This is a genomic window from Myroides sp. C15-4 (genome assembly GCF_050522745.1).
In the GTDB taxonomy this organism is placed as follows: Bacteria; Bacteroidota; Bacteroidia; order Flavobacteriales; family Flavobacteriaceae; genus Flavobacterium.
The window spans coordinates 57672-115342 of sequence record NZ_JBMVQX010000002.1 but is presented as its reverse complement, the minus strand read 5'-3'; the positions used below and the strand labels follow the sequence as shown (position 1 = coordinate 115342).

Here is a 57671-nt window from a genome sequence, read left to right as displayed (position 1 = left end):
CAATTTGTCGTTTACTTACCGATTCAATCAACCCAAAATGGATAAGAGAAATATGAAACCAGGAGGCCCAGAAGCCGGTGGAGATATGGAAGGCATGGAAATGCTTTAGTATAAAAAAAGAGACTAAAACTTCGTTTTAGTCTCTTTTTTTATGTTTACAGTTAATCGGTTAACGGTTGACCTCGATCGCGGCAATCCGTGCGTTAGAAACAAGGTCAACAAAATACAAAGCAACGGGTATTCATAGTACCTATTTCATACCCCTAAAAACAGTTGGATGGATAGATGAAGGTACGGATTTAAATCCGCGCCCTTGGATTAGTTACCTACAAAGCGTTTTGTTTTTACATGAATTTAGACGAAAAAGAAGTGTTTAGTTTCTTTCAGTAAATCGGAAAGGGGGGTGGGTTTTGTTCGAGTCATGTTCGAGTCATGTTCGAGTCTTCTTCGGTAAATGTAGGGTAATCCCCCGTAAATACGCATGTTTATCGAAGAAGACCCAAAGAAGACCCAAACAAAACTAAAACCAAACAATACAAATAGCTGAATAGTAGCTGTTTGTATTTTCCATATAAAGAAAGGGGGGATTGCAGGTTAATTTCGACCGATGTAGGTTTGTAAGTTATTCATGTAGCTTGTGAATAGCAAAGAACGATTCCCAATGGCGCGGATTTGCACCTTAAATCCGCGCCATCGGAATCGGTTGTTTTGCCTCTACACTACTTGATTTAAAAAAACACACTCCCTTTTTAAAATCCATTTAGTTTAAAAAATAAAAAAAAGACTTGAGTTCAATGAACTCAAGTCTTTTTTTTATTCGTTAAAAGGAAATTAAACCCTCTTGAACTGTATCATTAATTTCTCAAAATTTTCACATCCGCTCCTTCGCTAGTTGCATTCATTTCTGGTGCATACACACTTTGAAGGGTTGTAATACCATTGGAGAAATAGCCTGCATTATTTGCGCGTACATCGTATTCAAATACATAGGTACCTTTGCGTAGGTGGGTAATAAAGAAGTTTGTTGCTGCATCACGAGTTTCTTCGTAATATCCAAACTCTCCCTTTCTCTTGTATCCTGAGCGAACATTCATTGGTTCGAATCCACTTGCACGCATGTCTTTTAGGTGAACATAATCCATGTCTCGATCTACTGAAATTTCCAATCGCACAGTAACTACATCCCCTACTTTAATTGGAGTTTCGTTGGTGATTTCACGCAATACTTGTCCGTTGTCTGTAGAAGCTTTAATAAACAATTGTTTGTCAAAAGCAATTCCTGTACCTGACTTCGATACTTTAGACAAATCGTCAAAATACTGCCAGTACATGGCACCATAAGCAACTCCCGCCGATTTTTTGTCTAATTCTACGACTCCCATTTTGGGTTGAATCGCAGCTGCATCCCATACTTTTTTGTAGTATCCTGCATTCAATTGTTCGGATTTGTCAAAATTAACAGGGTATCCGCCTACTTTTACCTCAACGCTTTGATCACTGTGCATCCAGTTTTTCCCCAAATACAATAAAGCGTATACGGCACGTGATGTTGCTTTGGTTGAGTTCCACGCTACGGTTTGTTTGTTTTTCAGCAACCACACCTTCATGTCTTCAATTGCATTGGCATATTTTGTTGCATCTACTTCATGTGCTGCCTCAATAATCATCACTTGTGTTTCTATTGGCGCATTATACCACAACCATCCTGCTGCATTCTCTTTCCAATACATGCCCATTTCATCACTGCGCACTGCTGTTTCTACAATGGTTTTCAACATTGCATTTGCTGCTTTCGAATCGCCAAATCGCTGTAAAACAACTGCCTTCATAGCTGAAGTATACAGGTTGTCTGTCGCTTTTTGGGTCGCTAATTCTTTGCGGTAATCCGCAATCATTTTCGAGTATTTCTCTTGGATTTTAACTTCCTCTTTAAACAAACTTCTCACGTATAAATAGTGTAAGTCTAAAGCAGCTAATTTATCCTCATTCTTATTCTTCTGATACGTGGCATAATGTTGTTCATCCAAATAAGTTAAAGCTCTTTTCACTAAGGCCATTATCGTTTCTGACTGTGGCATTCCTCCTGCTTGTTTCATTTGTCCAAATCCTTCGACAATGGTTTGGGTAATGTACACATTGGATTGATCTCCACTAAACCAAGGGAAACCTCCATCGTTGTTTTGTTGGTCAGCTAAACGCTCAAGCTCAGCATCTAATTCTATTTTCATCTTGTTTAAATCAAAAAGAACAGCTAAACGCTTCATTTGTTCGGTTTCATCTGCTGCTTGGCGAACCCATGGTGTTTCTTCAATCAACACTTGTTTGAGTTCTTCATTTTGCTCTAACTTCGACTGTATGGCTCCTTGTTTAGACCAATAGTCAAATACGGATTGAATGCGTGGATTGCTGTTTAGCAATTGGGTTGCAATGGTATTAGCGAATACTTTACTAAACGTTTGTTCGGTTCCTTTAAACGGATACTCCTTAAGGTAAGGCAAAGCTAAGATAGCCGTCCACATTGGATTTGCCGTAACTTCTAACGTCAGCTTATAATTTTCACGTGTGGCTGATAATGGTTGTTCTAAAGCGTCAAAAGTGAATAATTTATTTTGTCCTTCTTTGATGTACAACGGCATAGTTTCGGTAACCAAGGTACGGTTAGACAAAACTGGAATAGCGGCTTCTTCTCCATCGCTAAACGCACCTGCTTTAGCCATTATGCGGTATCCTAAAGCAACGATGTCTTTGGGAACATTGATGGTCCAAGCTACTTCAGTATTTGCTGTTGCTCCAAGTGTAAAATTTTGTTTTGCTGCGTTTCCTTCTTCTACTACTCCTGTTAACGGCGCTGCTGTTAACGCATCGAAGAATTGAATTTCCACTTCTCCACTTAATTCAGTTGTATTTAAGTTTACAAGTTTAGTCGATACAGTAATCTGATCTTCTTCTCGAACAAAACGCGGCATATTCGGTTGTACCATCAATTCTTTTTGGGTGTGCACCAATTGCTCTACATAGCTACTTTGTAAGTCTTTAGTATGAGCAAAGGCCATAAATTTCCATTGGGTCAACGCTTCTGGTGTAGTAAAAGAGAAACTGACATTTCCTTTGTCATCCGTTTGTAATTGTGGGTAGAAAAAAGCGGTTTCTTTAAGGTTGGTTCTGATTTGAACCTCGCCTTTTTCTCTTGCTTTTTCTTTTGCCTCTTCTGCTGGAGGAGCTGAACCTATAGCGTCTGACATCATCGCTTCTTCTGCAACTTCAGGCATTACACGATTCGCACTTGCGTCTCGATCTCCTCTCATTGCATTTCCTGCCATCTCTTTATAAGCGACACGAGGAGAAGCTCCAAAGGTTGCCATAACAGTACCATAGCCCGAAGGACTAAACCCGTATAAATTCAGGCTTGTTGGTACGCCATATGCCACTAAACTAGGATAAACAGTACGGTTTAAAAGATTTTGCGCATAACTTTTTCTGCTGAAATTATAGGTTGAAAAATCCGAATCCTGCCCATAGCTAAAGAAATAATCAAAGTTCGTTTGAAAGGAAGTATTACTTCTAAATTGGTCTAGGGAAGCGTCGTACATACCCGCAACCATTTCAGCAGCGAATTTGTCTTTTGTTTTTCCCGACACTTTTAATCGCCAAGTTTCCTCTTGTCCTGGGGTTAATTTATCTCTAAAGGTAACGAGTTCTAGTTTTAAATCTTCTTGACTTGCATCCAAAACCAATTGGGCTGATTTTTGCGTCGCAAAATTGTGTTTGATCGCTGTAAAGCTCACGCGTACATCGCCCATTTCCCCTGTCATTGGGTACTCAAAATAGCTGGCTTTTCGATTTACTTCCAGCGTTTTCTTTTGCTTTAGGTGTCCATTTACAAAAACAGAAGCAATCACCGTGGTTTGATTTTCACCACTTTGCAATCTTATTTTTGCTACTTCACCTGTTTTATACTTTTCTTTATCCGCTTTTACAGAGAGTAATTGATAAATTACTCCTGGTTCTTCTTTGGTATTGTCATAGTAGAAGTATTGCTCTACTGTTGTTTTCTCTCCTTTTTCCCAAACAAACCCTTTTAACAAGTAGAAACCAGACGCCAATACTTTTGCATTAGGGAACGCTACTTCACTTTCTTTTGCGGTATCGAAATCTTTGGTAAATACTACTTTTCCTTGTTTCCATTTGGTGTGATCGATTTCATCTCCATAGCCAACATACGGGAACTTGCTTACGAATTCTTCATAAGTATACAATTCGTAATCTTCTTTGGTATAGTTTTCATACGGCAATAACATGCGTCGAGCGTAAGGGGCTTCTAAAGCAACAATACTCAATTCTCCCTTGGCAGCGAATGCTGCTCCATTGAGGTTATTGGTTTTGATTTTGATTGCTTCTAACTCCTTGGTAGATACCATTTCGTTCGTGCTAATTGGCAATTGAAGACTGATATTCTTATCCCCTACATAAATCGTTTGCGTACTACTATGTGTTTCTCCGTTGATATCCATCACATCGGCATAAACGGTATACGAATGCACGCGTAAATCATCTGCTTTGTACTCCTTGCGTTCTGGAGTAGCGATAAAATCTATCGTAAAGTTTCCTGTTGCATCTGTTTCTACTTCTCCTTGTGTAAGTGTAACAGCTTGTTCGCGATTTGGCCATCCGTAATACCCGCGAATATCATAGCGATACCCCGAATTGCGGACCACACGATACTTCACTGTACTCTGTGATACGTTAGCTCCTGAGTAATCCATCGCTTTTCCTTTGGCTTCTACTTTTTCGTCGAAATAGTATACACCTTTCACCTCATCCATCGTCACTTCAAACTTTGGACGTTTGTATTCTTCCACACTGATGGAGGCATATTCTTCTATATTACCTTCTTTTAGTAGGACTTCAAAGTTTAAATTGCCCAATAAGCCCGTTGTAGGCAAAATAAACTCCCCTTGAACAGATCCGAATTCATTGGTTTTCAAGGCTAATTTCCCTACTTCTTGTTGGGTTTGTTGGTTCATTAATCGAACGGTCACCTGTTGATTGGCTCCCACTTGTCTTGTTTTTCCTTTTTGACGGAAGACGATTGACTTGAAGTAAACCACTTGTCCAGGGCGATAAATTGCACGGTCGGTTAATACTTTTGCATTCCAATTTACCGTTTCAATTCCCTCTTCTACTTCTTTGCTCTTTGGATACGCATAAGTTGAATAAAAGATGGATTCTCCTTTTACGCCGTAATATAAATTTGCATATTCTTTGATAAAATCAGCGGTAAACTCTCCATTGCCATCGGTATTAACGAAAGTTTCCCAATAGGCTTTACTAAATTCTTTTTTAGGTCCATTAGCTAGGAATACTGCTTGATTGGCTTTGGGTTGTCCTGTTTTTCGATCGTATAATCGGAATTTGTTGCCACTAGTTAAAAAGGCATTCGACGTGATATTGATCAACGCCATACTCACCACGTCTTTTTCTTCCGTGAGGTAGTCAAAATCGCGGTTTGCCAATAGCACTATATAACGTCCTGCTGGAAGAGGTTTCAACTCTACATGGGTGGTATGTGCTTTATAATCCGTAAACGATTTTAACGCAAGGGTATAGTCCGCTACTTTTTCGTAATCTGAGGCAATTTTTTTATATCCTGCTAGATTGCTAGGTTCGTTGATTGAAAACGTCTTATCATCTCCTTCAAACTTTAAAATTTTAAAGTGAAGTGTTCCTAAGTTTTTATGCGTTACGGCTAATACCGAACTAACTTCAGGTAATTCGTATGCGTTATAACTAACGTCTAAAGACGGGGCTTCGACTACTTTCTTCAAGTTTGCTAAACGCTGTGCGGTTTCTGTTCCCGGGAACTTCTCAACCGCTTGGTCAATAAAGGCCAATAACGTTGCACCTGCTGTTTCTTCTACCTCTTCTTCTTGACCATCGCGATAGGTATAGTACATAAATTGCGCTACTGCTTCATGCACTAAAGCTGACTTCGGATGCTGTTTTAACAAGTCTTGGTATACTTTATTGCGTGTGGCTAAATCACTGCGATCTTCAAAACTAGTCAACGCAAACACCTGAACATAAGCCGCTAATTCGCCTTGCCCTTTTTTGGTTAACTCTTGAATTACTTGTTGGATCAACGCTTTCGCCTGTGCTTTCTTCTGCTCTCTTTGTTCGGCCGACGCTCGATAAGCGAAGCCATTGCTCAAATAAGAAGCATAATCCATGCGCAATGCATCATAGACCGTAAATTTTGAAAAATCAAGGTTGTATTGTTCTGCAAGTAGAAATACATCATTCCAACTGCCTACTGTAGCTGTTGTATTTTTATTTGCTGTTTCCAACGATGCCTTCCAATAAGCGTCACTTTCTCTTTCAAAATCCTCTTTGGTCCAAAAGCGAATGTCGTTCGTTTTTTGTTGCTCTCCAGCGGTTCTGTTGCTCAATTTGTACGCATTTTCCTCGTAATACAATTGATATAAACGCGCTACATACGCTTGAAGAATTGCTTTATACTCACCTGATGCGGTTTTTAGTTCCGCTTCAAACGCTTGTAAAATCGTATTAATATCATACGTTTTATCTTCTTTGGTTACGATATTGATTTTTGCTTCGTAGAACATGCCCTTCAAAAGGCTTGCATAGGCTTTTGACTGACGAGAAAGGCTAATAACTTCCTGTACTTCTGGGAGCATACTTTGCACTTCCTGTTGTTCCTCCTTGTGCTCGATACTTTTCCAAAGCTCTTGTATCTTTTTATTAGGCTGTTGTGCAAAACCTAATATGGGAGCCAGTATCATGACATACATATTTAATTTTTTCATAAGAAATAATAAATTGGGTGCATAAATATATAACTATTCGCAATGACATCAGACGTTCTCACACTAAAAAACACTTCCTTATCAAAAAATAAGCAAATATCTTAATATCAAGATACCACAAGGAAATAAAAAAAGCTTTTCCTTGATGAGAAAAGCTTTTTTTAAGACTACTATTGATCCGAATTTCGTTGGGGTTCTTTGGCAACGGGCCATTGTTGTTGTTCACCTTGATCATTTAGCGGGAGAACAACTTTTTCTCTCGACACCAGTTCCCCTTCTTCACTGGCTTTATAGGCCAATATAGCAAGGAGAATTGCGTTGTTTTGCACATCGTCAAACACAATTTTATCTGCGGTGTCACGGTTGGTATGCCAGGTGTAATTTCCATAGCCCCAGCTGAGTGAACTCATCATAAAACCAGGGATGTCTTTACTGACAAAAGAGACGTGATCAGATCCTCCACCTGACGGAGATCCGGGGTAATGGGTTTTCAATTCTCTTTTGTATTCTTTTGGTACGGCTACTAACCAACGTTCTAGAAAGTCATAAGCATGTAAAAAGCCTTGACCTGCAATATTGGCAATTCGACCAGTTCCGTTATCTTGATTGAAAACAACCTGAATCTTATCTAATAATTCAGGATGGTCTGCTACAAAAGCACGAGATCCGTTTAGACCTTGTTCTTCACTTCCCCAGTTACCAATTAAAATGGTGCGTTTTGGGTGTGGTACTACTTGTTTGAGAATACGTGCAGCTTCCATCATGGTAATGATTCCTGTACCGTTATCTGTTGCGCCCGTTCCTCCATCCCAACTGTCTAAATGTGCGGATAGAATTACATACTCCTCTGGTTTTTCAGTTCCTTTTAGTTCGGCAATTGTATTATAGGTTTGCGTAGTCCCCAAATCTTTGGACTGTACATTCACGTTAATTCTAGGTGTTTTTCCACCTGCCGCTAATCGATACAACAGCCCATAGTCTTCTAGAGCAAGATCAACGGTAGGAATTTTGGTTGTTTGAGCGCCAAAAATGCGATTAGCTCCCATAATTCCCGTCCAATAGGACATGACAACACCTGCTGCTCCAGCTTGTTCCAATACTTTTGGCAATTCTTTAGCGGTATATCCTGTATTTTCAATGCGAGCATACCAGGCGTCTTCGGTTTGTTGTCGTTCTATTTTCATTTTTTCATACGAGGCTGGCGTGGCATATTCTTTCCACTGATACTCCGGGCGACCGCTAGGTGGAAGTGCAGAGATCAACACATATTTACCTTTTATGGTAGGTAGCCAAGCTTCAAATTCTGCTTTATTTTTTGCATCAACCAATACAACGACTTCTCCTTCAACGCCATTCTTTTTGGTTGCAGGACTCCACGCCAATTGCGTTCCTTCTAGCGATTTAATTCGCGGTGTAGTCATTGTTATCTGAGAAGTACCTCTTTCCCATGCCTTCCACGTGCCATAGGCTTCATTACGCGCCTCTAAGCCCATTGCTTCATAGGTTGTTTTTACCCAATTGTGTGCTTGCATCATTTGAGGTGTTCCTACTAAACGAGGACCTATAACATCTAATAGTTCAAAAGCATAGGTTTTTATTTGTGAATGGGTTGTTCCTTCTTTAACGATGGCCTCTACAATAGGATCTTGCTGTTGTGCAAGGGTAATACTACTGCTACTAAGTGCTATTCCCCATATACTGTATTTGATTGTTCGGCTGAAAGAGCTCGTAAACTTCATTGATTTTTGGTTTTAATTTAGTTATGGCAAAATACTGTAATATCTCTTGTTACACAATTCTTTTTTAACAACCAAAAAAATAGGCGAGTACAAACTCGCCTACCTCAACCAAATTAACACTTTCACTTCATGAAATCACTTTTACTTTATCTTTATTTACTGTTACATTATACCTTTGCACTAAAGCTTTTCATTTCAACTCCTTTCAAGCAATACGAAGAAGCATTGTTCACTAGAAACTCTTTTCATCCCTTACTTAGACGCCACTCCTTGCTGTTACTATGATATAGTGTATAAAAAGGTGATTTACCCCTACTCCAATTTCACTTCATAACATTTTCATAACCTTTCACCCTCTTGGTATAACACCTTCTTAATACGGCTATAAACACAATAACAGAAATTGCATGTTTTTTTATTGCATCAGGATGAAAAGAAATATCCCAAAAGAAAAATTACTGCGTTAGTTTGTAGACTGAAGGATCTCTAGCATATCAAAAGAAAAACAAAGATAATCCACTAGTTGTATAGCTATATCAGGACGAGACAAGGACGAGACAGAATTAAATAGAAAACAGTTAACAGCACGCAATTAACCCGTTTAAAAAAATAAAGAGGGGGCCAAAAGGCCACCCTCTTTCTCTTGGATGTAAGTATATCAGTTAAACCGTACTATTTTTTTGTACTTATGATAATTTCTGCCATAACAGGTAAATGATCTAAGTCATTTAATCCAGAAAGTGGCGCTTCTACCTTCATAATTTTAATCCCGCTACTGGTGACAATATTATCAATATTCACATCTATTTTACCTGCCATTTTTCCTCCAGGAGCCGTTGTAAACCAACCTTGTGCTCCTCCACTAGCAACATTATATCCCAATGCTTTAAACTCTTCAAATGTTTTATTCTTTGCATTAAAGTCGCCCATGCAAATAAAATAATCGTATTTACTCAATTCTTCTTTCAGTTTTACTACTGCTTCATCATGCCATTCAGTTTGCCAAGGAATATGAGTAGAGATGATTGTTACCGTTTTATCACCTACTTCTAAATCACCTAAAACAGCGTAGTATTGGCCAAACCAAGCCACTTGTCGAATGTTTTTCAAGGTGTAATTGGTCGCAATTCCATTGAAAATCCATTCATTTTTGTCTCCAAAGTAGAGGTTTGTATAATAGGGTGCTAGTAATTCTTCTGTTGCCTTGTGTTTTCCGTCCTTATCAAAAAATTCATTCCATTCATTGACAATCATAAAATCGGCCCCTTGGGCGCCAATCCAAGAACGCCATGCTGCTAATTGCGCTTCTGCTATTTCTCCACTACCTTGAAAACCACCTAATTTACCCTGATTAAAATGTCCGACATTGTAGGTTAACATTTTTAAGCGAAGGGGTTGACTGCTATTTTCAGTTTGTGCTTGTACTGTTCCTATCGCAAACAATAAAGCAACGAAGGTTATAAATGATGTTATCTTTTTCATACTTAATATCCTGGATTTTGATCTTTCACTTGATCTAGTTTTTTGTTATAATTAAATTCTGTATCTGGAATTTTCCATAAATAATGGATGGGGTCGATGGATGTATGCTCCCCCTTACGGCTTTTATACTTGCCAATACGCTCTTCTGCCTTTCCTAATCGGACGATAAAGTCCCAATGCTTTCCTTCGTTAAAACGCTCATACATTTCCTCTTGGATCAAAACATCGACAAAAGCCTCAAAACTGCTTATTGTTGTTGCATCATAATCAATTGTTGGATGAATGGTATGAATTGGCTTTCCATAAGCTCTTCGCTTGATTTGATTCAACACTTCTACCGCCTTGGAAAAGTCTGCATTCACACGTGCTAATGACTCAGCATACGTAAACAAAACATCAGTATAGCGAATCAAAGGTATATTGACGTTTGCCCCTCCTCCTGAAGCATGTGGATCTCTATATTTGGTCAATAAACAGGTAGAATCACCATAGGTATCTGCTCCAAAAACGTAAAATCCGACATTGCGATCCAACCTAAAATCATTTGCATCCCAATTTTTAATTAGTTCGTTTTTCAGATCTGTATAATGGGTAAAGTATCCAAAACCATTGAGCATCAATTCATCGTTTATTTTGTACTTGGGATGTGAAGTATAGGATAAATACGACCATGTTTTATTGTCCGTACGCGATGTTTTAATATAAAACATCTCTTCTGTAGATCTTGGCAAATCAAAACCAAACACTTTGTCAAAGTCCAAGGAGTTAGTAATCGAAACTAAGCTATACTTTCCACTTTCAACCACCTCAGTAGATAATTGTAATGCCAAATCATATTGTTGTAAAAACAGGGCTACTTCAGCATACAATGCTTTTGCTGTTAATTGATCTGGTGTACCGCCAATTCGAGCATCTAAAGGCAAATTTGCTGCGGCAAATATCAAATCTTCTACGATAAAAGCATAGATCTCTTCTTTCGTGCTTTTGGGTAAGTCCCATTCATCTAAGTTTTTATCCGTACGCAAGATTACTCCTCCCCAATGCTTGACTAAATTAAAATAATTGTAGGCACGTAAAAAGCGCAATTCGGCTATAAACTTATTCTTTTGTTCCTCAGTTAATTCCTTCCCTGCTGGTAATTTATCAATCGCTATATTACTAAGTAAAATTGCGCGGTAAATATTGGACCAATTGACTTCTGATCGGGTCATCTGCCCTGAATTGACAAATCCTTTATAGCTGTCATAGCCTGTATAAATTCCCTTGGCATAAACGTATTCTGTATTTGCTTCTAGCAAGGTAAACCAGTTGGCGTCGTAGGATTGTCTCATTGACTCTAAAACTGCCATCACACTTGCATTTGCTTCTTCGGGTGTATTATAAAAATTGTCAACTGTATTGGCATAGGTATAGTCTGCTTCGTCTAATTCATGTGTACACGATTGTAACAAACACATACTGGTTCCTAAAAAAAATAATAATTTTCGCATAATAATCTATATTAGAACTGAGCTTTTAAGCCAAAAGTGAATGATTTAGTATTGGGATAGGTAAAGTGATCAATTGCGCTATCTATATCGCTATTTTTCGAATTTACTTCTGGATCTACTCCTTTATACTTAGTGAAGGTTAAAATATTTTGCGCACTTACATACACGCTTAAAGAAGTAAAAATTGCCTTACTCATCTTGTGTACAGGTAGATTATACGTTAATGCAATATTCTTCAAACGCAGATAAGAGGCATCTTCTAAGAAACGATCAGAATGACGTAAAACACCTACTTGTTCAATACGAGGGTAGTATGCATTAGCATTGTCTTGACCTTCTCTCCAACTGTTGTAATACACTCCTTTTTCTATATTCATTCCTTGACTATAGCTGTAATTTCTCATTTCGCTGATATTGTACACTTTATTTCCTTTGGAACCTTGCCAAAACATACTTAATTCGAAATCTTTATAACGAACATTGGTATTCAATCCATAGGTAAAATCAGGAAAAGGTGAGCCTGCTAAATAGCGATCCTCATTATCGCTATAGGTACCATCTCCATTAAAATCTTTGTATTTCAATCTTCCTGACTCATCTAAACCTTCGTCTTTATAGAGGTAAAAAGCACCTAAAGGCTGACCTTCTCTCAAAATTGTTGTTGTTCCTGAAGCATATCCTGTATGGGTGCTACCAAAAATATCATCTCCATTGGCTAGCTTCTCAATTTTATTGACATTTCGAGCGAAATTCACTTGTGCAGTAATACCGAAATCCTCTTGATCAACAATTGTAGCATCGAGCATTAATTCGATTCCACGATTACTCATACTACCAATATTTCGGATCGTATTTTTATACCCACTAGAAGAAGGTAAGAAAACGCGATTAAGCATATCTTCCGTCAATTTTCTATACACATCGACGGAAAAGTTAATGCGATTATTTAAAAAAGCAAGATCTACTCCGAAGTCCCATTGCGTTGTTGTTTCCCATTTCAAATTTCCTGGATAAACAGTTCCTGGTGCGTAATACGAATAATTTCCATTTTCAGTTGCTGTTTTTCCAGTTGTTAGAATATTCTGTGTTGCATAAGGATTAATTGCTGTAGATCCAGTCACTCCATAACTAGAACGCAATTTCAAATCTGAAATACTCAATTGCGCTAAAATTGGAATCAAAAACTTTTCGTTAGAAGCACGCCAAGCGACAGCAACCGATGGGAAATACCCCCACTGATTCCCTTTTGTATAGCGACTAGACCCATCGGCACGTATACTTGCCGTCAAGTAATACTTCTCGTCAAAATTGTAATTTAAACGCCCTAAATAGGACTGTAATACCCATTTGGTAAAACTACTATTAGGCGAGTTCATAATCTCGGCTGATCCCAAATCATATACCTCTGAAATATCGGATAGGAATGTATTTCCCGAAGCTTGTAAGTACTTCATTTTATAAGACTGATTGGTATAGGCTCCCATAATATCAATATGATGCTTATCTGCTACGGTTGTCTTGTAATTCAGGATATTTTCATTAATGGCTGTTTCACTGCGTGTAGCACTCAATGAAGCAGAGTTGCTTGAATAAATATATTTTTGTGTCGTATAGGATTCATATCGACTATCTGAGTTCTCATAGCCAAAAATCGTCTTCAACGTCAACCCAGGTAGTGGTTTTAAAACAAAACTAGAGTTAATATTACTCAAGCGATTATCGGTTTTATACTTGGATTCATTAACGATATTCATTGGGTTTCTCAACTCATGTGAAGACCAAGGAAACCAAGTGCGCAGTTCTTTGTAATCGCCATTTTCATCATAGGGATAAAAGTGAGGAGACGCTGCATAAATCGCAGACATTAATGAAGACCCTGCTGCTCCTCCGCCTTGAGATTGATTAAATCCAACTAACGCACTATACCCCATTTGCAAATTGACATCTAACCAATTCTTTACAGGCATACTCAGATTCGTACGCACATTCTTTTTATCAAACGAGCTATTGGGAATAATTCCCTCTCTTTTCAAAAGTGTTCCACTTACATAGTAATGTAACTTCTCTTTTGAGCCTGATAAATTGAGGTTATGACTCGAAATAGGCGCTGATTTAAACATCAAATCTTGCCAATCTGTTCCTTTGCCCATTTGATCTAAATCCGCTTGAGAAAAAGGCGCTTGTTCTAGTATTTTAGCATTTACTAAATACTCATTATAGAAACTAGCCCATTCTCTTTCATTCATCAAATCCAATTTTTTAATCTGCTTTTGAATACCATAATCGAAATTGTAATTCACAACCGTTTCTCCACTTTTCCCTTTTTTGGTTGTGATGAGGATAACTCCATTTGCTCCTCTCGAGCCATAGATAGCAGTGGCCGAAGCATCTTTTAAGATTTCCATACTTTCAATATCATAACTTCCAATAGAAGAACTATTCTGAGGAATTCCATCTACAATAATAAGTGGTGCATTTCCACCTAAAATAGAATTTACTCCTCGAATTCTAATGGAATAATCCCCCGATGGTTCCCCCGTATTTTGGGATACGGATACTCCTGCCACTCTTCCTTGTAGTGCTTGTAATGGATCTGTTACGGTATAACTCGTTAACTCTTTTTCTTTTACTGTAGAAACAGCTCCCGTTAGATCGGATCGCTTAGCCGTACCATAACCAATTACAACAATCTCATCCAAACTTGTTTGATCGACTTTCAGTTGAATATCCATTGTGGTATTGGCTACTACAAGCTGTGGTTTATACCCCATAAAATTGATTTCCAATTGATCTTGATTGGGTATAGCTTGAATAGTAAATGCCCCATCTAAATCAGAAGTTGTACCTTCTGAAGTACCTTTGAGAACAATGGTTGCCCCAGGTACAGTAAGATTGTGTTCATCTCGAATCACTCCCTTGAGTGTTTCGCGTTTTTTTACCTCTTCTTTTACAGAAATGGTATGCCCTGTTTTTTGATACGTAACCCCATATAGCGTTGATAGCGCATCTAATACCTCATTGATCGTTTTGCCTTTGAGGTTTACATTCTTTTTTACTGGGCTATTTTTAATTGGCTCGCCGTAAATAAACGTAAAGTCTGAATGGGTTTTAATGTACTCAAACACCTCAATAAGAGAAGCTTGATTCATCTTAATTGTAAAACCACTACTGGTTTTGTCTTGTGCATTTAAGGCCGTAGATTGTAAGAAACACAGCGATAGGACACAGAGCGTCAAAAAAAGTTTTCTGCCTTTTTTAAATAGTTTTAGACACATAATTGTTATCTTCGTTTTTTAAGTTAATCGAAATAAGATTATAGTATTGATTTTATAACTGTATTCAGTTGCAGCTGAGTACAGTTTTGTTTTTTTTTACACTTCTTCCATTGGGTTTGTTTTAGGGTTATACATTAATCATCTAGGTATAGCTTGTATTGGGTTTCAGATACTTTGGTATATTGAAGATTATACAGAAAATGGATTCCTTGTAGTACTTCTTCTATATCAGTACCTTTAAAATCACCACTAATTGTATAATTGGAATGGGCTTGAGAAGTTGGTTCCCAAACAATAGTTTTGTTAAATCGTCTATTGAGTACTTGAATCACTTCAGCTATCGAAGTAGTATCGAATTGAATTCGCCCCGTAATCCATTGGTTAGCATCGTGTAGATCTACTCCTTCTTTAGAGAGTTTCTGGGTCGTTTTATCCCATTTTGCTTGTTCGTTTTGTGCCAGAATCACTTCTTCATTTGTCATGGATTTCACCCTGACTCTTCCTTCATGTACACTAACTACTGTTGTTTCCAGATCAAAATCACGAATATTGAATATAGTCCCTAAAACTGTAGTTGATAAATTGGAACTGTGTACGATAAAGGGTTTTTGGGCATCTGAACGCACGTTGAAATACGCTTCTCCTTTCAAAATGACTTCTCGAGAGGAAGAAGTAAACTGGGCAGGATATTGTAACGTACTGTTGGAGTTTAGATAAACTAAGGTTGAATCACTCAGGTAAAACATAAGCTGTTCGCCTTTTTTAGCCTGTTGGACGATTTGTTTGACCTCCGTATTCATCGACATAAAAAAGTAGAGCACAGCTATAGCCAAGAGACTAGCGGCAATAGATCCATATTTCATAAAAGAAGAACGAAAAAAAGAAGGAGCTATTTTCGCGTGGATTTTGCGATGTAGTCGCACATAGAGTTGACGATTTGACTTCACCTCTTCAGCAGTGACTCCTCCCTTTTGCATCGCATTAAAAAATTGATTGACCACAGCTTCTTCCGTTGAGGAAGCTGTTCCTTGGTGGTATTTCAATAAAAGGGCTTTGAATTTTTTATACATTATAGTCTTGTGATCTTATACTATAATGAAGTACTGCAAATTCACCTTTCCCCTACGTTAAACAGCATACTTAACGATTAGATAAACTACAAAACATTTAGGTCATACTAAACAGGAATAAGAACAGGATAGCTTCTGGAATGTCTGCTATATAGGAAGTAGATTCTTTTAATAGTTTTAGGGCTTTGTTGATTTGATTTTCTACGGTACTCTCTGTAATACCCAGATTTTGAGCAATATCCTTATAGGTACGTTGCTCATAAAAGCGCATTTTAAAAATCAACAGACAGCGATCGGGCAAAACGGCAGTTGCTGTTTTCTCAATTTCATCCAACAACAACGTCTTAATATCCTCATAGTGGAGGTCTTCTAAATCGGGTACTAAGCCGACAATTTTCTCTACTTGAACCGAATCAAAACGCCGATTGTATAACGCTTTGGCGCATTGATTACGAGTGGCCTGAAACAGATAGGCTCGTGGATGTTCTACGACTACTTGTCGGTTCCAAAAATCGATAAAAACTTCTTGTACAATATCTTCCGCAATCGCTTTATCGCGTACTACATTATAGGCAAAACTGTATAATTCAGCCCAGTGTTTTTGAAAGATTTGATCAAAATCATTGGCATGGCTTACCATTTGTATACAAATTAAAGATTTACTGCAAACAAATGTAGGGGTAAAGCATGCGTTGAATTTTAATTCACTGTTAAGCTTTTCTGTTATATGCTAACGGATCTACTCGTAGTATTCATAGGTAAAGAATGTTTTACTAAGTAACTGTTGGTTCTCATCATAAACCGATTTCTCCACAATATTGCCCTGAGCATCAAAAATAGTATTTCGAAAAGTCAATATTAGGGTGTCACCATAGGGTAGTAGTGTCTTTTGTTCCAACTTGATTTCATATCCTTGCGCATCGTATTGGTGAAGGGATTTCGTTTCGAGCTGCACTTCATCAGTATCCGTATTGGAAATGAGTAAATGAATCGCTGAAACTCGATTTTGATTGGAAAAAGACAAACGCATACTCCCCTTATTTTCTGGTTTGTTAAAATAGGTATAGGTAAATTCACACGTATTCGCCTTGGGCCATTGTTGTACAATGTCAGTTGCCTTGGTTCCATCTGCATTTAGGCTCATCACATGACGTTGATTATCCTGATATTCAAAATATTGAAGTTCCCCTAGTTTGGTATAATTTGTTGGCCTAGCTTCTCCCTCTTCTTGTGTTCCCAGATACACCCATTTATAGGTAAGAAATCCCCTTTCATCGAAAGAAAGCACTTCTTTTTTTGCTTCATTGCCATCCTGAGGCTGATCAATACTCGTTAGTACCTTCACTCTACCTCTCAAGTTTTCCATTTGCCAATCTGTTAAGCGTTGGGCAGAGGCTATTTGAGAATAGCCCAAAAAGATGAAGACTATAGCAATCGTTTGTTTCATTTTTAATGACAATTATTTTTAAACTATGGGGCTAAAGCAGTAAAAATACATCTTTTACAAAATATAATACGCAAAAGAAACTGATTATTCTATTATCCGATTCGGATGATATTCAGACATAAAATAAGGAGTTGATTTTTATCTGAATAAAAAACCACACAGTTGAACAGGCAAATACGTTCCTTATTACGATGTTGGCAATAATGTTCTTTCGCTATCGCTTGCCAAGGAGAAGCTGTATCTTTGCGCGAAATTTTTAATACATAAACTTAAAATGAAAAACCTAAAAGGAATTTTGTTCGCCTTAATTTCCTCGGGTACCTTTGGATTGGTTCCGCTATTTTCGCTACCACTCCTTGTACCGAGCTTGCGACCAGAAGGAGTGGCGGCTATCGGCATACCGACCATTCTATTTTATCGATTTTTATTTTCATCTGCTACGATGGGAGCTGTTTGTCTCTACAAAAAAACTAGTTTAAAAGTTTCTATTAAAGATTTAGCCGTCGTCTGTTTCTTGGCTTTATTATATGCCGCTACCGCCAAGTTTCTCGTCGATTCTTATGAATACATCGCCAGTGGATTAGCAACCACAGTCCATTTTTTATACCCCCTATTTGTCAGTATCATTATGATTGTTTTCTTCAAGGAGAAAAAATCAATGGTCTTGCTTATTGCTTCCCTACTTTCCCTTTTGGGCGTTGGGATGATGTGTTGGCACGGAGAGGCTTCTCCTGCTTTATTCCATGGATTGATTTTGTCTGCGTTGACTATCTTCACCTATGGACTTTATATTGTAGGCTTAAATAAATCGAGAATTTCCAATATGAACTTCGACTCTTTGACCTTCTATGTCTTGTTGATGGGTTGTTTGATCTTCCTTTTTTACGCCTTACTCACCACGGGCATTGATCCGATTACCTTGCGAGCGGATTGGGTGAATTTAATTCTCTTGGGATTCTTTGCCACGTTTATCTCTGACCTGTGCTTGGTCTTAGCTGTAAAACACGCGGGATCAACGATCACCTCCATCTTGGGGTCTATGGAACCCGTTGTTGCTGTACTAGTGGGAACGCTGTTCTTTGGGGAGTTCTTCAATTGGATGTCCGCATTAGGACTTTTCTTTGTACTGCTCTCCGTCACCCTAGTGATCGTCTTTAGCAAACAAAACGCTACTTAAAATAAAAAAGGTCTTTAGTTCATCCTAAAGACCTTTTTCTATTTCAACAAGAAAGGTATATTATTTCTTTACATCCACATTGTGTTGCCCGTGAGCCCCGTGTCTGTGTTCTATTACTTGTAAATTCTCATCTACAAAATAAGCACTTCCGAATCCATTTACATACGATCCTTTGATTGGTTTTAGATTGAACATGATAAAGTCTTCTAAGTTTCCTAAAACTTCAATTACTTTTCCGTGTCTCTCTCTTAAATCAACCATCGCTTGGTCGTATAACGGATTTTCTTTCGCGATTAATTCCGCTTCCGTTTCAATTGTTAAACGGTGTCTTGCGTATAATTGTTTAGATGAACTCTCATCTTCCACAAACATAAAAGATACTTTTTTGCGATCTCTTAAGTTCTTTGTGTGCTTAGCCATGAAAGATACCAAAACTTGAAACTCATTCCCAACTCTTGAATACGGAGCTGTACTTACTAGTGGTGAACCATCTTCGTTAATAGAAGCAATCATCACTGATTTGCACTCGTTAATTAGTTCTTCAACTTTAGGCGCTTTAGGCTTTACTTTATGCTGATCGAAGTTTGGATTAAGTGTATCTGTACTCATTGTAATTGTATTTATATTGTCGGGCTAAGATACGAAATTATTTAAACTAAATAAGAATAATAATCAATCCGTTTCTTCTAAAATAAACAACTGTTCAACACTTACTTTTAGTGTTTGAGCCAACTTTAAGGCCAATATTGTAGAAGGAACATAGCGATTCGACTCAATCGAATGAATAGTTTGCCTAGATACTTGAATTGCATCGGCTAACTCTTGTTGTGTTAAATAGCAACGTACACGTTCCTCCTTTACCTTATTCTTCATCTAAACTTCGTTTCAATTTTCGGTATTGCATTTCGAAAATCAAATTAATAAAAATCATTCCTTCCAAGATTCGTCCTGCATCTCCTTTGTCCTTTATTCCCTCTGGATCAACAATATCCCAGATCGCAGTAACAAATATACCTATAATCATAAAAAGGATCCCCCCAGCCATGCCCTTTAATCGCATCTCCACAAACATCTCATCGTCAATTTTGCGTCGCGTGAAAAAATAGATAAACAAACTTAAATTAAACAAGTTAAATGATATCGACTTGGCCTGAACGCGATACTCCCCTAAAAGATCTTGTAAAGTAAAGCTCAATACAATAGACAACAGGATAAGACCTAAAGCAATCCATCTACAATAACGGGGAAATAAAGGAAATTGTTTCATTATTTTTAGTTTTTAGTTGTCACAAATGTAAAGTAAGCTTTACAAAAATGCAAAGTAAACTTTACATTTTATTATTTTTTAACCAACAAACTACTTCTTATATTTGCTTAATTTTAACATTAAAACATGAAACACTTCTACTCATTACTAGCGATAGTTATTCTACTTAACATTTCTTGCACCAATTCTGATAATGATTCTAGTACAGACCACAACTACGTCAAAAAAATAACCATCACTTCCTACTACGATAAGGATAAATTGCGCGAGGATGAATTCTTTTATGAAGCGACTCAAGAATTTAAGTACAATCAGGCCAACTACCCTATTGAAATTAATCATTCGATGACCTATAGAGATATATACACCTTTGATGAGCAAAATCAAAAGTTTCCAAATGAAATACTAGGATTAAGTGTTCTAAAAAAATATACATACAAAAAAGGCACCCATCAAATGCTCGAAGAGAAAACAATACAGGAAGGAAAGACCAGTCAACTGTTATTCACCTATACGGATAAAGACCAAATAGGTACGATCAAAGAAGAGGATAAAGAAACTCAGTTTGGCTACAACGAGCAAGGTCAATTAGAGACAATCTCAACGACCTACAGCAACCAACATAGTGATAAAAATTCAGTTCAAAAATTACGATTTGACGACAATAACAATTTAATACAGCTGATTTATTATACCTCAAATAATCAAGAATCTACCACTTATATTTTCGAATATAGTACGTTGAAAAGCGTTTACAAAAATGATCCTATTAACTATACCTTACTGGATGAATATGAAGATATTAATACCCTTCAGGTATATGGATATACAGGTTTAGAAAGACGTTACTATCCAAACTTTTTAGATCATATTGAATTTGTATACAAAGGCTATCATTTAGTCAATAAAATACACAAAAATTACGGACAAAATCATTCAGAAACATATACCTATGAAGTAACGAATTGGGATAAGAAGTACGATTATATTAAAATGGGGTCAAGAGGCTTTTCTCAATTTTACTACCAAAGTGAGGTAATAAAATAACAAAAAAGGTTTGTGCATGCACAAACCTTTTTTGTTTCAATTAAATGACTATTTATATTACTACACCCTACTTTGTTATAAAGTAATACGAATCCTCAAAATACATATTCTTTTGGATATAGGCATAACCTGCTTTTTTATCGATAATCCAATTGAATCGATGGATGAGATCTGCGCCCATATAGCTGGTGGCTTGATTTTTTATTTCACCTGTAAACACCTGAACGGGGACGGTTTCAAAGCGAATACCTCCTACCGTTATTGCGGGTATTTCACAAACTAAACTCCTCAGTTTTTGACCCGCTGAATACAGCATTGTTTTTTCCTCTAACTGCGGTAATACTTCTGCTAATTGGTAGGTATCGGCTAGGTGGTTATTAAACAAAAGAGCCCCTGAAAACCCAGACTGCAACAATACTTGTGTTTGTATTTCTTTTGCTCCCACTTGACTAACAACCTCAACAAATAGCTGTACCCTTTCGCTCTATTAAAGGCAAGCGTATAAACCCTGTGGTATCTGGAAGTGAGTTGTACAGTTCAAACTGAGACTGATCGTAATTGATCTTGACGATGTGATCGCCAAATAGCTGGGTTCCAATCTTCCCTTCTGCGCCATGTCCAGTATATTCCTTATCCCAAATCCAAATGGGTTCTACGACAGTTTGACCAACTTGAATGCGATTGCCTTTGCTCAATCCTTCTGGGAAATCAGTCGTATCAAACACCACAGATTCCACTGCATGCGTTCGATTAGGCGCTAATGAAGCTTCACGCATAGACAGCTGAACCATGAGATTAACAGTATCGCTTTTATTGATGATTCCCTCCACTACCATATTGTAATGTCCATTCATTTTAAATGGGATAATTTCCTGTGCTTGACCTGTTGTATAGTACAACAAACCTATCACAACAAACCAAAGTGATGAAAGGCGCATCATTACAACGTCAATTGGTAGATATAATCGTCCATCACATAACCTCCACCAATATCAAACGTCTTGGATTCAATACATTGAAAATTATTTCGTTCATAAAAAGCAATGGCTTTAGCATTGTGTTTATTTACCGTTAAATAGACCGCTTTCGCCTTATTTTCTCGGGCAAAACCAATCACGTGTTGTAACATCAATTTGCCCAATCCTCTTTGTTGCTGGTCAGTATCCAAATAAATTTTTGATAAAAATACGCGGCTATCTTCCATTACTTTATAATCGACATAGCCCAAGACTTCTCCCTCAACGACAAACAACTCCCAACGATACCCCTCTTGGATTTCATTGGTTATGCGTTCATTGCTATACATCATTGGCAACATATACTCAATTTGAGCAGGATCTAATAAAGGCCCATAGGTTTTAGTCCAAATTTTCTCCGCTAAAGGACGAATATAATGCATATTCTCTGGGGTAACAGCTTGGAATTCGATCGTTATATTTTCCATATTTTTTTTGTTCTTTGTTCTTTGCTCTTTGCTCTTTGTTCTTTGATTTTTGTTAGATTGTTTTTATTTAGAAAAATTTCTCATCTCCATTTTCTCATCTCCAATCTCCAATCTCCAAAAAAAAAGCAGTAAACATAACATTTACTGCTTTTCTATCGTAAATATAAAAAAACTACGCTTTATAATTGGTTAAGAAATCAACTAAAGTACGGATTCCACTTCCTGTTCCTCCGTTTCCTTTGTAATCTCTTGGGGCATCCATCCAAGCTGGGCCTGCGATGTCAATATGTACGTATGGTGCTTTAGCAAAGTGCTCTAAGAATTTACCTGCCGTAATAGTTCCAGCAAAACGTCCACCGATATTTTTCATATCTGCCACACTTGATTTCAACAAATCTTTATAGTCATCCCAGAATGGCAATTGCGCCAAGCGCTCGTGTACTTTATATCCTGAAGCGACAATGGCTTGCATTGTTTTTTCGTCATTCCCCATGATACAAGAAGCGATATCTCCAGCTACTACTAAAGCAGCTCCTGTTAGGGTTGCAGCATCAATAATTACTTCTGGTTCATATTGCGTGGCATAGGCAATTGCATCTCCTAGGATCATACGTCCTTCTGCATCCGTATTCAATACTTCTACTGTTGTTCCATCATACATGGTAATCACATCACCAGGGGCATAAGCATCTCCACCTGGGCGGTTATCTGTTGCAGGAATTAATCCAATCACGTGTACGTTGACTTGGTTTAAAGCCGCAGCATAGATTGTTCCAGCCATACAAGCTGCTCCTCCCATATCACTCTTCATGGAGTCCATCGATCCTGCTGTTGGTTTTAAACTCAATCCTCCTGTATCGTAAACCACACCTTTACCTACTAAAACAATTGGTTTTTTATTGATTGGATTGGCAGGCTTATACTCCATAATTGTGAAGGTCGGCTGTTCAATAGACCCTTTATTAACGGCTAATAAACCTCCCATTCTCAAGGCTTCAATCTCATTTTTACCCAATACTTTTACTGAGAATTTTGCTTCATTCCCCAATACCTCAATCTCTTTTGCTAATTGAGTAGCAGTCAAGAAACTAACAGGTTCATTAACCATGGTACGCGCCCAATAAACCGCCTTAATTGTGTGATTTAAGTCACTGATTTGTTTTGCGTCAAAATTTCCTTTTACTTCAATTGTTTCTAAGGCATATTTCATTGACTCTACCTCTTTGAAGTATTTCAAAAATTGGTAATTCGAAAGTGCAAGACCTTCTGTTAGGGCCAAAGTTGATTCTCCATTTCCAACAACGATTAGGTTGTCCGCTTTCTTATCTAATTGTTTGCGGATATTGAATCCTGCCAAACGCATTTTTTCTAAATTGGTATTCTCTTTTACAAAGAAGAAATATTGATTTCCAATTTTTGCAAAATCTTCTTCTTTTTCTCCTGCTTCAAATGCTTTTACGAAGTCACTTAAAAGAGCGGGAACTTCAACAGTATTATCATTTCCTAAAACGAAAACTACATTTCCGTTTGATTTAACGTCATTTACAAGTTGTATCATCTTTGTTGTTTTTATTGGTACAAATATACATTTTTTTAGACACAGCTAAAAATCTAAGTCGAAAAGATTCGCCTTTGTTTTTCCTTTATTTAACTAGATTATCCTTCCATTAACACCAAGATCCACCAATAAATAGGGACACTTTCGACCCAAAACAAGCTAAAATAAGAGCTGCGTTTTGGGGAGGCTAGTTGGATAAAGAGCAGGGTAATACACACAATAATCAAATTGTTCCACGCTTGTATGGGTTGAAAGCCTACTTTAAAAAACTCAATCACAAAAAAGGGAATCGTCAACCCTGCCAATAAAAGCTTGGTTTTCTGTGTCCCTAGTAACTGAGGAATTGTCTTTAAATATTTTTCATCATACTGTAAATCAACAATTTCAAATATACCGATCAGGATGAGTACCAAGAGAAAACGCTGTAAAAACTTAATCCATATATCGAGTGAGAGTTCCACATTTGCATTGAGAATGGGAATAATTAGCGTCACGGTAGCCCAACACAAACAAACGATATAGACCTTTAATCCCGATAAATTTCGAAGATTGGGAATGCGTTTCGAGATGGGAACGGCGTAGAGAACCGCCAAAACAAGTAGAGAAAGAGTTACCCCTTGTGCTAAGGGATTCAAAAAGAAAAAACAAACGATACCTACGAGCAAGGCGAAGATACTCAATCCCAAGATCGCTTTCATCTTTCGCGATAAATGATGTCGATGTGCGACTACAAAATCGGCGTACTTTATAAAATTATAAGAAAACAACGTTCCTGAAAAGGCTAATAGTGAAACGGTCCAATCGAAGGGTAATCGACAGAAATAGAAGGTCATTTGAACCAAGGCAAACACGGCGAAAGAAACGTGTACACTCGCTTTGAGATAAAAATCAAATACTTTTTTAAGGGCTTTTCCCATCCTTATTTTTTTAACCAAAAAGGGCTGAATAATTCGATTAGCAAAATTACTAGGAATATACTCAATTTATGTCAGATTTATGGTTATTTTTGTGTGCTTATACACAACTTATTATTTTGCCCAAATGAAAACAAATGCATTTGCTTTAAGACACATTGGCCCTCGTGCTGAGGACGTGGCACAAATGTTCAAAACTGTAAAAGTTGACAACATTGAACAATTAATCGATGAAACTTTTCCAACTTCAATTCGCTTAAAACAAGATTTAGATCTTGCTCCTGCCATGACGGAATATGAGTATTTATCTTATATCCAGAACTTAGGAAACAAAAACAAAATCTTTCGTTCGTTTATTGGATTAGGATATAACGAAGCGGTTTGCCCTGCTCCTATTATTCGCAACGTATTTGAAAACGCTGGTTGGTATACGGCTTATACCCCTTACCAAGCAGAAATTGCACAAGGTCGTTTAGAGGCTTTATTAAACTTCCAAACTACGGTAATCGAATTAGCAGGAATGGAAATTGCAAATGCTTCTCTTTTAGATGAAGGTACTGCAGCAGCTGAGGCGATGATGTTATTATACGATGTTCGTACAAGAGATCAAAAGAAAAACAACGCATTAAAATTCTTCGTTTCTGAAGAAATTTTACCTCAAACCCTTTCTGTTTTACAAACGCGTTCGGTTCCATTCGAAATTGAATTAGTAGTGGGTGACCACCAAACGTTCGATTTCTCAGAAGATTTCTTTGGAGCAATCTTACAATACCCAGGAAAATACGGTCAAGTATACGATTATGCTGACTTTATCAATACAGCAAAATCAAAAGATATTAAAGTAGCGGTAGCTGCAGATATCTTGTCGTTAGTAACGTTAACTTCTCCAGGAGAAATGGGCGCTGATGTAGTAGTAGGAACAACACAACGCTTTGGTATTCCATTAGGTTTTGGAGGTCCTCACGCTGGTTTCTTTGCAACAAAAGAAGAATACAAACGCAGTATGCCAGGTCGTATCATCGGTGTTTCTAAAGATGCGGATGGAAACAGAGCTTTGCGTATGGCTTTACAAACACGTGAACAACACATCAAACGCGAAAAAGCAACATCTAACATCTGTACAGCTCAAGTATTATTGGCTGTTATGGCGAGTTTCTACGCAGTGTACCACGGACCAAACGGATTGCGTTTTATCGCAAATCAAGTTCATGCAAAAGCAAATACAGTAGCTGAAAGCTTAGCAAAATTAGGTATCGAACAAACCAATACAGCTTACTTCGATACTATCGTTGTAAAAGCAGACGTGGCGAAAGTTAGACCTATTGCCGAAGCAAATCAAATAAACTTCTTCTATATCGACGCGAACACGATTTCTATTTCATTAAACGAAACAGCAAACGTAAACGATATCAATACCATCATTGCGATCTTCGCTCAAGCAACAGGAAAAGAAGCATTCACTGTAACAGCTTTAAACGAAGAAGCAATCAATTACCCAGCAAAATTAAAACGTACCTCTAAATTCTTAGAGCATGACGTATTCAATAGCTACCACTCTGAAACAGAGTTAATGCGTTACATCAAACGTTTAGAGCGTAAGGATTTAGCGTTAAACCAATCGATGATTTCTTTAGGATCTTGTACAATGAAATTGAACGCGGCTGCAGAAATGCTTCCGTTGAGCAACGGTCAATGGAACAACATCCACCCATTTGCTCCACTAGATCAAGCACAAGGGTATATTGAAATGTTGAAAGACCTAGAGCACAAATTAAATATCATTACGGGATTTGCTGGAACAACGTTACAGCCTAACTCAGGAGCTCAAGGGGAATACGCTGGATTAATGGCTATTCGCGCTTACCACCACTCAAAAGGTGATTTCCAACGTACAATCGCTTTGATTCCAGCTTCTGCACACGGGACAAACCCAGCTTCTGCAGCAATGGCGGGAATGAAAGTTGTCGTTACAAAAACGACTCCAGAAGGAAATATCGACGTGGCTGACTTGAGAGAAAAAGCAGAATTACACAAAGACAACCTTTCTTGTTTAATGGTGACTTATCCTTCTACACACGGAGTATACGAATCAGCAATCATGGAAATTACCCAAATTATCCACGATAATGGCGGACAAGTGTACATGGATGGAGCAAATATGAATGCACAAGTTGGCTTCACAAACCCTGCTTCTATTGGCGCTGACGTATGTCACTTAAACTTACACAAAACATTTGCTATTCCTCACGGAGGTGGTGGACCTGGAGTTGGACCAATCTGTGTGGCTGAGCACTTAGTTCAATTCTTGCCTTCTAACCCACTTGTTAAAGTAGGTGGTGAAAATGCGATTACTTCTATTTCATCTGCACCTTATGGTTCTGCCTTAGTTTGTTTGATCTCTTACGGTTACATCTCTATGTTGGGAACAGAAGGATTGAAAAAAGTAACGCAAACAGCAATCCTTAACGCGAACTATATGAAAGCTAGATTAGAAGAACACTACGCTATTTTATATACAGGTGAAAAAGGACGTGCTGCACACGAAATGATTGTTGACGTACGTGAATTCAAAGAAAAAGGAATTGAAGTAACGGATATCGCTAAACGCTTAATCGATTACGGTTTCCACGCACCAACAGTTTCTTTCCCTGTAGCGGGTACATTAATGATCGAGCCTACAGAAAGTGAAAGCTTAGCTGAAATTGACCGTTTCTGTGATGCAATGATTGCTATCCGTCAAGAAATTGAAAATGCTACAATTGAAAATCCAGTGAACGAATTAAAGAATGCACCTCATACATTAGCTTTATTAACGGCTGACAATTGGGATTTACCGTACTCAAGACAAAGAGCGGCTTATCCATTAGACTATGTAGCTCAAAATAAATTCTGGCCTACAGTACGTCGTATTGACGATGCGTATGGAGATAGAAACTTAGTTTGTTCTTGTGCTCCAATTGAAGCATACCTTGAAAATTAATACGCTGTATTTTTTTATATCAAAAACGCCATCGATTTCGATGGCGTTTTTTTTTCGCTCCGAAGAGCCTTGTAAGCAACCTTAAATTTTAAATTGTAATCCGATATACACCACGCGCCTTTGAAATTTTTGAAAAAACACATGGCTGTAATCTTCGGTATAATAAGGTGATTTATCATTTTTTCGATTCAGCAAATTTGAAATCGTACAATAGGCAATTAGGTAGTGTCTCCCCATCGGAAAAAGCTTGTTTACCGTCAAATCAAGACGAAAATACGAATTGAACTTCTCCTTATTATAGGCCGTCACTACAGGAATAAACACCTTTTCTTGTGCGTCAAACACACTGCTATTGAATTGCGTATAGTGCTCCCCTGGATGAGTCGTACAGACCAGCGATGCCGTGACTAGCTTCGGATTGGCATAGGTCACCTGTGCTTTGGTAAAATACATCCAATCCTTAGTTGTTGTCGCATTCACCTCATCCGTTTGATATAACAGCGTATTGGCTAAAAAGAGGGACACATACCGATTAAACTGTTGAGTGAATGAGCCTTCAATACCAATCTTCTGCTGCTCCGTCTCTTGTTCCATAACCGATAACTGAAACTGTCCGCTGTCTTTTTTTATATAAACAGCTCCTGTTAAGGCGGTCTTTCCTCGTTCGTAATAGTAGTCAAGAGCGAGTTGCTTACTGTTGATTAAATGCATTTGATGATCATAATAATTAGGTGTTGCATAGCTATGATAACTTCCCAAACCCAAAATAAACCGATGAAACGCATTAATCTTATAAAAAGTAGAAAACTGATAGCTAAAAAAATCAAACTTTTTTTCGTGGGTTACTACACTTTTTCTCATTCCTACGGAAACGCCTAACTGATTCGTAAATTTATACTCCGTGTATCCATACAATTCCACAGCAGTAAACGAAACAGTTTCTTGTAAACGTTGTGTAGGATGATGCTCCTCCAAAGCATAATAATGTAAAGGTCTAACCTCATCATATGCATAATGACGCAGATTGACATCAACCCCATATTGAATATTCCATCCCGTATTAATTCTGTATTTATGCGAAAAAGCAAAAAACAACTGGGTGCTTTTTCCTTTAGCATCAATCGTTTTAAACCGATAAGATGTCTGACTCCAATCTACTAGACTCACCACTCTAAACAATGACTTCACTGCACTATACTCAAACGTATTCACGCTAAACGCTCTTTTTTGATCTGCTTCTGAATTAGAGCGATACGACAATTGATACTTCAACGCATTATAGCGTTCATCAATAGCATACGTATAACTATTCCATGTGATTCTCGGTGTTACATTGATGCGAAAATTCAACCCGCCGTCCATCGATTGAAAAGCGTTTAAATCTGTTAAACTCCTTTTGTTAACCGCTTTAAGTCCCTCGTCAAATTGAAAATTGCCATACAGTTGAAAAAAATCTTGCTTCTTTACTTTTTTATTCACCTGTAGACCTAAGGAAGATAGTGCACTGACTATTTGATAACTATCTCGTTCGAGTTCTTTTGTCGTTTCAATAGCCACAATACCTGCACTTGAATTCCCATAGGTCAACGGAGGATTACTCGCATACACATATTGATTGTCGATCATTTCTGCATTAAATAAAGAGAAATTACCAAACCCATTTTCCTGTGTATTTCGAACGGGATTTGCAATTGGTACCCCATTGAGATACACCCTCGACTGATCCGCTCGACCTCCACGCAACACAGGATTCGCACTTTCAGTAGTACTCGTTGAAAAGGGCAACAAGGCAATTGCTTTCAAAGGATCACCACTAGAAGCAGGATTAAAATACACCTCCATCTTGTTGAGCTGAATACTCGCATACTTCTCTGCAATCGGATTTTTATTGACAATGACAATTTCATGAAGCGCCTGTGGCAAGGTATCAACTGAGACCTCTTGTGCAGAACAAAACATCGAGATACAACACAACCAGAAAAAGGTTATGGTCTGTTTAGATAGCCAATACATAATACATCAAAAAGAATAAAGGCAAGGCAAAAAACAACCAAGCACCAGCGATTGACAGACAACTCAATACAAAAAACAAACTATAACCAACTGATGTTACTGTAGTTTTTTCTCTAAACAAAGACCAGAATACGCTAGCTGATTTTTGGAATAATTGATCTGTATGCAAGCAATCACTAAGAAAAAAATAACCATCTGTTTGTGGTAAGAAGACGTTCAAATTAAACAGCGATCGAATAAATATTGAGATCAACATCGAGTAGCCGATAAAGACCAACACAGGTGAATCGTCCTTCATTAATGCAATTGCGCCAATGATACCTATCGAAAACAGAACATCAAACACCAATCCCCCACTGTAAACGAACAACCGATGTGATCTTTGGCTCACCCGACTAATAGCTAGTTTATTGTAAAAAACCGGAAGGATAAACAACAGTAATCCGAAACCAAAAATAGAACCTTTTCCTTTATAGCGTTTATAAAAATAGTAGTGTCCCAACTCGTGTATTCCAATACTAATCAACGCTCCCAAATAAATAAACAACAACAGCTGGCTAAAGGGATAAGGAACCATATAAAGAGTTTTCTTATACTGTTCTGCAAATGAAAAGGGCTTTAACAGTAACACGAGTGAAACAGCAACAACCATCCCGACTAAAGCAAACAACACCACTTGTTGCACCTTTTTATGTTCTCCAATTCGCTCTAAACGCGTATGCGTAAGATCAACCGTAAAAACTTCTAAGATCGCCTTTTTCCGCTTAAACTGTAAGGCAAACACCTGACTTTTAGCACCCCAATCGAGATCTACCAACAGCTTTTTTTGCCTAGCCATCCCCAACAATGCATCCAATTGTTCCTCAGTTATTTTCAGCTGATCACTAAAGAACTCAATCACAAGTTGCTTATTTAAGACTTGACTATAAAACGCAATAATATCAAATTCAAGTTTGGATAATTTGATCCAATGAATTTCATTTTTAATTTGAAGATAAAGACTTTCTCCTTGCTCTTCCATGCTCGTGATTTCATTTAGTTTCATCCTTCTTCCCCTATTTTATTTCCTATCGCCATACACAAAAAAGGTTGATGCAATCCATTTTTCAACTCGAGTAACTGTTGCATTTGATTACTCAAAAAACCGCCAAAAGCGCAACATCCAATATCCAAAGCGGCCCCTGCCAAATAAGCAGCATGAACAAACTCACCAAGTTCAATCAAGGATAAAACAACACCAAAATCCTTGTACTTAAAAGAATGCTTATTCAAAATAGAAGAAAAAACCAAAAAAGCATCTGTGTGATCAAAGTCAATGGAAACCGTTGAAGATTGCATGATTGACTGATAGAATGCTGCTTTTTTTTCTTCCGTATCAAACGCTTGAATTAATTCCAATTTAAAATCAATCACATTATAGCGGTAGACCCCTAAGGGCAATTCTTCTATTCGATGATTAACTAAGTGTATTTCTGTGGGATACAACCCTCCCCCTGAAGCAATATTTCGGCTGTAACGCGTGATTTCTGTCTCTTTAAACACAACCGTTTCACAACCTGTCATCGTATAAAAAAGTTGTAAAAAACTACTAATATCTTGAAAGGACAAGGGCATTTCAGAAAAATTCCGCGTGCTTTTCCGTTTTTTATTCAGCTGATCCAAACTCAAAAATGCAGGAGAAGGATCACGTGTATATAAAAGAGGAAAACTCGAACAAAACCCCACATCATAATAAGAATCGCATATTTTTTTTTGCAAGCTAGGATTGTTGTTGACATAAGCAATCAACGCAAACTTATCTAACGTTTCGATATCATAGGGTTTAAACTTGACCTGTTCGAGAAAATCCAAAGTAAATTCACTCAAGCGATGCTCAGCTAACAGGTTTAAAATATCTTCATGTGTCATACTGTTAAAATTAAGAGGGATGATTTTTTTGTAACTGCTGCAAGTCTCTAGTACGACCTTCTTTTTCATAAAAGCGAACCAAGAGTTGATACAATAGTTCTCGTCCCCAAGAAGGAGTAAAATCACTCGATTCCAAGCTATCTGGACAAGTCAGTCCTTTTAAGGCATAATCCTCTACTTTTTCCATACCGCCAAACATTTTAGGCGTATGATAATTATGGGAAGCTAAAATATAATACGCACGTAAATTGGACTTATTCAAGACCAAGGCCTTCTGTCCGTATTCGATCACAGCTGCAGAAACTCTACTCAACTTCAATATATTGACATACTGAATCGAAAAAGACGTACACATAGCTAATAAAGCATAATACTCCGAATTTTCGTACGACTGCGTCTGAAGTATAGCTAATGATGCATCAATCGCTTTTTCGGCTTCGGCTTCTTTATGCGCTATCGTTTGATAAAAAACTGCCTCATAATAGTATAAATACGCTTTCCAATACTGCTGATAAAATCCTGTAAGTTCTAAATCAATCTGCTTCAATTGTGCTGCAACGGGTTGTATATCTTTAGCTTCAAATAGATTTCTCACAACGGCATCCACTTTTACTTGATAGGCAGATGCTTGTACTTCCTCTTTATTTTTATCTACAAAAGAAGTTGAATACCACTCAGGTGGCTCTCTTTCATCTTCCGTTATTTTTTTCTCTATTTTTTCTTCTATTTTCTTCGTTATTTCTCCATCTAGAGGAGTGATCCCAGCCCCACACAGAGGAGAATAAAACAGTCCCATAGACAAGAGGCTTACTAGTGTGATTGTATATTGTTTCATAATAGATATATATATTAAGGGAATGGATGCGGAAAATCAGTAAATAAATCTTCATTCGGGTCAAATAATCCGAGATAAGGATAATTGAAATCTCCAGTCAATAGATTAAGTTGGGGCATGATCACTTTGATAACTTCAAAACCTAGCTGGAGGGTATCCACCGTACTTAATCGCGTCACATAAACATCTTGGATTCCCTTTCGCACAAGCTCTTTCGATGTAAGATTAAGCAGGTGATGATCGTGTTGTTCTTGCCAAGTTGTCGAATAATCTTCTTCTCCAAGTACACTCGTTAAAATGGGAACATAATGAGCTAATTCGGGATAAAGATTGTACAATGCATAATGCTTCTTAAATGAGTCTATTTCCGAAAAATCAAAAGCACCTATTTTTTCCCTCGACAAGGTTGAGCGGAATCGTTCACAGGCAAACTCCGTATACTCAATTCCTTGATAAGCTTCTATTGCTGCTTTGATTAGAGCTTCTCTTTTATTCAATCGAGAAGCAGCACCAACACTTTGATAAATTTTACCTCTTTTTTTAAATAAGATAAACACGACAAACGTCGGACAAAACGCATAATCACTAATATCATAGGTCACAATTTTAACTCGTTTATTGTCAAATAAATGTCGAATATTGGTATCAGTTTTGAACTGATATAAAATAAAATTTGGACTGTATTTTTTGTATTTGATTTGACGTTGAAAATACCAAAACTTAGCAAATGCATCACGTTCAATACACTCCAACAATCCACCTTCAACAGCCGTAGTAATTGAGGTATGACACGCTGTTCCCGTTGAAGTATTCTTGTGATAAAGTCCATCACCTTGTACATTTTCGACGTTAACCATAAAAAAAGGCAACAGTATTTTTTCATGGGTGATATAATTTTCACTCTGAATCCAATGTGTGGTACACGTACTCGTTAAACGCTTTAATGCAAATTGGGGATCATTATATTGTTCGCCAGAAAAATAAGCAATCCGATTCGGAGGATAACAACTGTATTTGTCCGCTAACTCCGCATAACTCCCCTTAATCAACGTATCTTTTGTTTGAAAACTAGAAGCATAGCGTTCTACATATTCGCCTAATGCCGCTATACAAGCTTGGTCCTTATCAAAAGCAATTCCCCCACCAAGGATAGAAGTCCGATTGTTGTTTACCACAAACAAATGATCCGAAAAATACACGCTTTCATGTAAAGAAGCAGGCAAATACAAATTGCGAGCCACTTGTAGTTTGGGTTTATTCAAAAAACCCAACTCTCCGTGTAATGCGCGAATCATAAGGGATTGTATATCGTTACGTTACTGCAAATCGAACAAGAAGGCGATTTTAACACCTGAAAAAACTGATTGTTGTATCGGTTAAAGTCAATAAAAGTAGCCTTATTGTATAGCGTTTTAGTATTGCGAAACAATATTTTATTTAACTCATTGTAAACAAATGAGGCATACAAAGAAAACGAGCCGATATCAAACACGGATACTACATATTCTTGCATCCTATCTTTCTCCCAAATGTGTTCCATAATCAACTGGGGATTGCAGGTATTGAAAAGTTTTCTCGTTTCCACACAAGTCAAGCAAACCGTATCTTTTGCACTGTTCATCAAAGGACCCAATAAAATTCCATTCTCATAGAACTCCACAAATAAAAAATCCGATGATTGTGTTGCTTGAAAAGCACTTATTTTTGCAACGTTAGATGCATTGTAAAAATAAGGACCAATCAAAAGCGTTAAAGCGACATCTTCTTTGGTCTTTTTAAATTCAGGACACAGTGGATCTGATAAATTATAGACAGTAGACACGCGTATCGATTCAGGTAAGCCTTTGCAAAATGCAGAAATCTGCTGTAAGTCATGGCCAAATTCGCCAATAATATCAATAAAATAGGTTTCTTGTTTTGTCGTGTGAGGTGCTAGAAGTTTATTTTCAACCAACCAGGAAAACAGTTCCTCTTTTTTATCTTGCTGTAAAAAGGTAGGACATTGATCCAATACCAAAGCGTCCATTGTTTTTTGCTCTTGAATTGAACGCAAAACAGCAATTAAATCTGAAGCTTGTTGTCCCTTTATTTTTTTAATCGTCGAAGAGTCTGAAAGCAATATATACTCCTCAGGATCTAACTGAATAATTTTCCATTTCGTTGTGTTCATAATAACGTGAGTTAAAAGCTAGCAATACTTTGCCGATAGACAAGTATCGCTAGCAATAAGGTTAACAACAACAGCAACAGCTGCAACAAGCGTAAACATCTGTTGCTTCGGTAGGAACAGAGGTGGCTAAAGATGAAACTTCTTTCGTTTCAATGGTTTCAATGGTAATTTGTAATTCTTTCATTTTCATTAAAATTAAGTTGAATAAAAACAAGTCAAGTTTTGAGACATTACTTGGGGACCTCGGTCTATTTCTTGATCAAGAAAGTATAGAGCTAAGCCTTCGCGAGGGGCTACTATCACAACATAAGATAGTCCGTCAACTTCAAATAGTAAGTAGTAAATAGTAAGTAGTAAGTAGTAAACAATAAGGAGATCACGCGATAAAAACCGCAATCATTGGGAGAATAGCACTAGGATATACTACGTACCGAAGCAACGACATTAGCTTTGCTATTTAGTAAACTATAGAATTTAAATTTGTCTTGCGGCATTGAACTATTGCTATTTTTTAAAAGGTAAAAAATGGGAGGATTATGCGTTTACCATAGCAATAGAATAAAAGTAAATAAAAAAAATTACTTGCAAAAAAAGAAAAGTAATAAATAGGTGATATTTTAACTAAAAAGAGTTTTATTAATTGATTTGTATAAGTTTTTTTTATCAACACCTAAAACGTCACCCATTCGATTCATTGCGAAAGCAATACTTGCGAATAAGAAAGTAAATACCGCTAAAGATCAACAAAGCGTAACATATCCAATCGGTATGATCGTATCCAAAAAAATCAAATAGGTTTAATATAAGGGCTATTGTAGACATCAGCACCAAACCTTTAACTAATTTATCCATTTTTAAAAATTTGAAATTAATTACTCCTTTACCAGAAAAAAAACGAGGAACACAACTTTGTTCATTCTTTGCGTCCAATTCATTAAGAAATTCTCATTATATACTTACTTATACCCTAGCAAAAAACATTCCACTTTTACCTTATTCAACGAATACCTTATTCCTGTTTTTAATTTTTCAAAAAAATATAATCAAATACTACGATTTTTTAACGCATATGAAACAAAAAAAATACATATATAATCACAAAAACAGATAATTTATAAAAACTATTTCATTACAAACAAAATACACACTTGGTTAAAAAAAAGTTCTTAATTTCGTTATATTCCAAAATTTCAACACCTTATCCAACAGTACCAGTACCCTACCTTGTTTCCCTTTCCTCCATTTGCTTCACTTGTCCTTGCCTTTTTTGGATTCTTCCCCCATCAACACCGCACTCCATTTTTTTAAAAACATTCGACCAATTCCTTTCAAGACAACTGTTTTATTTATTTGATTTTTATAATTTTACATTTCTTTTCGATACAACAATTTTATGAGTAAGGATTTAGAAACAATTGCCGATTATTACAAAGAGAGAACCTCTAACTCACTTTCACAACACTATGCTTTTAACATTAGAGAGTACAAAACGGGAACTTCACATTTTAACATCAACATGCGAAAATACTGTAGTTTTACCACCCCTTACAATCGACGCGATTTTTATAAAGTAGGCTTAATTATCGGAAAAGGAACCTTGCACTATGGTGCACATGCAATTAACATTGATCGACCAGCGCTCTTTCTGCCATGCCCTACCACACCGTATTCTTGGACGTGTATTGAAAAAAAACAAGAAGGTTTTTTCTGCTTGTTTAACTACGAGTTCTTCACTGAAAACCGCAACTTAGAATCGTTTAAAAAAACATCTTTATTCAAAGAATGGGGAAAACCTCTAATTTTTTTATCTCCTGATGAATTAGCCCTTGCTCACACCTATTTTCAGCAAATGTACACCATGGCACAATCTGATTATCCGTTGAAATACGAGGTCATCCGAAACTTACTAGCCTTACTTCTACATCAAGCCCTCCAGCTAAAAGTAGAAGATATTGCCCTAGAAGATCAAAATGCCTCCATGCGTCTATTTCGTTTGTTTGACCAATTGTTAAATAAGCAATTCCCCTCGATTCTCCTGCCTATCCACTTGTTTTACGTCGCCCTATTGACTATGCAAACAAGCTCAATGTACACGTCAACCACTTGAACTCATCAATCAAATCAGCAACAGGAAAAACAACCTCCCAACACTTAATCGATCGCCTTTTGTTGGAAGCCAAAAACCTGCTGAGCAATACCGATTGGGACATTGCACAAGTTGGATACACCCTTGGATTTGATCAACCCTCACATTTTACACACTTTTTTAAAAAACACGTGCAAATGACCCCTTTTCAATTTAGAAATCATTTTTAAAATTCTTTGAATAATACAAGTATACCTTTGCCTTTTTTAAGGTAATAAAACGCCTGTTCTTTTACTTTTGTAGCCGTAAAACAACAATTCACTTATGCTTAGAGAAGCTACAAACCAAAGAAAAAAGCTAGCAACAATATTAGCTTTTAGTTCAATTCCCCTATCTGGATTTGTAACAGACATCTATTTGCCTTCTTTTCCATCCATGGCCAGTGATTTGGCTATTACGGAAAAGGAGGTTCAACTGACCCTCACTTGTTATCTGCTGAGCTATGGAATTTCCCAGCTTTTTGTCGGAAGTATTTTAGACAGCATTGGCCGTTATAGACCACGTTTAATTGCCCTATTATTTATTGCGCTATCGAGTACACTCATTGCCTTTACAAATGATATCTTCCTAATTTGCACCTTGCGTGTCATTCAGGGAATCGCAATCTCCATTCTTGTGGTAGCGACCCGCGCCATTTTTATGGATATATACGAAGAACAACAACGCGTACACTACCTCAGTTACTTTACAGTCGTTTGGTCCTGTGGTCCTATTCTAGCTCCTTTTTTAGGTGGTTATCTCGATGCTCTTTTTTCTTGGCATGCGAATTTTTATTTCCTTTCTATTTATGCCCTCGTTCTGTTTGTACTGGATATACTTATCAGTGGTGAAAGTATTGCTGAGAAAAAGAAATTCAACCTGAGTCAAACCCTTCAAGTGTACAAAACCATGCTAAGTAATCAAAATTTCATCATGGGGATTTTCATCTTGGGACTAAGCTATTCCATCGTGATGATTTTCAATATTGCTGGTCCATTTTTAATTGAAAATACCTTCAATCAAAACTCCATCGTTATTGGCTACTGTACTTTATTATTGGGATTTTCATGGATGTTAGGTGGGATCATTGGCAAAAAACGCATGCACCTTTCTTTTCAACAACGCACAACACGTCCAATCTATATGCAATTAGCCTTGGTGCTCGCCTTGTTAGGAGTAAGCTATTACATCGAAAATTTATACCTGTTAATGGTTGGGCTCTTCTTTATTCACATTTGTTCGGGCACCTTATTCAACAATTTTTTTACAACAACAATGCTGTCTTTTCCCAATAATTCAGGAACAGCTGGAGGGTTAATGGGAGGATTAACTTATGTGATTACCTCCCTTACGAGTTTCGTTATTTCATCCTCAGGAGCGATCAATACGCAATTTCAACTAACAACACGCTATACTGCTATGGTACTGTGCTTGTTACTCTTGATTTTTTATGTCGTTCACCTCAATAAAAAAACACGCTAGTCTAAGGGGAAAAAAGAAGTCATTTTCCGGCGAAATATGTACCTTTGCCGCCGCTTAGCCCTACAGTAATTTACCTAGCGCTAGACGGTTTTTATTATTTTAACAATCTGTATTGCCTATTATGGGACTAAACAACAAGTTTCTAGGTTTTTCTGCAGCTATTTTTGCAGCTGCCCTTTGGGGTGTTTCAGGAGCATTTGCTCAGTTCTTATTCAATGAGAAAAATTTCAACGCCGAATGGTTAGTTACTGTTCGTCTATTAATTTCCGGAAGCATTATGCTGAGCTTGGGAATTGTAAAAGGCGACAAAGATGTTTGGCACCTCTGGAAAAATAAAAAATACGCCGTACAGTTGGTTGTATTCAGTTTCTTGGGCATGCTGTTAGTTCAATATTCTTATTTTATCACCATATTTCACTCTAATGCTGCTACTGCAACGGTATTACAGTATATTGGTCCCGTATTCATTGCGATTTACTTGGCACTTCGACTGAGAAAATGGCCCAAACCCATTGAAATACTAGCCATTGGGTTGGCTATGCTAGGGACGTTTTTACTCGTTACGCATGGCGATATCAACAGTCTAACCATCACCCCTACAGCATTAGTCTGGGGAATTATTTCTGCTATTGCCTTAGCGGCTTATACGATTTTACCTGTACACTTGCTAAAAGAATACAGCCCGATTGTTATTATTGGATGGAGTATGTTAATTGCAGGAATAGGTATGGCTTTGGTCTATCCTCCTACTCATTTTCCTGGAATCTGGGATATAGAGACCTTTTGGGCCGTAGCTTTCATCATTTTATTTGGTACGCTAATTTCCTTCTATATTTTCTTAGATGCCATCAATAATATTGGCCCACAGCGCGCTAGTCTACTCGCATGTGCTGAGCCGTTATCTGCTACCTTAATTGCCGTTTTTTACTTTGGGGTTCAGTTTGAATGGTTGGATTGGCTGGGAAGCAGCTGTATTATTTTTACCATCCTTTTATTGACAAAAATCAAGAAAAAGGAAATTCCCGAAAATTAAGACCAATAGCGTTTTACTAGCGTGAGCAAACGCTGTTGAAGCAAGAACAACCATGTCGTTTTAAAAATTAGTATTCCACCACAAAAAAGGATAAACCCAACGCGTACCACTAGGGTTAGCAAATAATTTGTTCCTATTTCAGGCAGGAAAAAACCTACGCCTAACATCAGAAGCATACATCCAAATAATTTACCATACTGCAAGTCGAAAGGCCACAACCTCATCTTGGTATAAATAAAGATCATCTTGCCTAAGTTAAACAACGTCAAGCTGATCAGAGAAGCCAAACCAACGCCAAAAATACCGTACGATGTTTGCGTTAAAAACCAAAGGTTCATCCCAACGTTGAGTACCATTAAAAAGAGAATTGCAATCAGATTAAAGCGGTAGTATTTGGAATAAGATATAATTTCAGAATTAAATCCCGTTGCCATATTGAGCACGCCATTTATTCCTAATAAATAGATGATGGGAATGGAAGGGGCTAGCTTGTCGTAGGTAGGCAGTAACCGAAACAAAGGTTCAATCCCTACAGCCACACAAGAAAACAAGAGCATGCCGACAAAAAACATTACACGCGCCACTTCTTTGTACTTTTCATCCAATTTTTTGAGTTGCACCTGTTTAATTAAATCCGAGATGACTGGTGCATACAAAGCAAAAACACCAGTAGCGGGAATAGCAAGTGTAGAAGCGAGTGTAACACCAATATTATACGTACCATTGGCTTCATACGATATAAAGTAAGGAATCATCAACGAATCCACCCGAAAGGCAAAAAAAGATCCAAAACTACCTGCAAAAGCAAATAAACTGTACGCATAATACTGCTTCTTCTTTACCTGATTAAACAAGTCTCCGTAGTCTTTGTGTATGCGATAAGGATATAGCTTATAAATATATGCTCCTATTACAACAGTAATTACCCCATAACTCACGATGTACCACACTAATCCTTGATCGATAGACATTGAGGTGTAAATAGCCAGTATAAAAATGGTGGGCAGTGCCAGTTTGGGAATGATTTTTTCGAAAAACGTCGGAAAGGAAATTTTTTGCAGATTCGTTGCTTGTCTTCGAAATAGCTCAATATACGCCATAGCAATCGCCAAGGGAAACGCAAATGCAACGTATTTAAAGGATGAGTCACGATAAAAAAAGCGAATAAAAAACAGCGAAATTCCCACCCAACACGCTAATTTACCAAGAGATATTAAGCTATAGCTGAATAGTTTTTGCTGCAATTTCTCAGCTAATTGGGGGTAAAAATTAATCAAAGCATGGGTACTCCCCAACACGATAATGGGATACATAATCTGGGCACATGCATCAACAAATCGAATAATTCCCAGCAACTCTTTGTCTTGCGGATAGATTAAAACCGTTGAAACAACGCCAATCAATACCCCTACATAATTAATTAGCGTAAATAAAAAAGCTTGCTTGGTCGAAATACCATTCCCCATTACACGTGTTTCTTTGATTCGTTTATACAAATATACTGGCTATTCGATGCACAACTACATTTTTTTATATTTTTGTGTGTCTGGGTCGAGGATGATTGTATTTCGTTCGATTTTGTACCTGTAAATGTTTTACTCCATGAAGTATATCGTACTTATCCCTGCTTATAATGAAGCAAATTATATTGAAAAAACCCTGCAAAGTTTAGCCGCACAAACGCTAATCCCAACATGGGCTTTGGTGATAAACGACAGTTCAACAGATCAAACAGCGACTATTGTTGAGCGATTTACCCAACAATATCCATGGTTACACCTTTGCACCAAAACATCTGAAGCTATTCACCTCCCGGGGAGCAAGGTTATTCAAGCCTTTACCTATGGATTAAAACAACTTCCTGATACAGTCTCCTATGATTTTATTGTGAAGTTGGATGCTGATTTAATCCTTCCCCCCTCTTATTTTGAAGCAATTGCAACCGAGTTTAAGCAAAACAACCAACTGGGTATGGCAGGTGGCGTAGCGTTAATTGAGATAGACAACCAATGGATCGTCGAAAACCTAACCGATAAAGATCACATCCGCGGCGCCTTTAAAGCCTATCGCAAAACCTGTTTTGAGCAAATCGGCGGTCTACAACCTGCTATGGGATGGGATACGGTAGATGAATTACTCTGCCGCTATTACCAATGGCATATTCTCGTTCGTCAAGATTTACAAATCAAACACTTAAAACCCACTGGAGCACAATACGACAAAACCGCACGATACAAACAAGGTGAAGCTTTTTATCGCTTACACTATGGTTTACTTCTCACCTTAATTGCCAGTTTAAAACTAGCAGCAAAAAAAAAGAAACCGTTATTGTTCCTCGATTACATCCACGGCTATTTCAAAGCAAAGGCAAATCGAGAACCGTATTTAGTCGATAAAAAACAAGGTAAATTTATCCGTCAATACCGTTGGAGCAAAATAAAGTCCAAGCTGTTTTAGTACATTTTTAGACTTATAAACCTAAAAAATCATTTGTAATTGGTAATTTAGCCGATATTTATTTTTTATGATAAAAACTGGATTAACAAATATTGGTCAATACTTTATTATGCTAAAAGAAATTTTTAGCAAAATGACCAAATGGAAAGTAATGAAAGAACTGATCTTCAAAGAAATAGATGATTTAATCATAGGTTCTTTGGGTATTGTGTGCTTTTTATCCTTTTTCGTTGGAGGTGTTGTTGCGATTCAAACCGCTTTAAACTTAACCAATCCTTTAATTCCAAAATACTTGATTGGATTTGCTACAAGACAATCTGTTATACTCGAATTTGCCCCTACCTTTATCTCCATAATTATGGCAGGAAAAATGGGGTCATTTATCACGTCAAGTATTGGTACGATGCGTGTAACAGAGCAAATTGACGCACTAGAAGTAATGGGAGTTAGCTCCTTAAACTACTTGGTTTTTCCAAAAATGGTAGCCGTTTTACTCTATCCTTTCGTTATTGGGATCAGTATGTTTTTGGGTATCCTAGGTGGTTGGTTTGGAGGTGTAATGGGTAATTTTGTGACTTCTGAACAATTCATCATTGGATTACAAGACACTTTTATTCCTTTTCACATTACCTATGCCTTTATCAAAACAACGCTTTTTGGCTTCTTACTAGCAACAATTCCCTCTTTCTTTGGTTATTATATGAAAGGTGGTGCCCTCGAAGTAGGAAAAGCTAGTACAACTGCTTTTGTATGGACCAGTGTGGCTATTATCCTAACAAACTATATATTAACCTCTCTCCTTTTAAGTAATTAGCAAGATGATTGAAGTAACAAACATAGAAAAGTCTTTTAATGGCACTAAGGTTTTGAAGGGGATTACAACCACGTTTGAAACAGGAAAAACCAACTTAATTATAGGCCAAAGTGGTTCTGGAAAAACAGTCTTCTTGAAAACACTTTTAGGTATTCACGCTCATGATAATGGACAAATTCTATTTGATGGAAGAGATTATGCAGAAATGAATAAAAGTCAACGTCGTGATTTGCGTACCGAAATTGGAATGGTATTTCAAGGTAGTGCACTTTTCGACTCCTTGACTGTGGAAGAAAATATTGCATTTCCAATGCGCATGTTTACCAATAAAAGCGACAAGGAAATTATGCACCGCGTGAATGAAGTAATTGATCGCGTTAAACTAATCGATGCCAACAAAAAGAAACCATCTGAAATATCAGGGGGAATGCAGAAAAGGGTTGCCATTGCGCGTGCTATTGTAAACAATCCCAAATATTTGTTTTGCGATGAACCCAACTCGGGACTCGACCCTAAAACGGCCATCGTCATTGATAACCTCATCCAAGAGATTACCCATGAATATGGAATTACAACGGTAATTAATACCCACGATATGAACTCTGTATTGGAAATCGGAGAACATATCGTATTCCTGAAAAATGGCGTATTAGCTTGGTCAGGAACAAACAAAGAAATTATTCAAACAAATAATGAAGACGTCGTCGATTTCGTATACTCATCCGAGCTCTTTAAAATGGTTCGAGAAGCCATGAGACACCTTGGTTCTAATAGATAATGGAGATGGGAGATGGGAGATGGGAAATGAGTGAACGTTAAATTTTCAATATAAAGAAGAACTGTTGTGATAAGCAGTTCTTCTTTTTTTTTGTGCGATTTGCTCCTTGCTCGTTGTTCTTTGCGCGGTTTGCTCGTTGTTTGTTGCTCGTTGTTCGTTGCTCTTTGCGCGGTTTGTTCGTTGTTCGTTGCTCGGTTCGTTGTGAAGTTAATGTCTAAAAACGGTCAACCCTATTTAGGGACATTCAACGTTCAACGTTCACCACTTACCACTTACCACTTACCACTTACCACTCACCACTCACCACTTACCACTTACCACTTACCACTTACCACTCACCACTTACCACTCACCACTCACCACTCACCACTTACCACTCACCACTTACCACTTACCACTTACCACCACTTACCACTCACCACTCTCCATTCTCCATTCCCCACTCACCTTTCTTATTTTAGATTAAGTGCTTTTCCAGCAATATGGTAGTAACTTTGAGTATAAATAAAATAGAGATGAAAACAAAAAATATTGAACAAATCGCAGCACCAAGACCTGCACATTTTGTAGGAGATGGTTTTAGAGTACACAATTTTATTCCAGGTATAGCTGGAATGAGCATGCAACGTATGGATCCCTTTATCATGTTTGACTACAATTCAAAATACCACTTTGGACCGAGTGAAATACCACGTGGAGTGGGGGTACATCCACACAAGGGGTTCGAAACGGTAACCATTGCTTACAAAGGACGTGTAGAACACGGGGATAGTAGCGGAGGTGGAGGAATTATAGGTGAGGGAGACGTACAGTGGATGACTGCTGCTTCTGGCGTCTTGCACAAAGAATTTCACGAAACTGAATGGAGCAAAACAGGAGGTGAATTTCAAATGGTACAGCTTTGGGTAAATCTACCTGCAGCAGCTAAAAAAGGAGCACCTAAATACCAAGCGATTGAGCAAGCACAGATGGCACAATATCCGCTGGAAGATCAACTGGGTTTCATAGAAGTAATAGCTGGTGAATACAAAGGAGCAAAAGGGCCTGCAACCACCTTTACTCCCATTCATATGTCTAACTTAAAAGCCAAAACGCGCGCAAAAGTAACCTATGACTTCCCTATGGAGTACAACACCTTGTTGTTAGTCCTAGAAGGCACCATCAATGTCAATGGCAGAGAGGTTCGACAAGATCACGTTGCAGTGATGGCACATGATGGAGAACAGTTTACCGTAGAAGTCATGGAGGATGCCGTTGTATTGGTCTTAGCTGGTCTTCCAATCAAAGAACCGATTGCCCACTATGGTCCTTTTGTCATGAACACACAAGAAGAATTACTACAAGCATTTGACGATTTTAATACTGGAAAATTTGGAACTTGGAATTAATTACCAAAAGGTGTTGCTGAGCAACACCTTTTTTTATTGAAATATTTTCTCAATTTGTGATTTATTCTATTTTTGTAAATAAAATATATGCATAAAACAATCGCTAAAATGAGCACTATAAGCTTAGTTTTAGGGCTGTGCACCCTGTGCACTTGGGGATGTACACCAAAGAATACCGATGCAAAAACACCTGCATCATCAGACATTTCGGCAACAGCTTCTCCCTCTACTGAGAAATCCGTTCCCCCTACAGCACAGGAAGATTTAAAGTTGATCGGAACAACGCCTGAACACTATGCTAGTTCAGAAGAAAAAATGTTAAACATGCTCAATGAACCTGATCAATTGCGCTTACAAAAAGCCATTCAAATCGTTTCTAATCACGTAGCAGAAACCCTAGATCTTTATACAGAAGAAGACGAAATTGACTTTGATAAATGGCATGCGGTCTACTGCAAAAAAGTGAATGGTTTAACTTTTAATGGTATGATACAGCTAGCTGAACAAATCTTAAAGGAGAGTAAACAAAAAAACATAACCCACTTACAGGACGAAATAGCAGATTTAAAAACTAACCCAGCAGAAAATCAAGAAGAATCCTTGCTTTTCCTGCAAGAAGAACTGGAAAAAGCGAAAGAATTACCTAGTACTGTTGATACATATATTTACTCAGAAGAATGTTTTATTTAATTATCAAATATTTTTCCCTAATTTTTATATTAATTCCTCAACAAAAAAAAGATTCAGTTCAAAATAGATGATTTTTTCTTTTTTTATTTGTTAATAAATTAGTTTTTAATTATATTTGAATTATAAATTTAACCTAAAAAGGTAATCCGCTAGTTAAATTACAAGTATTTTGCTTTTAACTACCACCAAAAAGTAAAGATAAAATCCCTTGTGGATGAGAAGATAAGTTGAAAAAAGAAAAGTGATGTTGTTAAGTGTAAAAAAAAGAGTTCCAAATTAAATTGGAACTCTTTTTCATTTTATGCTAATAAACCTGCTCTTCGCAATAAAGCTTCTGGTGTAGGTTCATGTCCTCTAAATTTTTTGTACAACGTCATCGGATGATCCGTTCCGCCTTGAGATAAAATACAGTCTTTAAATGCTGTTGCGACCTCTTTATTAAAAATACCCTTTTCTTGAAAGTAAGCAAATGCATCTGCATCCAATACCTCTGCCCATTTATAGCTGTAGTATCCGGCTGAATATCCCCCTTGGAAAATATGTGAAAAAGACGTACTCATTGCATTTTCTGCCACATCAGGATATTGTTGTGTCAGTTTAAACTGTTCCACTTCAAAGCTTTTTAAACTCGTAATTTTAGTAGGGTCTTGTCCATGCCATCCCATATCCAACAGGCCGAAACTCAACTGACGTACCGTAGCCATCCCTTCTAAAAAGGAAGCGCTTTCTTTGATTTTGTTGACATAATCCATCGGAATGACTTCACCTGTTTGATAGTGTTTTGCAAACAAGGCCAAAGTTTCTTTCTCATAGCACCAGTTTTCTAAAACTTGACTCGGCAACTCAACAAAATCCCAATAGACATTCGTGCCCGATAAAGCAGGATAGACCGTATTAGCCAGCATACCGTGCAACGCATGCCCAAACTCGTGAAACAAGGTAGTAACTTCGTTAAACGTCAGCAAAGAGGGCTTAGTAGCCGTTGGTTTAGTAAAGTTACAAACAATAGACACATGAGGTCGTTCGTTTACTCCATTCAACACATATTGATTCTTGAAGGAAGTCATCCAAGCACCATTGCGCTTTCCTTTACGCGGGAAGAAATCCGTATAAAATACAGCAACAAAGGCTCCTTTTTCATCGAATACTTCAAACGTACGTACTTCTTCATGATAGGTATCAATATCAAATACTTCAGTAAACGTTAATCCATATAATTTAGCTGCCACTTGAAAAGCACCATCTACTACATTTTCCAATTGAAAATAAGGCTTTAACACCTCATCGTCTAAGTTAAAACGCTCTTGTTTTAATTTTTCGGCATAGTAACTTCCATCCCATTTTTGCAATTGTTCAATGCCATCTATCTTTTTAGCAAAAGCGGTTAATTCCTCAAACTCTTTATCTGCAGCAGGTTTTGCCTTTTGGAGTAAATCATTTAAAAAGGTATTTACTTTTACAGGTGATTGCGCCATGCGTTCTTCCAAGACAAAATCAGCATGGGTAGCATAGCCCAAAATATTGGCACGTTCATGTCTCAGTTGGACAATCTTTAAGACATGCCCTTCATTGTTAAACTCATTCGCCTTAAAAGCTTTTGTACCCGCAGCGATAGCCAATTCCTTGCGCAACGCTCTATTTTGAGCATACGTCATAAAGGGAATATAACTCGGATAATCTAAGGTAAAAATCCACCCCACTTTGTTCTCTTGTTTCGCCAAAGCATGAGCTTCTTCAATAGCGCCTTCAGGCAAGCCTTTTAAATCCTCTTCTTGGGTAATGTGCAATTGATAGTTATGCGTTTCTGCCAATACATTTTCACCGAACTTCAACGAAGTAGTCGCCAATTCCGTATCAATCGCTCTTACTTTATTTTTCTGTTCATCAGAAAGCAAAGCCCCATTACGCACAAAGTTTTTGTAGTTTTTCGTCAACAACATGCGCTGTTCTGTAGTCAAATCCAATTGATCTAACTGATCGTATACCGCCTTGACACGTAAAAATAACGCTTCATTCAATAAAATATCATTTCCTAATTCCGAAAGCAAAGGCGCTACTTCTTGCGCAATCTGCTGCATTTCATCATTGGTTTCTGCTGAATTTAAGTTGAAAAAAATACTCGCCAAACGATCCAATTCCATACCCGAAAAGGCTAAGGCTTCTATTGTATTAGCAAAAGTTGGAGAAGCTGAATTGGCTATTATTGCCTCAATATCGGCTTTTGATTGCGCAATCGCTTGATCAAATGCAGGTTTATAATCCGTAATTTTTATCTGAGAGAAAGGGGCTGTACCGTATTTTGTTGTAAATGGTTTACCAAAGAGGGTCATAGTAATCTAATTTTGATTTGTTCTATAAAAATACAAATTTATTAAGCGTTTGGATGACAAAAAGCAAGTCTTAACATCCAATTACCATAAAAAAAAGGCTCTTGTCATAAGAGCCCTTTACTGTATTGCATATGCTAAAATTATGCGTTAACTTCTTCTTGTACTGGCTGAACCGGTAGATCCGCTTTTGTCAAGAAAGACGTTATTTCTGCATCCATTTCAGCGATTGTTTTCTTAAACAATTCGAATGCCTCAAACTTATAGATCAACAACGGATCTTTTTGTTCGTGAACGGCTAATTGAACCGACTGTTTTAATTCGTCCATTTTTCTAAGGTGTTTCTTCCACGCCTCATCTAAAATGGATAATACAACGTTCTTTTCGAAATCGTCAATCAAGCTCATTCCTTCTGTTTGGTAGGCTGTTTCTAAGTTGGTCACCACATTCATAGTTTTCATCCCATCCGTAAACGGCACCACAATGCGTTCGAAATTATTATCTTGATTTTCGTAAACATTCTTAATTACTTTGAATGCTTCTGTTGCACTGCGTTGTCCTTTTTCGCGATACGCTGCAAATGCTTTCTCGTATAATCTATTCGCTAGCGTAACTACGTCGTCTTTGTTGAATTGATCTTCTGTTATCACATCATTGATACCAAAATTGCGGATCATATCCATATCCAAGTTTTTGAAGTCATTCGCTAACTTGTTGGTTTCGCTAATACGCTCACACAAATCGTACATCATATTGGCGATATCCACTTTAAGGCGATCTCCAAATAACGCGTGTTTTCTACGTTTGTAAATTACCTCACGTTGTGCGTTCATTACGTCATCATATTCTAATAGACGTTTACGAATACCAAAGTTGTTTTCTTCTACTTTTTTCTGTGCTCTTTCGATTGATTTGGTCATCATCGAGTGTTGGATCACTTCCCCTTCTTCTAACCCCATTCTATCCATGATCTTCGCTACGCGCTCTGATCCGAATAAACGCATTAAGTTATCTTCTAAAGATACGTAGAATTGAGAGCTTCCTGGATCTCCTTGACGTCCTGCACGACCTCTTAACTGACGGTCAACACGTCTTGAATCGTGGCGTTCTGTACCAATAATAGCCAATCCTCCTTTGTCTTTCACTTCTTGAGAAAGCTTGATATCCGTACCACGACCTGCCATATTCGTTGCAATAGTCACAATACCTGGTTTTCCAGCTTCTTCAACAATCTGAGCCTCTTGTTTGTGTAATTTCGCGTTCAATACGTTGTGTTGAATCCCACGCATTTTTAACGATCTACTCAATAACTCTGAAATCTCAACTGACGTTGTACCGATCAATACCGGACGTCCTGCTTGTGATAACTCTACTACGTCGTCAATAACGGCTTTGTATTTTTCACGTACCGAACGGTAAATTTTATCTTCTTTATCTTTACGTGCAATTCCTCTGTTCGTAGGAATTTCAACAACGTCTAATTTATAGATTTGCAAGAACTCCCCTGCTTCTGTAATTGCCGTACCTGTCATACCTCCCAATTTCTTGTACATACGGAAGTAGTTCTGTAAGGTAATCGTTGCAAAGGTTTGCGTTGCTGCTTCGATTTTTACATTTTCTTTTGCCTCAATCGCTTGATGTAATCCGTCAGAATAACGACGACCATCCATAATACGACCTGTTTGCTCATCCACGATTAAAATCTTGTTGTCAATCACCACGTATTCAGTATCTTTTTCAAATACCGTGTACGCTTTCAACAACTGGTTTAACGTGTGAATACGCTCGCTTTTCACTCCAAAGTCTTGGAATAAACGCTCTTTGGCAATAGCCTCTTCTTCTCTTGATAAGTTTTGGCTTTCAATACGCGCAACTTCAGTTCCAATATCGGGTAATACGAAGAAGTTCTCGTCTGTATCTTGTGATAAAAACTTGATTCCATTATCCGTTAATTGCACTTGATTGTTCTTCTCTTCTATCACGAAGTACAACGCTTCATCCACTTTATGCATTTCTCTGTTGTTGTCTTGCATATAGTGATTCTCTGTTTTTTGAAGCAATTGTTTTACCCCTTCTTCACTTAAGAATTTGATCAGGGCTTTATTTTTAGGTAAGCTTCGGTAGGCTCTTAACAATAAGAAACCACCTTCTTTTGTATTTCCTTCGCGGATTAATTTTCTAGCATCAGCCAAGAAGTTATTTGCCAACTTACGTTGAATCTCAACTAAGTTTGACACTTTTGGTTTTAGCTCATTAAATTCATGGCGATCTCCTTGAGGAACAGGACCAGAGATGATCAACGGTGTTCTGGCGTCATCCACTAATACTGAATCGACCTCATCGACAATGGCATAGTTGTGTACACGTTGCACCAATTCTTCTGGCGTATGTGCCATATTATCTCTCAAATAATCGAAACCAAATTCGTTATTTGTTCCATAGGTAATATCAGCAGCATAAGCAGCTCTTCTTCCGGCAGAGTTTGGTTGGTGATTGTCAATACAATCTACAGTCATCCCGTGGAATTCGAATAGAGGTGCTTTCCACTGGCTATCCCTTTTTGCAAGGTAGTCATTCACGGTTACTAAGTGTACGCCGTTTCCTGTCAAGGCATTCAAGTATAAAGGCAAGGTTGCCACTAAGGTTTTCCCTTCCCCTGTTTGCATCTCGGCAATTTTCCCTTGGTGTAATACGATACCTCCAATTAACTGAACATCGTAGTGAATCATATCCCAAGTTACTTCTTTACCAGCTGCGGACCATTTATTCGCCCAATTGGCTTTTCCGTCCACAATGGTTACATACGGTTTGTGATCAGCAAACTCTATATCCTTTTCAGAAGCCGTTACTTCTACCGTTTCATTTTCTTTGAAACGTTTGGCTGTTTCTTTTACCACAGCGAATGCTTCAGGTAAAATGTCCAACAATACTTTTTCCGTATTGTCATACGCTTCTTTTTCTAAGCTATCAATACTAGCGTAAATAGCTTCTCTTTTATCGATATCTTGAGTCTTCTCGATTTCTTCTTTGTACGAAGCGATTTTCGCATCTTGACCGGCTCTAGATTGTTGAATTTTCTCTTTGAAAAAGATGGTCTTCGCTCTCAATTCGTCATTCGACAAACCAGACAAAGACGATTCATACGTTTTAATTTTTTCAATTAGAGGCTTTATTTCCTTGATATCTCGTTCCGATTTATCGCCGACAAAAACCTTTAATATGGTATTTATAAGACTCATAGGTTTATATGTTTTTTACTCTTTTTTACTTGCTAAAATAAACAAAAAAAAGCCTTGTAGAAGGCTTTTTCCTATATTAATACTCATCCTCGTTCCAAAGATAATCTTCGTCCGTAGGATAGTCTGGCCATATTTCTTCCATAGATTCATAGATTTCTCCTTCATCTTCGATGGATTGTAAGTTTTCAACTACTTCAAGGGGCGCACCTGTTCTAATAGCATAATCTATCAACTCATCTTTAGTAGCAGGCCATGGAGCATCACTTAAATAAGATGCTAATTCTAATGTCCAATACATCTCTTAACCTTTTTTAAATTTTATTGCAAAAATAAATTTTATTATGAAATAAGCAAGCTTTTTTCATAGTATTTCACTAAGTTTAAAGAACGTCTCACTTTTTTCACTGCAAAAAGTCGCGATATTCAGTGGGTTTACCCTTGTTTTTCGGGTATCCATTTCATTTCTTTCACTTGTAAATCAAAAGTCAACTTTCGTGCCAACACAAAAAGATAGTCAGAAAGTCGGTTGATATACATTAAAATTTCCGGTTCAACAGCTTCTTCGCGGTTCAACTGCACTGACAAACGCTCTGCTCTGCGACAAACACAACGCGCAATATGACAGAATGACACAGTTGCATGTCCACCAGGTAAAATAAAATGCGTCATGGGTGGCAAATTCTGCTCCATGCGATCAATTTCACCTTCTAAAAAATCAATTGTTTCAGCCGTTATTTTGGGAATATTTAGGCGTTCTTGTCCATTTTTTAACCGCGCTTTTTGGGGATCCGTGGCTAGCATAGCGCCCAGTGTAAAAAGATCATGCTGTATCACGAGTAGTGTTTGCGTTTCTAAGGAGGGAATCTCTTGATCGCGAATCATACCTATGTAGGAATTCAGTTCGTCTATTGTGCCATAGGCTTCAATGCGGATGTGATCTTTAGGCACTCGCGTTCCGCCAAATAAAGCCGTGCTTCCATTATCGCCCGTCTTAGTGTATATTTTCATTGTATTCGTTGTTTGATCCAACAAGCAAAATACAATACTTTAGATAAAATACGGTGTCTTTTCTTTATTTTATTCGCTGATCACTTTCGATCACTCCATCGCGTAATCGAATAATGCGATGGGCATGTTCGGCTATATCTTCCTCATGAGTTACGAGAATAACGGTATTGCCCTTGCTGTGAATTTCGTCAAATAGCGCCATGATTTCGATCGAGGTTTTCGTATCTAAATTTCCCGTCGGCTCATCGGCTAAGATAATCGAAGGATTATTGACCAAAGCACGAGCTACTGCTACACGTTGTCTTTGCCCCCCAGAGAGTTGATTCGGATGGTGATCCATCCGATCGCCCAATCCCACCATATTCAACACAGAAGAGGCCCGTTGATTGCGTTCCTCTTTGGATTTTCCCGCGTAAATCATCGGCAAGGCCACATTATCTAACGCCGTAGTACGCGGCATTAAGTTGAAGGTTTGAAACACAAAACCAATGTCTTTGTTGCGAATTTCTGCCAATTGATCGTCATCCAATCGACTGACATCTTTGCCATTTAAGCTATAATAGCCCGAAGTAGGCGTATCCAAACAGCCTAAAATATTCATCAACGTCGATTTACCCGATCCAGAAGGCCCCATCAAAGCGACATAATCTCCCTTTTCGATTTGTAAATCCACCCCTTTCAAGACTTTCACCGTCTCAGATCCCATTTTGAAATCGCGCTTAATCTCTTGGATATCAATAATTAATTCTTTAGACATATTCTTTGTTTTTTCTTTCTTATAAGTGTCTAAAAAGGCCACTTTGTTACACGCGTAACAAGCGGAAGACGCGATCTGGTTGTAAACGCAGTTCAAAATGCTGTTTCAATTGCTCTTTTCGCTTGAAAGCCACTCCGAAATAATAGAAATCTAAAGTTACAATCATTTCTTCGGATGCCACGACTTCTTGCCAATATTTTTCGATGGAAGCTTCTTTCCTTCTTCGGTCGATGATCCAAAGCGAATCGTTGTGTAAATGAGGGATAACCGTAGCTATACTCGGCCAGTTTGCCGCCGTTGTACCATTAAAAATAAGGCAATCATAGGGAGTTGTCGATTCGCGTTGAAACACAACCATCTCCTGCGCTGCTTTTGCCTTTACTGTCTGTTTATCCAGTACGGCAATATGCTGCGGCTCAAAGTACACAATCAACCGATCAATAAACTGCTGTTTTCTCGATTGCCCTTTCCAACGACGATCCGAAGGATAGAGTCCACGTGTCAGTAAATTAAATACAAAAGGCGAATGTGTGCCGTGTTCGTTATTTGCAGCAAACCAAAATTGAAGGTAATCAAAAATCATAAGGCAACGAATTGTTCATTGTCGTAGATAAAATCTTGCACGACGATTGCACAACAAAGGTAGTTTTTACTTTGGTGGCGTTATATAATTACATAAAATATTTTACATAAAATGGCCAAATTACATAAACAAAAACGATACAACTGTATAGAAGCTTCTTAGTTTTGACCACGGCAGGATTACGAAATAGCAACATAAAAAACTACAAAACAATACGTTAAACATTAAACACTCACTATTTGCACGACGATTGCACGACAAAGGTAATTTTTTACTTTTTGCTTTCCGTATCGTATGATCGAATATTGTATATCCTTTGACAAAGTTTGGTAAGTACTGTGTCCATAGTGACTCCATTATGCGTCCATCGTGTCTCTATTAAAACTAGGTTTTTCTATAGACACACGATGGACGCATCACGCAAGTAGTATGTAGACAGCTAAAAGAAGACTCTTTTAAATGATTGACAAGACGATCTAAAAAACAAAAACGAATACCTTTAGACGTTCCTGTTAGGTTTGAGTTTTGTACTATTTGTTGTTATATATATGTTGTTATATATATGTTTATCAAAACACTATAAATAAACAGCCATTTAAGAGTCAGTAGTTGGAGCTACTGGCTTTTTATCTTTCCATCTATTTACAAAAGTATAAACTTTTCGAAAAATTCTCTTGACTATAACAACTATGCAAATACCAAATTAATAAACTCAATATCTTTCTTCTCACTCAAAATAAGTGGTTTAATCCCACCAATACTTGTATCTCCATTCTCTAACACCATTATGATGCGAACATGTTCCTGAGCCAACTGAATAACTATATGTTCCATCTCTACACACTGCCCCTGTTCTCTTTCTTGAACCGAAAGTAAAAACAGTAAAAACAATTATAAGTAAGATTGAAATTCTTATTAAGGGTGATTTCTTTGATTCTTTCTCAGTATAGATTGGAGGCTTGTTGTCATCTATAGTAACTACACGTTGTAATTGTACTGTTTCGTTTTTATATAATGGCTGACCATATGAATCATTTTTATTTTTCCTGATAATACGAATAAAATCCAAAAAGTAAAAGACTGTATATATAATAAAAACTAAAGAAATAAAGCAAACAAAAAGTAATGAATTACCTGTTATACTTGAATAAACCAAAAGCCCAATAAACAACCAAAGCATTAGTTTATTTATTTTTTTATTTTTCATTTTAAAAAAGAGTTCTGTAACAAAAATTCACTGAATAAGCTAATATACTTAAATAATGAATAACTATTATAAAACTAGTTCAATACCAGTTTTTTTCAAACAAAACAAGAGGATGTACTTGATCCAAAGTTTCGAATTCAATATCTGACCAAACTACATAAAAAAACCCTACACAAATGTGGTAGGGTTTTCTTTGTTGTGACGATGACAGGATTCAAACCTGTAACCTTCTGAGCCGTAATCAGATGCGCTATTCAGTTGCGCCACATCGCCATTGTATTCTCGTGACCACGGCAGGATTCAAACCTGCAACCTTCTGAGCCGTAATCAGATGCGCTATTCAGTTGCGCCACGTGGCCTTATTGCTTATTGCGAGTGCAAATATAAGACGATATTCTGTAAAACCAAACTGGATCAACAAAAAAATCAATGTTTTTTTCGTTTACTTTATTAATCAATTAATAGATAGTAGCTTAGCTTACAAAGTTTTTTTCTCTTTTTTATCAAGATCTACAACTCTCTGAACGATATCAGCCTTTTCTAGTAAAAACAACAGCTCCTTACTATTTTTCACTTCCCTCCCAACCTTTTTCTTTTTTCTGCGTCTATGCTTATAGCAATGGAACGATCCATTCCAACTAACTTTATTAAAACCTATTTAACTATGAAAAAAATTGTACAATCTGCGAGCATGCTTTGCTTGTTTGCTCTTTTTGCTAGCTGTAGTTCAGATGACTCCACTCGCCCTTACATTGAACCTCCAACTGAAGGACCAACTACTCGTATTGAAAAACACTACTATGTATCAGACGTTCAATCAAAGTCCTACACCATTGATATGGAGCACCAACTCAACGGAACCTATGAAATGACTTCTACCTTATCCCAACAAGATCACTTTGTCCTTTCGTATACGAACGACTTTCAGTTGACCCGCCTAAACAATACCGTAAACGAATACAAAGACGAAAAAGTAAACAACACCTATGTATTGGACTATCACTTCGAATTAGACGAAAACAATCGATTAAAAACCTTTGACATCCAACGCCAAGGCACCTCCCTTAGGTCCTTTGTTTATCACTACAAAAACAACAGATTGGACTCAAATCGCCTGGTTGATGAAGGGCAAGTTATCAATCAATCCTTCACCTATAACGATAAAGACCAATTTATCCGTTCGACAATCACTCCCATGAATCTTCAATTTGAGTATGGGTATAACAACAAAAATCAGCTGATATCAATGAGCTTTTTTACCTTGAGCATGGAAATAGGCTATGACGAAGGAAAAAATCCATTTACGCTTTTGCCTTTCGACATGACCAGCTTTGTATTTAACGAAATGGACTTCATTCCTTTAACCTACCATTTTTCAACGAACTTCAACTATTTAAAAAGTCCAGAAAACGAAAAATACACCATTGAGTATACCTATAACGAAGATCATTACCCGATAAAAGCCATGATGTACGAAGTAACAGAAAAAACAAAAACCCTCTACCGCGAAATTGACTATTCTTATACCGTAAAAGAAATAGAAGTAAAAATAGAAAAGCCCCAAAATTAGGGGCTTTTGTTATTTTATTTTAAAAGAAAACTGACCGCTATCTTTTACATTAATCACGTGTCCTTGTCGGTTGTCATTGACAAGTGTCTCAATTGAAAAAATCAAATCAGATCCTTCTTGTTTCTTTACTGTACTCACTTCTACAAAAACAAACTGCTCTTTTGTTTTTAAGGTCCCTGTGTGAAACGTATTACTACTAACAAGGGTATCTTTTACCCACACCACATCTTGTACAGCCACAAATCCATTGCTACTTGATGTACCATAGCGGATTTTGTAAGTCGCAGGCCCAGGATTGGCTACTACATAAAAACTATACGCTTGTTCTACATCAGCATTTGATGTTTGGTCATCTGATGAACAACCTAAAAAAAGTGCCCCAAAAAGCAGCAACATAAATCTTCCTTTTCTCATTTGTATTTTTTTAGAACACAAACATATCGTCATTTAATCTCATTAAAAACAACAATCTCTTATTTTACAGGGATATTCCCTCAATGCCCTGTTCTTCATACGTACTTTTTTTTGAAGTACAGAAAAACTGTACATTATGCTAAAGTTTTAAAATCTGTTTTTTTTAACTAAAAATAGATAGTACTTTAACAATACCAATTACACCAAAAACATTTAATTATGAAAAAAATACTTTTTACCCTTGCCCTTGTATTGGCAGGTGGAGCAACGACTTTTGCCAATGAAAGCGATCGTACAGAACAGGTTTATAAATATTTCAAACAATATGACTATGAAATTGTTGTTTGGAAAAAGTTGAGAAACTATGGAAGTGGTCCGCAAATGATGCAAATACTACACAAAGAAACAGGAAGAAATACGATGGCCTGGATCAACAATCGAATTAACGTTTTAAAACAAAACTATCCGGGTACACCACAAGAACCAATTACGGTGATGAATATGATCCCCTATCCTAGTAGCGATTTCGATCCAATCTATGTTGATCCTAGCATTCCTGACAGAGTATTAGAAGAGGTTGTGTTTGAAACACGTCAATAATAAGCTAACTAATCATTACATCTACATAGTGCAGGGAGCTTATAAACTTCCTGCAATTGTACTTAAAAGTTTATCCAGGTAAGACAGCGCTTTGTGCACATCTTAATTGGGTAAACTTTTTTTAATTAGCCCTTATTGCAATTTACTGTAGTAGACGTAAACCATGGTCGTAATCAAGAAAATAAGCAAGTAAAAATAAAGGGGATTTCCCGTAAAGAATCCTACAATCAAAAACAAAACAGTAGCCGTAGCGCCGATGAGTAAAAAATTAAAGGTTTCTTTATCGATAATATCGTCAAATTCATCCTCTTCCTCCTTCCTTTCTTTTTCCAACTGCTGTGTTTTTTCTTGGAGTTTCGCTTTTTTCTCTGCCCATGTTTTTCGAAATGTAGGGCCACTAGTTTTTTTAGTCTTACCCTGTGACGACAGATATGACCGACCAAAGCGATATCCAAGGTAGTCGAGCAACAAAACCAGTAATAGCAAAGCAATTTTTATCATTGTACAGGTTATTCAGCGAATTCTCAAGACGCAAAAATAACAAACTATCTAAACACAC

The 57671-nt window shown here is 37.4% G+C and carries 45 protein-coding genes, 2 tRNA genes and 2 pseudogenes (1 of these 49 only partly in view); 14 read left to right on the top strand and 35 right to left on the bottom strand.

All coding sequences use genetic code 11. From position 1 onward, the window contains the following. Positions 1 to 109, top strand: partial view of a TonB-dependent receptor domain-containing protein gene (locus tag ACPDHL_RS01575; RefSeq protein ID WP_430531047.1) — the final stretch only. 2387 nt of this gene lie to the left of the window's left edge; only the last 109 of its 2496 coding nucleotides appear in the window; the start codon falls outside the window, past its left edge; its stop codon occupies positions 107 to 109. 745 nt (positions 110 to 854) lie between these two features. On the opposite strand, the gene ACPDHL_RS01570 is transcribed toward ACPDHL_RS01575, so the two are convergent. The 8 genes from ACPDHL_RS01570 to ACPDHL_RS01535 all read right to left on the bottom strand — a co-directional run bounded on the left by ACPDHL_RS01570 (position 855) and on the right by ACPDHL_RS01535 (position 17327). Further along, the gene (locus ACPDHL_RS01570; protein ID WP_430531046.1) at positions 855 to 6824 is read right to left on the bottom strand and encodes an alpha-2-macroglobulin family protein; all 5970 of its coding nucleotides are present in this window, start codon (positions 6822 to 6824) and stop codon (positions 855 to 857) included. A gap of 170 nt (positions 6825 to 6994) precedes the next feature. Next, positions 6995 to 8563 (bottom strand): M20/M25/M40 family metallo-hydrolase, encoded by a 1569-nt coding sequence (locus ACPDHL_RS01565; RefSeq protein WP_430531045.1) that lies wholly within the window; start codon positions 8561 to 8563, stop codon positions 6995 to 6997. A gap of 672 nt (positions 8564 to 9235) precedes the next feature. Further along, on the bottom strand, positions 9236 to 10045 hold the full coding sequence (locus tag ACPDHL_RS01560) for an endonuclease/exonuclease/phosphatase family protein (RefSeq protein WP_430531044.1): 810 nt from the start codon (positions 10043 to 10045) through the stop codon (positions 9236 to 9238). 2 nt (positions 10046 to 10047) lie between these two features. Continuing rightward, entirely contained in the window at positions 10048 to 11535 is a 1488-nt protein-coding gene (locus tag ACPDHL_RS01555; protein ID WP_430531043.1) for a RagB/SusD family nutrient uptake outer membrane protein, read from the bottom strand. A gap of 11 nt (positions 11536 to 11546) precedes the next feature. Continuing rightward, positions 11547 to 14810: a TonB-dependent receptor gene (locus ACPDHL_RS01550; protein ID WP_430531042.1), complete on the bottom strand. Its 3264-nt coding sequence runs from the start codon at positions 14808 to 14810 to the stop codon at positions 11547 to 11549. A gap of 134 nt (positions 14811 to 14944) precedes the next feature. Then, positions 14945 to 15880, bottom strand: coding sequence for a FecR family protein (locus tag ACPDHL_RS01545; protein WP_430531041.1), 936 nt, complete (start codon positions 15878 to 15880; stop codon positions 14945 to 14947). 97 nt (positions 15881 to 15977) lie between these two features. Beyond that, positions 15978 to 16520 (bottom strand): RNA polymerase sigma factor, encoded by a 543-nt coding sequence (locus tag ACPDHL_RS01540; protein ID WP_430531040.1) that lies wholly within the window; start codon positions 16518 to 16520, stop codon positions 15978 to 15980. A gap of 99 nt (positions 16521 to 16619) precedes the next feature. Continuing rightward, positions 16620 to 17327 (bottom strand): hypothetical protein, encoded by a 708-nt coding sequence (locus ACPDHL_RS01535; protein ID WP_430531039.1) that lies wholly within the window; start codon positions 17325 to 17327, stop codon positions 16620 to 16622. Between the two features lie 274 nt (positions 17328 to 17601). Between ACPDHL_RS01535 and ACPDHL_RS01530 the strand changes: the two genes are divergently transcribed. After that, on the top strand, positions 17602 to 18504 hold the full coding sequence (locus tag ACPDHL_RS01530; RefSeq protein ID WP_430531038.1) for a DMT family transporter: 903 nt from the start codon (positions 17602 to 17604) through the stop codon (positions 18502 to 18504). A gap of 60 nt (positions 18505 to 18564) precedes the next feature. On the opposite strand, the gene ACPDHL_RS01525 is transcribed toward ACPDHL_RS01530, so the two are convergent. From ACPDHL_RS01525 to ACPDHL_RS01515, 3 genes are all read right to left on the bottom strand, one after another. Next, positions 18565 to 19113 carry a HugZ family protein gene (locus ACPDHL_RS01525; RefSeq protein WP_182627099.1) on the bottom strand — a complete coding sequence of 183 codons (549 nt, stop codon included), beginning with the start codon at positions 19111 to 19113 and terminating at the stop codon, positions 18565 to 18567. 63 nt (positions 19114 to 19176) lie between these two features. Then, complete coding sequence (locus ACPDHL_RS01520) at positions 19177 to 19377, bottom strand: helix-turn-helix transcriptional regulator (RefSeq protein WP_430531037.1); 201 nt, start codon at positions 19375 to 19377, stop codon at positions 19177 to 19179. Further along, positions 19367 to 19771, bottom strand: a complete 405-nt coding sequence (locus ACPDHL_RS01515; protein WP_430531036.1) for a hypothetical protein — start codon at positions 19769 to 19771, stop codon at positions 19367 to 19369. Before ACPDHL_RS01515 ends, ACPDHL_RS01520 begins: the two co-directional genes overlap by 11 nt. 126 nt (positions 19772 to 19897) lie before the next feature. Here ACPDHL_RS01515 and ACPDHL_RS01510 point away from each other — a divergent pair, with 126 nt between their 5' ends. Next, the gene (locus ACPDHL_RS01510; RefSeq protein WP_430531035.1) at positions 19898 to 20818 is read left to right on the top strand and encodes a hypothetical protein; all 921 of its coding nucleotides are present in this window, start codon (positions 19898 to 19900) and stop codon (positions 20816 to 20818) included. Between the two features lie 67 nt (positions 20819 to 20885). Here ACPDHL_RS01510 and ACPDHL_RS01505 read toward each other — a convergent pair whose 3' ends face one another. From ACPDHL_RS01505 to ACPDHL_RS01485, 5 genes are all read right to left on the bottom strand, one after another. After that, positions 20886 to 21230 carry a hypothetical protein gene (locus ACPDHL_RS01505; protein ID WP_430531034.1) on the bottom strand — a complete coding sequence of 115 codons (345 nt, stop codon included), beginning with the start codon at positions 21228 to 21230 and terminating at the stop codon, positions 20886 to 20888. Between the two features lie 46 nt (positions 21231 to 21276). Next, positions 21277 to 21759, bottom strand: coding sequence for a hypothetical protein (locus ACPDHL_RS01500; protein WP_430531033.1), 483 nt, complete (start codon positions 21757 to 21759; stop codon positions 21277 to 21279). Then, positions 21759 to 22262, bottom strand: a complete 504-nt coding sequence (locus tag ACPDHL_RS01495) for a GNAT family N-acetyltransferase (RefSeq protein WP_430531032.1) — start codon at positions 22260 to 22262, stop codon at positions 21759 to 21761. Before ACPDHL_RS01495 ends, ACPDHL_RS01500 begins: the two co-directional genes overlap by 1 nt. Before the next feature lie 172 nt (positions 22263 to 22434). Continuing rightward, positions 22435 to 23820, bottom strand: coding sequence for a leucyl aminopeptidase family protein (locus ACPDHL_RS01490; RefSeq protein WP_430531031.1), 1386 nt, complete (start codon positions 23818 to 23820; stop codon positions 22435 to 22437). 98 nt (positions 23821 to 23918) lie between these two features. Continuing rightward, entirely contained in the window at positions 23919 to 24737 is an 819-nt protein-coding gene (locus ACPDHL_RS01485) for a hypothetical protein (protein WP_430531030.1), read from the bottom strand. 124 nt (positions 24738 to 24861) lie between these two features. Between ACPDHL_RS01485 and gcvP the strand changes: the two genes are divergently transcribed. Next, the gene (gene gcvP / locus ACPDHL_RS01480; protein WP_430531029.1) at positions 24862 to 27714 is read left to right on the top strand and encodes an aminomethyl-transferring glycine dehydrogenase; all 2853 of its coding nucleotides are present in this window, start codon (positions 24862 to 24864) and stop codon (positions 27712 to 27714) included. Positions 27715 to 27795: 81 nt separating this feature from the next. On the opposite strand, the gene ACPDHL_RS01475 is transcribed toward gcvP, so the two are convergent. The 7 genes from ACPDHL_RS01475 to ACPDHL_RS01445 form a co-directional block, all read right to left on the bottom strand. Continuing rightward, complete coding sequence (locus ACPDHL_RS01475) at positions 27796 to 29727, bottom strand: TonB-dependent receptor plug domain-containing protein (RefSeq protein WP_430531028.1); 1932 nt, start codon at positions 29725 to 29727, stop codon at positions 27796 to 27798. Beyond that, positions 29711 to 30772, bottom strand: coding sequence for a hypothetical protein (locus ACPDHL_RS01470; protein ID WP_430531027.1), 1062 nt, complete (start codon positions 30770 to 30772; stop codon positions 29711 to 29713). Before ACPDHL_RS01470 ends, ACPDHL_RS01475 begins: the two co-directional genes overlap by 17 nt. Then, complete coding sequence (locus ACPDHL_RS01465; protein ID WP_430531026.1) at positions 30769 to 31635, bottom strand: SagB family peptide dehydrogenase; 867 nt, start codon at positions 31633 to 31635, stop codon at positions 30769 to 30771. Before ACPDHL_RS01465 ends, ACPDHL_RS01470 begins: the two co-directional genes overlap by 4 nt. Positions 31636 to 31645: 10 nt before the next feature. Continuing rightward, a complete protein-coding gene (locus tag ACPDHL_RS01460) occupies positions 31646 to 32470 on the bottom strand; it encodes a hypothetical protein (protein ID WP_430531025.1) in 825 nt (274 codons plus the stop codon). 14 nt (positions 32471 to 32484) lie between these two features. Further along, positions 32485 to 33765 carry a YcaO-like family protein gene (locus tag ACPDHL_RS01455; protein ID WP_430531024.1) on the bottom strand — a complete coding sequence of 427 codons (1281 nt, stop codon included), beginning with the start codon at positions 33763 to 33765 and terminating at the stop codon, positions 32485 to 32487. Beyond that, entirely contained in the window at positions 33762 to 34640 is an 879-nt protein-coding gene (locus ACPDHL_RS01450; RefSeq protein WP_430531023.1) for a hypothetical protein, read from the bottom strand. The genes ACPDHL_RS01455 and ACPDHL_RS01450 overlap by 4 nt, the downstream gene beginning before the upstream one ends. Before the next feature lie 61 nt (positions 34641 to 34701). Then, positions 34702 to 34824, bottom strand: a complete 123-nt coding sequence (locus ACPDHL_RS01445; protein ID WP_430531022.1) for a hypothetical protein — start codon at positions 34822 to 34824, stop codon at positions 34702 to 34704. A gap of 1209 nt (positions 34825 to 36033) precedes the next feature. On the opposite strand from ACPDHL_RS01445, the pseudogene ACPDHL_RS01440 reads away from it, so the two are divergent. The 3 genes and pseudogenes from ACPDHL_RS01440 (at position 36034) to ACPDHL_RS01430 (ending at position 39280) form a co-directional block, all read left to right on the top strand. After that, positions 36034 to 36956 (top strand): annotated as a pseudogene (locus ACPDHL_RS01440) (helix-turn-helix domain-containing protein). A gap of 94 nt (positions 36957 to 37050) precedes the next feature. Then, complete coding sequence (locus ACPDHL_RS01435) at positions 37051 to 38247, top strand: MFS transporter (protein ID WP_430531021.1); 1197 nt, start codon at positions 37051 to 37053, stop codon at positions 38245 to 38247. Between the two features lie 121 nt (positions 38248 to 38368). Then, the gene (locus tag ACPDHL_RS01430) at positions 38369 to 39280 is read left to right on the top strand and encodes a DMT family transporter (RefSeq protein WP_430531020.1); all 912 of its coding nucleotides are present in this window, start codon (positions 38369 to 38371) and stop codon (positions 39278 to 39280) included. Here ACPDHL_RS01430 and ACPDHL_RS01425 read toward each other — a convergent pair. Beyond that, the gene (locus ACPDHL_RS01425) at positions 39277 to 40746 is read right to left on the bottom strand and encodes a lipopolysaccharide biosynthesis protein (RefSeq protein ID WP_430531019.1); all 1470 of its coding nucleotides are present in this window, start codon (positions 40744 to 40746) and stop codon (positions 39277 to 39279) included. The two genes, ACPDHL_RS01430 and ACPDHL_RS01425, sit on opposite strands and share 4 nt — an antisense overlap. A gap of 136 nt (positions 40747 to 40882) precedes the next feature. On the opposite strand from ACPDHL_RS01425, the gene ACPDHL_RS01420 reads away from it, so the two are divergent. The 5 genes from ACPDHL_RS01420 (at position 40883) to ACPDHL_RS01400 (ending at position 45407) form a co-directional block, all read left to right on the top strand. Further along, positions 40883 to 41737 (top strand): glycosyltransferase family 2 protein, encoded by an 855-nt coding sequence (locus tag ACPDHL_RS01420; protein WP_430531018.1) that lies wholly within the window; start codon positions 40883 to 40885, stop codon positions 41735 to 41737. Between the two features lie 67 nt (positions 41738 to 41804). Further along, the gene (locus ACPDHL_RS01415) at positions 41805 to 42551 is read left to right on the top strand and encodes an MlaE family ABC transporter permease (RefSeq protein ID WP_182627134.1); all 747 of its coding nucleotides are present in this window, start codon (positions 41805 to 41807) and stop codon (positions 42549 to 42551) included. Between the two features lie 4 nt (positions 42552 to 42555). Next, positions 42556 to 43329: an ABC transporter ATP-binding protein gene (locus tag ACPDHL_RS01410; protein WP_430531017.1), complete on the top strand. Its 774-nt coding sequence runs from the start codon at positions 42556 to 42558 to the stop codon at positions 43327 to 43329. Positions 43330 to 43844: 515 nt separating this feature from the next. Beyond that, a complete protein-coding gene (locus ACPDHL_RS01405) occupies positions 43845 to 44717 on the top strand; it encodes a pirin family protein (protein WP_430531016.1) in 873 nt (290 codons plus the stop codon). A 108-nt stretch (positions 44718 to 44825) separates the two neighbouring features. Further along, positions 44826 to 45407 carry a hypothetical protein gene (locus tag ACPDHL_RS01400; protein WP_430531015.1) on the top strand — a complete coding sequence of 194 codons (582 nt, stop codon included), beginning with the start codon at positions 44826 to 44828 and terminating at the stop codon, positions 45405 to 45407. A 299-nt stretch (positions 45408 to 45706) separates the two neighbouring features. On the opposite strand, the gene ACPDHL_RS01395 is transcribed toward ACPDHL_RS01400, so the two are convergent. The 9 genes and pseudogenes from ACPDHL_RS01395 to ACPDHL_RS01355 all read right to left on the bottom strand — a co-directional run bounded on the left by ACPDHL_RS01395 (position 45707) and on the right by ACPDHL_RS01355 (position 54887). Next, a complete protein-coding gene (locus ACPDHL_RS01395; protein ID WP_430531014.1) occupies positions 45707 to 47737 on the bottom strand; it encodes a M3 family metallopeptidase in 2031 nt (676 codons plus the stop codon). Between the two features lie 167 nt (positions 47738 to 47904). After that, positions 47905 to 50973 (bottom strand): annotated as a pseudogene (gene secA / locus ACPDHL_RS01390) (preprotein translocase subunit SecA); the annotation flags it as partial. A gap of 76 nt (positions 50974 to 51049) precedes the next feature. Next, positions 51050 to 51271, bottom strand: a complete 222-nt coding sequence (locus ACPDHL_RS01385) for a DUF2795 domain-containing protein (RefSeq protein ID WP_002986941.1) — start codon at positions 51269 to 51271, stop codon at positions 51050 to 51052. A gap of 134 nt (positions 51272 to 51405) precedes the next feature. Continuing rightward, entirely contained in the window at positions 51406 to 51981 is a 576-nt protein-coding gene (locus ACPDHL_RS01380) for a cob(I)yrinic acid a,c-diamide adenosyltransferase (RefSeq protein WP_430531013.1), read from the bottom strand. 64 nt (positions 51982 to 52045) lie between these two features. Continuing rightward, positions 52046 to 52738 (bottom strand): ABC transporter ATP-binding protein, encoded by a 693-nt coding sequence (locus ACPDHL_RS01375; protein WP_430531012.1) that lies wholly within the window; start codon positions 52736 to 52738, stop codon positions 52046 to 52048. 46 nt (positions 52739 to 52784) lie between these two features. Next, positions 52785 to 53321, bottom strand: a complete 537-nt coding sequence (locus ACPDHL_RS01370) for a hypothetical protein (RefSeq protein WP_430531011.1) — start codon at positions 53319 to 53321, stop codon at positions 52785 to 52787. A gap of 745 nt (positions 53322 to 54066) precedes the next feature. Next, on the bottom strand, positions 54067 to 54528 hold the full coding sequence (locus ACPDHL_RS01365) for a DUF3761 domain-containing protein (RefSeq protein ID WP_430531010.1): 462 nt from the start codon (positions 54526 to 54528) through the stop codon (positions 54067 to 54069). Between the two features lie 199 nt (positions 54529 to 54727). Further along, positions 54728 to 54801: transfer RNA gene (locus tag ACPDHL_RS01360), tRNA-Arg, on the bottom strand. Positions 54802 to 54813: 12 nt separating this feature from the next. After that, positions 54814 to 54887 (bottom strand) — tRNA-Arg (locus tag ACPDHL_RS01355). A 305-nt stretch (positions 54888 to 55192) separates the two neighbouring features. Here ACPDHL_RS01355 and ACPDHL_RS01350 point away from each other — a divergent pair. Beyond that, the gene (locus ACPDHL_RS01350) at positions 55193 to 56098 is read left to right on the top strand and encodes a hypothetical protein (RefSeq protein ID WP_430531009.1); all 906 of its coding nucleotides are present in this window, start codon (positions 55193 to 55195) and stop codon (positions 56096 to 56098) included. 9 nt (positions 56099 to 56107) lie between these two features. On the opposite strand, the gene ACPDHL_RS01345 is transcribed toward ACPDHL_RS01350, so the two are convergent. Then, positions 56108 to 56512: a hypothetical protein gene (locus ACPDHL_RS01345; protein ID WP_430531008.1), complete on the bottom strand. Its 405-nt coding sequence runs from the start codon at positions 56510 to 56512 to the stop codon at positions 56108 to 56110. A 219-nt stretch (positions 56513 to 56731) separates the two neighbouring features. Between ACPDHL_RS01345 and ACPDHL_RS01340 the strand changes: the two genes are divergently transcribed. Beyond that, a complete protein-coding gene (locus ACPDHL_RS01340) occupies positions 56732 to 57112 on the top strand; it encodes a hypothetical protein (RefSeq protein ID WP_430531007.1) in 381 nt (126 codons plus the stop codon). A 132-nt stretch (positions 57113 to 57244) separates the two neighbouring features. On the opposite strand, the gene ACPDHL_RS01335 is transcribed toward ACPDHL_RS01340, so the two are convergent. Continuing rightward, positions 57245 to 57613, bottom strand: a complete 369-nt coding sequence (locus ACPDHL_RS01335; RefSeq protein WP_430531006.1) for a hypothetical protein — start codon at positions 57611 to 57613, stop codon at positions 57245 to 57247. Positions 57614 to 57671: the final 58 nt, after the last annotated feature.

What these genes read in the sequence shown, in the direction of transcription:
- ACPDHL_RS01570 (WP_430531046.1), bottom strand. Translation starts at nt 6,824, where the DNA reads ATGAAAAAATTAAATATGTATGTCATGATACTGGCTCCCATATTAGGT.
- ACPDHL_RS01565 (WP_430531045.1), bottom strand. Translation starts at nt 8,563, where the DNA reads ATGAAGTTTACGAGCTCTTTCAGCCGAACAATCAAATACAGTATATGG.
- ACPDHL_RS01560 (WP_430531044.1), bottom strand. Translation starts at nt 10,045, where the DNA reads ATGAAAAAGATAACATCATTTATAACCTTCGTTGCTTTATTGTTTGCG.
- ACPDHL_RS01555 (WP_430531043.1), bottom strand. Translation starts at nt 11,535, where the DNA reads ATGCGAAAATTATTATTTTTTTTAGGAACCAGTATGTGTTTGTTACAA.
- ACPDHL_RS01550 (WP_430531042.1), bottom strand. Translation starts at nt 14,810, where the DNA reads ATGTGTCTAAAACTATTTAAAAAAGGCAGAAAACTTTTTTTGACGCTC.
- ACPDHL_RS01545 (WP_430531041.1), bottom strand. Translation starts at nt 15,880, where the DNA reads ATGTATAAAAAATTCAAAGCCCTTTTATTGAAATACCACCAAGGAACA.
- ACPDHL_RS01540 (WP_430531040.1), bottom strand. Translation starts at nt 16,520, where the DNA reads ATGGTAAGCCATGCCAATGATTTTGATCAAATCTTTCAAAAACACTGG.
- ACPDHL_RS01535 (WP_430531039.1), bottom strand. Translation starts at nt 17,327, where the DNA reads ATGAAACAAACGATTGCTATAGTCTTCATCTTTTTGGGCTATTCTCAA.
- ACPDHL_RS01530 (WP_430531038.1), top strand. Translation starts at nt 17,602, where the DNA reads ATGAAAAACCTAAAAGGAATTTTGTTCGCCTTAATTTCCTCGGGTACC.
- ACPDHL_RS01525 (WP_182627099.1), bottom strand. Translation starts at nt 19,113, where the DNA reads ATGAGTACAGATACACTTAATCCAAACTTCGATCAGCATAAAGTAAAG.
- ACPDHL_RS01520 (WP_430531037.1), bottom strand. Translation starts at nt 19,377, where the DNA reads ATGAAGAATAAGGTAAAGGAGGAACGTGTACGTTGCTATTTAACACAA.
- ACPDHL_RS01515 (WP_430531036.1), bottom strand. Translation starts at nt 19,771, where the DNA reads ATGAAACAATTTCCTTTATTTCCCCGTTATTGTAGATGGATTGCTTTA.
- ACPDHL_RS01510 (WP_430531035.1), top strand. Translation starts at nt 19,898, where the DNA reads ATGAAACACTTCTACTCATTACTAGCGATAGTTATTCTACTTAACATT.
- ACPDHL_RS01500 (WP_430531033.1), bottom strand. Translation starts at nt 21,759, where the DNA reads ATGATGCGCCTTTCATCACTTTGGTTTGTTGTGATAGGTTTGTTGTAC.
- ACPDHL_RS01495 (WP_430531032.1), bottom strand. Translation starts at nt 22,262, where the DNA reads ATGGAAAATATAACGATCGAATTCCAAGCTGTTACCCCAGAGAATATG.
- ACPDHL_RS01490 (WP_430531031.1), bottom strand. Translation starts at nt 23,820, where the DNA reads ATGATACAACTTGTAAATGACGTTAAATCAAACGGAAATGTAGTTTTC.
- ACPDHL_RS01485 (WP_430531030.1), bottom strand. Translation starts at nt 24,737, where the DNA reads ATGGGAAAAGCCCTTAAAAAAGTATTTGATTTTTATCTCAAAGCGAGT.
- gcvP (WP_430531029.1), top strand. Translation starts at nt 24,862, where the DNA reads ATGAAAACAAATGCATTTGCTTTAAGACACATTGGCCCTCGTGCTGAG.
- ACPDHL_RS01475 (WP_430531028.1), bottom strand. Translation starts at nt 29,727, where the DNA reads ATGTATTGGCTATCTAAACAGACCATAACCTTTTTCTGGTTGTGTTGT.
- ACPDHL_RS01470 (WP_430531027.1), bottom strand. Translation starts at nt 30,772, where the DNA reads ATGAAACTAAATGAAATCACGAGCATGGAAGAGCAAGGAGAAAGTCTT.
- ACPDHL_RS01465 (WP_430531026.1), bottom strand. Translation starts at nt 31,635, where the DNA reads ATGACACATGAAGATATTTTAAACCTGTTAGCTGAGCATCGCTTGAGT.
- ACPDHL_RS01460 (WP_430531025.1), bottom strand. Translation starts at nt 32,470, where the DNA reads ATGAAACAATATACAATCACACTAGTAAGCCTCTTGTCTATGGGACTG.
- ACPDHL_RS01455 (WP_430531024.1), bottom strand. Translation starts at nt 33,765, where the DNA reads ATGATTCGCGCATTACACGGAGAGTTGGGTTTTTTGAATAAACCCAAA.
- ACPDHL_RS01450 (WP_430531023.1), bottom strand. Translation starts at nt 34,640, where the DNA reads ATGAACACAACGAAATGGAAAATTATTCAGTTAGATCCTGAGGAGTAT.
- ACPDHL_RS01445 (WP_430531022.1), bottom strand. Translation starts at nt 34,824, where the DNA reads ATGAAAGAATTACAAATTACCATTGAAACCATTGAAACGAAAGAAGTT.
- ACPDHL_RS01435 (WP_430531021.1), top strand. Translation starts at nt 37,051, where the DNA reads ATGCTTAGAGAAGCTACAAACCAAAGAAAAAAGCTAGCAACAATATTA.
- ACPDHL_RS01430 (WP_430531020.1), top strand. Translation starts at nt 38,369, where the DNA reads ATGGGACTAAACAACAAGTTTCTAGGTTTTTCTGCAGCTATTTTTGCA.
- ACPDHL_RS01425 (WP_430531019.1), bottom strand. Translation starts at nt 40,746, where the DNA reads ATGGGGAATGGTATTTCGACCAAGCAAGCTTTTTTATTTACGCTAATT.
- ACPDHL_RS01420 (WP_430531018.1), top strand. Translation starts at nt 40,883, where the DNA reads ATGAAGTATATCGTACTTATCCCTGCTTATAATGAAGCAAATTATATT.
- ACPDHL_RS01415 (WP_182627134.1), top strand. Translation starts at nt 41,805, where the DNA reads ATGATAAAAACTGGATTAACAAATATTGGTCAATACTTTATTATGCTA.
- ACPDHL_RS01410 (WP_430531017.1), top strand. Translation starts at nt 42,556, where the DNA reads ATGATTGAAGTAACAAACATAGAAAAGTCTTTTAATGGCACTAAGGTT.
- ACPDHL_RS01405 (WP_430531016.1), top strand. Translation starts at nt 43,845, where the DNA reads ATGAAAACAAAAAATATTGAACAAATCGCAGCACCAAGACCTGCACAT.
- ACPDHL_RS01400 (WP_430531015.1), top strand. Translation starts at nt 44,826, where the DNA reads ATGAGCACTATAAGCTTAGTTTTAGGGCTGTGCACCCTGTGCACTTGG.
- ACPDHL_RS01395 (WP_430531014.1), bottom strand. Translation starts at nt 47,737, where the DNA reads ATGACCCTCTTTGGTAAACCATTTACAACAAAATACGGTACAGCCCCT.
- ACPDHL_RS01385 (WP_002986941.1), bottom strand. Translation starts at nt 51,271, where the DNA reads ATGTATTGGACATTAGAATTAGCATCTTATTTAAGTGATGCTCCATGG.
- ACPDHL_RS01380 (WP_430531013.1), bottom strand. Translation starts at nt 51,981, where the DNA reads ATGAAAATATACACTAAGACGGGCGATAATGGAAGCACGGCTTTATTT.
- ACPDHL_RS01375 (WP_430531012.1), bottom strand. Translation starts at nt 52,738, where the DNA reads ATGTCTAAAGAATTAATTATTGATATCCAAGAGATTAAGCGCGATTTC.
- ACPDHL_RS01370 (WP_430531011.1), bottom strand. Translation starts at nt 53,321, where the DNA reads ATGATTTTTGATTACCTTCAATTTTGGTTTGCTGCAAATAACGAACAC.
- ACPDHL_RS01365 (WP_430531010.1), bottom strand. Translation starts at nt 54,528, where the DNA reads ATGAAAAATAAAAAAATAAATAAACTAATGCTTTGGTTGTTTATTGGG.
- ACPDHL_RS01350 (WP_430531009.1), top strand. Translation starts at nt 55,193, where the DNA reads ATGAAAAAAATTGTACAATCTGCGAGCATGCTTTGCTTGTTTGCTCTT.
- ACPDHL_RS01345 (WP_430531008.1), bottom strand. Translation starts at nt 56,512, where the DNA reads ATGAGAAAAGGAAGATTTATGTTGCTGCTTTTTGGGGCACTTTTTTTA.
- ACPDHL_RS01340 (WP_430531007.1), top strand. Translation starts at nt 56,732, where the DNA reads ATGAAAAAAATACTTTTTACCCTTGCCCTTGTATTGGCAGGTGGAGCA.
- ACPDHL_RS01335 (WP_430531006.1), bottom strand. Translation starts at nt 57,613, where the DNA reads ATGATAAAAATTGCTTTGCTATTACTGGTTTTGTTGCTCGACTACCTT.